This window comes from Psychrobacter okhotskensis (assembly GCF_013248965.1).
Lineage (GTDB): Bacteria > Pseudomonadota > Gammaproteobacteria > Pseudomonadales > Moraxellaceae > Psychrobacter > Psychrobacter okhotskensis.
This window is the reverse complement of the sequence record NZ_JABRVQ010000024.1, coordinates 1-57,671: the sequence shown is the minus strand read 5'-3', so window position 1 is coordinate 57,671 and position 57,671 is coordinate 1. Positions and strand designations below refer to the sequence as shown.

Below are 57,671 nucleotides of genomic sequence, written 5' to 3'. Positions count from 1 at the left end.
GGTTTGCATGCCGCTTTGGAAGTTCTTCGCTGCCAATAATGCTGCGAGCTTATCTTTAGGCAGCGGCTCACCAGTCTCGACATGGCTACTAATCAGCGCAATCCCTTCGGCATCCCACGCCCAGTTTTCCATAAATTGGCTCGGCAGCTCGACCGCATCCCACTCGACACCATTGACGCCAGCGACATCGCCCACTGTTACTTGGGTTAAGAGATGATGTAGCCCATGACCAAACTCATGGAACAAGGTCAGCACCTCATCGTGAGTCAATAAGCTGGGTTTGCCATCGAGGGCAGGCGTGAAGTTACCGACCATAAAGCAAACCGGTAGCTGTTGATGGTCTTGCTCGTCATACGTATAACGCGACTGAAAACCACTCATCCAAGCACCGCCGCGCTTACCACTGCGGGCAAATAAGTCAAAATAAAAGCCACCAAGCAAGTTATCGTCAGCATCGAACAGTTGGTAGAAGCTTACATCGTCGTGCCAGCGCGGTACGGATGTGCTTTCACTGTCTATCTTATCACTATTTTGCTCTTGGACTTTGATACCGTATAAACGCTCAACGATGGCAAATAAGCCGTTAATGACTTTTGGTAATGGGAAGTATGGACGTATCTCTTCTTGCGATAAACTAAATTCGCTTTGTTTTACTTTTTCAGCGATATAGGCACTGTCCCATGGCTGCAAATCATCAATACCATAATCTCGTGCATATTTTTGTAATTGTGCTAAATCCTGCTTAGCGGCTGGGGTTGCTTGCGCGGCTAAATCGCGTAAAAAGGTTTCAACCTCTACAACGCTATCTGCCATTTTGGTCGACAGTGACACTTCAGCATAATTATTAAAGCCTAATAACTTGGCTTTTTGTGCGCGTAATTGTAGGATTTGACTCATGATGTCGGCATTATTAAGCGACTCACCTTTGGCATTGGTATGCTTATCAAACTCAGAAGCGCGGGTCACATAAGCGCGGTAAAGCGTTTCACGCAGATTGCGGTCATCGGCATGGGTCATGACGGCAAGATAAACAGGAATATTTAAGCTTGCCACATAATAAGGCGTCGGCAACGCATCAATTTGTCCTTGGGTAAGCGTACCGCTGGCAAGCTCACGCGCTTTATACTGTTCACCTGCGTCCGCTAATAGCGCCAAACCACTCTCAGTTAACCCTGCTAATTGGCCTTGTTCAAGCGGTAAGGCATACGCCTGAGTAGCATCCAAGATATGGTCTGAGAACGTCGCTGATAAAGTCGACAATTCACTTTGAATAGCAGCAAAGGTTTCTTGTTCAGCTTTGGGTAGCGCAACGCCTGATAGCTCAAAGCTACGCAGCGCAAGCTCAATCGCTCGCGCCCGCGCAGGTTCTAGAGCAGCAAAGAAAGCCTGATCATTGACGATCGTCTGATAGCGACTAAATAGCGGCTGATGCTGACCAACACGCGTGCCATAAGCAGACAGCTTGGGCAACAATTCATGATGGACATGACGAATCTCATCGCTACTCATCACGCTATTAAGATGCGACAAAATTCCCCAACTACGATCCAACGCCAAGTTTATATGGTCAAAGGCAATCACATCGTCTAACGCTTGCTGAGTGCCCATATCTGATGTTTTTGTATCTTCAGATACTGTTAGCTCATCTAAAAAGGCGTTGGCCTGGTCGATGGCTTGATTGACTTTTACCTTCAAATCGTTTGGCTCTGTAGCGGTAAAGTCAACAAGGTGTAAATTTGAATCAAGTGCAGTCATATGGGTATCCAATGGTAATAAGTGTACAGTTATAAAATATCTATTATCTAAAATTGTGTAATAGTTGATTTTTTAAGCGTTTGCTTTATTTATAGAGTGAGTTAAACGGCTTTTGTTCTAGTTATAGCTTTAATACTTTAAACGAGGTTATCTAAAAGATGGGTATGGCATGATAGAAATACAACCCAGAGACTGGTGGAGTCGCTTTCTCGTTTATCTTACTGTGTTTGTTAATAAGTATGTAGGGAGTCGCCTCAGCAAAAGAAAGACACTATTATCGCGTCACTTACAAAGAGTCATCATTTACTTGCAAAATACCCCTACAGTTAGTAAGGTAAACTTGTTATGATGGTATTAAAGGTACAAGAGAATGGTTAAAGATGCTTAAAAAGCTACATCTAAGAAACCATCGTAAACAATATTTTTAATAATTGTATCTCAATAAAAGTGTTTATCAACAATAATGACTAACCAAAACACTGGCTATCTATAAAGATAATAAATCACAAATAAATACATGATTGAAGGGGATGAGACATCTTGCATGTGTTATTTTAATTGATGATGACTTCCCTAAAATCCAAAGATAATAAAATTAGGAGCACTATCTATGAAAGCAACGCTTAAGAGTTTACGTGAGACCAAAGCCAACCCAGCTGTCAGCGTCTTTGTAAAAACCCACCGCGCTCATCCTGCTAATGAGACTGACCCTATCGCCCTTAAAAACCAACTAAAAGTGGTCGAAGAGCGTCTGACAAATGAATACGATAAAGCTACAGCGACGACTATCTTAGATAAGATTCATGCAAAGACTAATGATCTGAATCATAACTACAACCTAGATACCTTAGCTATCTTTGCTAGTACTGATGATGTACAAGTACTGCGTTTACCTCTAGATGCCAAAGAACGGGTCATTATCGGTGAGCGTTTTGCAACCCGTGATCTGGTACGTGATATGGCGAGTGCCGTGCATTATTATACGGTAGTATTAACCCGTGATAAGGCGCGCTTGATTGAAGCGTCTAACGATCGTGTTGTCAAAGAGTTTGACAAAGATGATGATGCGCAAAAGAACATGGAGAGCATTCCATTTCCTATCGAAAACAATAGTTTATATAAGACAGGTGATGGTGGCTCTGATCGTTCAGCGAACAACGAGAGTAGCTATCTAAAAGAGTTCTTTAACCAAGTAGATAAGAGCGTACAAGAGCTATGGGGCGAGCATAAAATGCCTTTAGTCATCGTTGGGGATACCAAAAATATCGGTTATTATAAAGATGTTTGTGATCGTCCAGATAATATTATTGCTACCGTTTCAAATGCCACCAATTTGGAAGAAGGCAGCGCGCAGCATATCGTTGATAGCGTACAAGAAGCGGTTGAAAATTATCGCTCGTCATTACATCAAGCCGCTATGGGTGAAATTGACAAAGCGCGCGGTGCCAATATGCTGCAAACGGATTTACAAGAAGTGTACCGCAGCGCCTTCCAAGGTGTTGGCGAGACTTTATATGTTCGTCGCGGTTACATGCAACCGGCTATAATCGATGAAGCGGCGCAGACTTTAAGCATGGCTGATGATGCGACTGCCCAAGGCGTGACTGATGATGCGGTTGGTGAAATCATCGAACACGTCATTCATAACGGTGGCAAAGTCGTATTCATGCCGCAGGAGCTGATGGGTGAAGATCAGCCAATTGCTCTGGTAACGCGCTATTAATTGATAGCTGCTATTCGTTAATGAGTTAGCCATCGTTACGACTTAGGTATAATATGGGAGCATTGGTTCGATATGAATCAATGCTCTTTTTTATAATAACTTAGGTTTACGTTTATCTGATGACCGGTGTCATTTGATAAGTTTTTAATAAAGCGCTGTTCACCCTTACGCTATCCATACTGAGTTTATAACTGATAAATTTATGACTAATACAAGCTCTTTTGTTCTAACCAGCTATAACATTCATAAAGGCATGTCGCCTATGAATCGGCAAGTAAAAATGCAAGGTATTGCCCATGCGCTTGAGGGTATAGGCTCGGACGTTCTGTGTTTGCAAGAGGTACAAGGGCAGAATCTTAAGCGCAATATGCAATACAACGAATATCCTGATCAATCACAGCATGAATGGTTTGGCGAATATCTACAGCTGCAAAACAGTTATGGTAAAAACTCAGAATATGAAAACGGTCATCATGGTAATGCCGTGCTCAGCCGCTTTCCGTTAGATCCAAAACATAACGTCAATATTACGGTAAATAAATTGGAGCAGCGTGGGGTCTTACATTGTGAGGTGCAGCCAGTAGGCTGGGAGAGACCGGTCGTAGTATTGTGCGCGCACTTAAATTTGTTTGAGCGGGATCGTCTTAAGCAGTATGAGGCCATTGCCAATTATGTGCGCAATGAGATTACCCCTGATCAACCGCTGATCTTAGCGGGTGACTTTAACGATTGGAAAAAACTGTCTTGTGATAAGCTGGCGTCCAGTCTCGGCATGACCGAAGCTTTCAAGCATTGTCATGGTAAGCTGTCACCTACTTTTCCGGCCAAGCTACCCGTGCTCAGCTTAGATCGTATCTATGTGCGTAATTTAAGGGTCAAAGATGCGTGGGTACACACTGGCAAACCGTGGTCAGCGCTATCCGATCACTTGCCCATCAGTGCGGAACTGGTGTTGCCATAACGCAGAGAATTTACTAAAAATAAAACAATAGCAGCATACAAGGATGATAAACCATGTCTAATACTCAAATACCAACCACTCAACATGCGGTACTCATTCGTGAGTTTGGTGAACCTGACGTTATGAACTATGAGGACGGTGTCGCCATTCCAGCTTTGGCGGATGAGCAAGTCTTGGTAAAAGTTGCCTACGCCGGCATCAATCCTGTTGACTATAAAACCCGTCAAGGTAAAGGTTGGGGCGCTGATAATATTCAAAAAGATAAGTTTGATCATGATCAGCCAGCGATTTTAGGTTTTGATGTAGCCGGCACTATCGTCAAAAGCAATAACGAGCAGTTTGCCGTTGGTGATAAAGTTGCCGCTCTGACTTTTGATGGGGGTTGCTATGCAGAGTACGTAGCAGTCGATGGTAAGTTGCTAGCCAAAGTGCCAGAGGGCGTCACATTAGAACAGGCAGGTGCACTCCCTTGTGTCGGTCAAACGGCGCTACAATTTGTTGAGTTCGCTGATATCAAAAAAGGCGAGCATGTTGTCATGAATGCGCCCGCTGGTGGGGTTGGTCAGCTGGTCATTCAGTTATTAATGGACAAGGTCGACGAGGACAATATTAACGTCACCGTCATCTGCTCAGCAGAAAAGTATACCAAGCTTGATACTTTGATAGATAAAAGCAAGCTGACCGGCTGGATTGACTATACCAAAGAAGAGGCATTTCCTGATTTGCAAGCCGATGTATTGCTAGACTTGGTCGGCGGGGATGCAGGGGTACGCGCACTCGATGTACTCAAATCTGGTGCACGCGTCAATGTGTTACCAACGATTTGGGTTGATAATCTCGTCGATGCTGGCAGTCAAAAAAGCCTAAACGTGGCAGGTTATAAAGCCCAGCGTAGTGGGCAGGATATGGCGAGAGTGTTAGAAAACGTGGCAAATGGCAAGCTTAAATTACATATTCAGCAGACCTATTCGCTCTCTGAGGTCGTTGCCGCGCACACTGAGCTACAAAAAGGCGATACCTTTGGCAAGATAGTTTTAAAAGTAGACTAATCTGGCAGCATCTGTCGAAACGTGAGACTAATGCGTCCAGTGTTGACCGTTTTAGTCTTGGTAATAGTGTGCTTCCAGTAGGTTTGTGTATCGCCATGCATGACGATAAGCTGACCAGACTCAAGATAAAGCTCGATTTTATCTTGAGTTTTTTTATGCTTAAAAACAAATTTGCGCGTGGCACCGAGCGATAAGGCAGCGATAATAGGTTGATAGCCCAATTCCTTTTCGTCATCAGCATGATAGCCCATACCGTCACTACCTGAGGGGTAATAATTCAATAGGCAAGAATTAAAATTAGCGGTAATCCCAATATTTGCTAGCTGTTGCTCAACATGTTGTTTCACGTGAAACACGGTTTCTGACCATAGAATGCTTTGACGGGCATGCCCGGAGTAGTGATAGCTGCTGCTATCCCCACCCATCCAAACGATTTGGCGCGTGGTGACGTGGGTCTTACCAAACAACGTGACAATGTCAGCCTGCCAAGGCAATTCACTCAATAATATGTCATAAAGCTCATGGCTATTATCAATGACGATACCCAAGTCATTGAGTCGCCCTTCATAAGGCAACAGGTTATCCATAGGACTAGGGGTAAATAAATCAGTCATAAGCTCAAAGCTTAACGGTTAAAATTCTGTAAGATAACAGTGGCGCATTGTTCAGGTGCTTCTATAGGTAATAAATGTCCGTTCTCAGGCATGATGTTAAGCTGGTCAGTAGGCACAAATTTTCGCCAATTATTGCGGACTTTATCATTGATAAAGATAGTGGGCTTACCGATGATGAGTTGGTAAGGCACCGTGGTTTTTGCCAGCTTCTTTAATGCACCGTCGATATAAGGGATGCCAAAATAATTCGCTATCTCTTGCTCGGGAGTGAAGATAAATGCATAACGGCCATCGTTTTGCTTTACTAAGCTTTGCTCGGCAAAGAGGTATAAGTGCTCATCAGAGATGCGTCGATAAGCGCTTTTTTCTCGTAGGCTGTCATAAAAATCATCAATATTTGCCCAAAATTTTTGCTTAGTTAACGCGCTTTTGAAAGGTTGACGCTTAAGCTTCACGCGGCGAGGTATCAGCTTATAGAGCAGCGCCTGTGATTTGGTAAAAGTGACGGGCTCTATCAAGTACAACGCAGAGAATAGATCAGGACGTTTGGCCGCTGCCATAGCCGTCGCAGTAGCGCCCTGCGAATGACCTATGCCCACAACAGGACTATCTTGCGTTTGCTCTAAAAACTTAATAAGCAGGTCAGCATCTTGCTCACGGGTTAGTACCCGAGCTTTTGGCTTGTCATACCAATAGCCACGCATCGCCAGCGCACTGATATCAAAACCAGCAGCCAGCTCGGTTAATAAGGGCTGATAATTACCGACCGTAAAACCATTACCGCCATAGAAATGCGCTTTGGCTCGTTTAGCATTATCATGGGTCGATTCAGCCAATGAGTGTAAATCGTAGTAACGGGCGCGTTTTTTATTTAGCGTGATACTTTTAGCAAATTGTTCCATAACACTCGTACTTCCCTGTATGACCATTTTTCAATTTTAAGTTTAGTTTTCAAGCTACAGTTTATTGTGAGATTTAAGGTGGTACCAATTTTAGCTCTCTTCTCCTAAGAAACCACCGCTTTGACGCTGCCAAAGCCCCGCATAGACGCCATCCAATGCCAGTAGCTCTTCGTGACTGCCTTGCTCAATGATTTGACCTTTATCCATGACTACCAGTCTGTCAAGCGCGGCAATCGTAGAGAGACGATGAGCAATAGCAATCACCGTTTTGCCCGTCATGATATCGTTCAAGCTTTCGGTAATGGCAAACTCAATCTCAGAGTCTAGCGCACTGGTCGCCTCATCCAAGAGTAGAATCGGCGCATTTTTTAGCATAACACGTGAGATGGCAATACGCTGGCGCTGACCGCCAGAGAGTTTGACGCCCCGTTCACCAACTTGCGTATCCAAACCCGTATTGCCTTTATCGTCATACAAATCTTTGATAAATTCCCATGCTTGTGCTTGCTTAGTGGCACGGATGATTTCTGCATCGCTGGCATCAGGGCGACCATAAGCGATGTTTTCACGAACGGTGCGATGGAGCAATGAGGTATCTTGCGTCACCATACCGATCTGTTGACGCAGAGACTCTTGAGTGACTTCATCAATCGCTTGTCCATCGATGTAGATTTTACCTTTATCAACGTCAAAGAAGCGCAATAATAAATTCACTAAGGTTGATTTACCCGCACCTGAGCGTCCAACCAAACCAATCTTTTCCCCAGGTTTGATATCTAGATAGAAATTATCGAGCAGTTTGATTTGTGAAGAGGCAATCGCCGTTCCCGCAGTACTCACTTCATCAATACGCTCGCCTTCGTTATCACCATTTTCACTTTCATAACTGAAATCAACATGGTCAAAGACAATGTGACCATCAGTCACTTTTAGCTCAGGTGCATTTGAAACATCCACAATCGTTTGCGGTGCTGACAAAGTACGCATACCGTCTTGGGCAGTACCGATGCTTTCAAACAGGCTAGCAGTTTGCCACATAATCCACTGCGTCAACCCATTGAGTCGTAATGCCATCGCCGTTGCTGCGGCAATAGCACCGACACCAATATCGCCTTGCTGCCATAAATAAAGACCAATCCCAGCCGTACTACTTACTAAAATGACACTGATCAGATGGGTGGATATCTCTAAATAACTGACCCAGCGCATCTGCGCATGAACCGTACCTAAAAACTGACCCATGGCGTTTTTGGCATAGCCCAGCTCACGGCGCGAATGGCTGAACAGCTTTACCGTCATGATATTGGCGTAAGCATCAGTGATACGGCCAACCATCAATGCGCGGGCATCAGCCTGTATGATAGAGGTCCGTTTAAGCTTGGGAATAAAGAAACGTAAGGTAAAGCCAACCAGTACGAACCAGATAACAAAAGGTATGAGCAATAAGCTGTCTAAATTAAATAAGATAACCCCAGTCGTAATAAAGTAGACAATGACATACATAAACATGTCAGTGACTGTCATCACCGTATCGCGTACGGCCAGCGCCGTTTGCATTACCTTGGCTGACACACGACCAGAGAATTCATCTTGATAAAACTGCATTGACTGCCCAAGCATGTGCTGATGAAAACGCCAGCGCATCTGCATCGGGAACACACCTTGAATCGACTGAAAATGAATGAACGACGATAAGGCAATCCAAAACGGGCTCAGGAGCATGACCGCTAGCATCAAAAGGAGCGTATCGCCTTTTTCAGTCCATAGTGTTTGCGGTGTATACACCCCTAACCAGTCAACAATGTTGCCAATCCATGCAAACAGCATCGCCTCATAGATACCGATACCTGCGGACAAAATCATAAAGAATAGCAGCCAGATACGTAAGCCTTTGGTACATGCCCACAAAAACTTCATCAGCCCTTCGCGAGGTGAGGGCAATGGCATAGGCGTATCAGGAAAGGCCGGTAGACGGTTTTCAAAAAATCGAAATAAAGCATTCATAGGCAAGGGTAAAGCATCAATAGCAATACGCTAAGACAAACGCTGGCAGACATTATCTTAAACGTGTATTTGGGTGAATGGGAAATGCTGCTATTTTAACAAAACTTCGTAATCACGCCTGCATGCTAATTGTAAATTGATAATCAACGGCTGTACTCGTTTATTACTGATTGGCTCAACTCTCATAAATACATTGCTGTATAAAAAATATTTTGTTACATTCTAGTGCTTATTTTCTATTTGGCTGTCATTCATCTCATTTTTATCTCCATTTTAAAAATGAGGACACGCCTTGGATAAATAATAAACACATAAAACTGCGACTTAAAAGGTAGACGTTCATGCTGTATTTAACCATCGCGGTACTATGCAGTGTCGCCGTTTCAATACTCTTGAAAATATTACGTCAACGAGATATCGATATTCGCCAGACTATCGTCGCTGGTTATCCAGTGGCTTTTTTATTGACATGGTTTTTATTGAAGCCAGACATCAGCGGACTTAGTCTGTTAGGAAGCGCGTGGGGGATTATCATAGCACTTGGCGTGCTACTGCCTGCGGTGTTTATCATTCTTGGGCGCGCGATTGCTGCGGTTGGTATGGTGGCAACCGATGCCGCTCAGCGTTTATCATTGATTATTCCTATCGTTGCTGCCTTTTTATTATTCGGTGAGGTACTGACAGGTACGCGTATATTTGGTTTGGTATTAGGCTTTTTGGCACTAGGTGCTTTGGTGTATCGTCCTCAAGCGGGCGGCATAACTAAACAAGCTCGCCAAACGCCGCTTTGGTTACTTGGCGTCTGGGCAGGCTACGGCATTATCGATATTCTATTCAAGCAAGTGGCCAAGCAAGGGTCTGCCTTTCCACTGACCTTATTTGTCAGTTTTGGGCTGGCAGGGTTATTACTGTTTATTTATTTGCTGATCACACGGGTGCGCTGGCAAGGGAATGCTCTAAGCGCAGGATTACTATTAGGTGCGCTGAATATGGGCAATATTTATGCTTATGTACGAGCGCACCAAGTATTGTCTGAGTCGCCAAGCATTGTCTTTACTGGTATGAACGTGGGCGTCATCGCGGTGGCAACCATCATAGGCGTTGGCGTATTTAAAGAGCGGCTCAATCGTATTAATATAGTAGGCTTGGTATTAGCAATTTGCTGTGTGGTAGTACTGTTTTTAGCTTAGCAAACACCCTAATAATTTAGCCCAAATCCATCAACATCGTTACGATTTATAAAATCGGTAACTTATCAGATATAGGCATGCCGGGCATCCTATGATAAGGTTGCTTAAAAACAGCAAGACTGATATAAGCTGACAAAAAGCGCTTTGCTTTGAGACATTTGACCTCAACGAATAAAAATAGGATGCACGCCCAATGGAATACGAAAAGCAATTACAACGCATAAAAAATGGTTCAGGCTTCATCGCGGCGCTTGACCAAAGTGGAGGCAGTACGCCAAAAGCACTCGAAAATTATGGCGTGAGCAGCGACGATTATGACAATGATGACACCATGTTCGATCTCGTACATGAGATGCGAGCCCGTATCATCACTTGTGAAACCTTTGATAGCGAGCGTGTGCTTGGGGCGATTTTGTTCGAAGATACTATGGAACGTGAGGTCAATGGCAAACCGACGGCCAATTATCTATGGGAAGATAAAAATATCGTACCATTTTTAAAAGTGGATAAGGGTTTGGCTGAGCAAATGAATGGCGTCCAAGTGATGCGTCCGATGCCAAATTTAGATTTGCTACTCGATAAAGCCAAAAACTATCCAGTATTTGGCACCAAAATGCGCTCAGTGATTTATGAGCCCAATGTCGATGGTATCGAGCTGGTCGTACAGCAGCAGTTTGATGTGGCCAAGCAGATTCTTTCAAAAGGCTTCATGCCTATTGTCGAGCCAGAAGTGAATATTGATAGCGCTAAAAAACATGACTGTGAGCTGATACTTAAAACCAGTCTTTTGCACAATCTTGATTTTTTAGACGATGGTCATCAAGTAATGCTGAAACTGACCTTGCCAGAGGAAGAAGGCTTTTATCAAGAGCTGGTTGATCACCCAAAAGTGCTAAAAGTTGTGGCATTGTCGGGCGGTTACAGCCGTAGTGCTGCGTGTGCTAAGCTTAAGCAAAACCCAGGTATGATTGCCAGTTTCTCCCGTGCTTTTACCGAGGGGTTAAGCAAACAACAAAGTGATACAGAGTTTGCGGATACGATTAATACTTCTATTAAAGAGATTTATGAGGCGTCGAAAGTTTAAGCAATAGCTATTCAAGATAAAATTTATAATCCCAGTAGACTTCATGTTTGCTGGGATTTTTTTATTGCTTTAATTCTATATGAAACTGAGTTTTTTATAAAATGTTTAGCTCTATAGTTTCAAGCTTCAATATTTGCTTGTTTAAGCACTAACCTCATTAGAGTTAGTTATAGGTGTAAAAAAGCTTGCCCCTAATCTCATTAGAGGCAAGCTTTATGGTTTTATAACGGTATTAAAGACTAAAAGGTAGTTTGCAAGGCAATGGTAGCGCCTTGATCATCGTAGTTATCACGCCATTCTCCGCGATAGCCTGCTGATATTTTCATATTAGCAGTTGGTGCGTAGCTAAGACCAATACCAGCAATACCAATTTCACGACCAATCTCTTGACCAATGGTATTAAATTCATCGTTAGGCATACCAACGAAGCTGGCAGTAATATCTGATCGACGATCACCGTTTTCAACCGCTGCGGCCAATTGACCGGTAAGCGCAAGAGTCGGGGTTAGGGCTTGCGACAGATTCAGACCTGCCGTCCAACGTAGTGATTCATACTTATTTTCATCGACATTTAAGTTGTAGACACCAGCACCCGTCTCGCGATAGCTGTCACTCTTCGCTTGAGCATATTCTAGTTGAGCGAAAGGACTGATATTGCGTAACTCATTACCAATACGATAATCTACACCCAAACCTGCCTGCATAGTATCGACAGAGTAATCAGAGCTCGCAATAGCATCGGACAATATTTGAAGATGACGTTCGCCCTCGACATCACTGCGACCCGCACCTGCATGAAAACTCATAGCAGTAGCATCGTTAATGGCGTAACGCCCATAACCTAGGACTTGCCAGCTTTTAGCTTCTAACTCGTGATCCAAGCGACTGCCTTCAGTGTCTGCATCGCTTTGAACGTAGGAAACTGCGACGCCTAAGTTTAAATCGCTGCTGAGCGGCGTATCCAAACCGACGATAGCGCCATAGCCTTTAGAATCATAACCTGTGATACCGTTCTCTGCATCATGATTGCTGTTATTACCGATTATTTGCGCCCAAATGTTACGCTCAGGTGTAGTCGGAAGATGCTCATAGATAGCATTGCTAACGGCATAGTTGGCATCGGTAATAATACGATTGGTCGCGCCCATGAACAACGGCTGCAACTGATTGGCTGCATCAGCTAACTGAGATTGATTAAAGTTAATGGTTGATCTGATTAAACTATCAGCCAATTCATTACTGCCATTCGCCACACGATCTTGAATGGCTCTATCTAAAGCGTAAGCAATACCCGAGTCATTTGAATTAGATTGACTCAATACCGATTGAACAAAGGTGGTATCAATAACAGGTGGCTCAGGTTTAACTGGTGGCACAACGACCGGGGGCTTAGGTTCAACTGGCGTTTCAGGCTCAACTGGCGGTTCAGGTTCAACTGGCGTTTCAGGATCAACTGGCGTTTCAGGCTCAACTGGCGTTTCAGGCTCAACTGGTGGCGTAGGCTTAGTCATAGTTAGATGCACGGCATCCGCTTCGCTATAGTCAGCGTAAAAATTTACTAATGGGCTATTGTCGCTTACCGTTTTGAATTCACCAGTACGAGTCGTCGCTTTTACAACGTCTTTCCATTCTTTATCTTTTGCTACATTAGCGATGACTTCGTCAGCATAAATGAAAAGATTTCCTTTGCTGATATCAACTGCTCCATTAATGAGAAATTTTCCATAATTTTCATCGATTGTGCCATCTTCATCCCAATCAAGCAGACCAATAGTAAGCGTTTCATCATTGCCCATGATGTAATTACCATTAAACTTCAGCGTTCCTTGAGTAATGGTTAAATCACCTGTCCATTGCTTGCTGCTTTCACTAATCTCTAAAGTTCCTAATCCATACTTTGCAAATCCACCGTTTTCATCCTCTACGTTGAGCTTACCAGCATTGCCAGTAATTACTGCATTAGGATTGATGACAACATAGGTTCCAACTTCACCGTTATTATTACCCGTTGTTTCGAACGAAATACCTTTTCCACTTACTTCAATTAAATCATCTTTAGTAAAGTTAGCAAACAAATCGGGTTGATCTGTTTTAATTCTAAACTCACCACCATCGATAAAAATATTAGAAAGAGTAGAAGCCGTATTGCGTTCAATACTATTAGTTGATATAACACCGCCATTAACTAAGTTGAGCGTGCCAGATCCTGTATTGCCTACGATTAACTTCGGTGTGACAAATGTACTGTTATCGATAGTCAAAGTACCAACAGCGTTTGCACTATTTTCACCTCTGCCACCAATATAAGTAGTATCAGTTGCTCTAGCCAAACCGGTATAAAAAGGAGTGTTTGATACTTTGAAGGTACCAGAGCCTTGCTGACCAATGACTAAATTAGTAGTCTGGAACTGGTTTCTACCATCGATAGTCATAGTACCTTTGCCAGAAGCACTACTACCCAATATAGTATCTCCATAAACCTGAATAGTATTACCATTTATAGTAGGCGACTCTGTTTCTTCATCTGCACGAGTCATAGTGACGGTACCAGTACCATTTACACCAACTAATAAGTTGTTATCTACATTGACGTAAGCATCATTGCCGGCAATGTTTAAATTACCATTACCAGAGGTGCCGACTATCATTTCAAGAGTCTCTACTCTGGCATCATTAATGTTTAATTCTCCAATAGCACTCTCACCATCTTCATCAAAACCGCCAACTTGAGTGACTCGACCAACGGTTAAAGTACTGTTATCACTAACATTTACAATTCCTTTACCATTAAAACCTCCAAGTAAAAAATCTTTGGTAGTAATCTTGGATTCTTGCCCTGATACATTGACAGTACCTAAGTTTTTGACGCCAACGATAATAGTTTCTTGATTGTTCCATTTACCACCGCTAGACAGATTTACTTCGCCTATAGCGCTATTTTCTTGAGCTAAGTCAGCATTGTTCGAATTTAATATAGCATTATTTGTGACGTTGATAATTCCTGAGCCTTCTCGACCTACTATTAGGCTGGAGCTAACATTAGCTACAGAGTTTACGTCGCTGATAGCCAACGTACCTTCAGAACCCGATAGATCACCTACAGACATTTTATCGCTAGTGACGGTTCCTGCATTACCAATACTTAGTGAAGCATTTTCGGTTGTTCCTATGAAAAAACTATCTTTAACATCGATTTTTGATCCTGCACCTTTAACCACCACCTTGCTTCCTGCAGAACCCATATTATTAGCAACAACTAAAGTGTTAGTGGTAAGGTTACCGCCATTTTGAACAGAGAGACTACCTGTACCATTATCGCCAACAAAGGTATTATTCTGAGCAATCAAATTACTTCCAGTACCGTCAACGATTACATTGCCTACTGAGTCTGTTTCATCAGCAATAATCAAATTATTTGTTATTGCATTGCCTGATTTAGTTATATTTAAACGTCCACTAGTATTTGAACTGTAGCCTAGTATTATTTTATCAGTAGCCTTTAACTGCCCATTGTTAGTGATATTAATTTCACCATCAACGAGTCCTCCTATAGCTATAGCAGGCGCACTCAATAAAGCATTATTAACAGTCACTTTACTAAATCTATCAACACCTACAGCGCTACTAACACCAGCTTCTACAGCGGCGCCATTTTCAATGGAAACGTCGGTATCTATAGCTAACACTTGACCATCTGGGTTTGCACCAAAGTTGATTTGATTATTTGGTGCCGCCAGGACAGTTCCTGGATTAGTTATCAAAACATTACCATTGATAGCAACAATATCTTGATACTCTGTACGTTGACCATCATTAACTACAATATCAGCGGCCATCGCCGTCCCTGACAAAGAAAGCATAGCTAGTGCTAAGGGTGTCATTATAAGCTTGCTAGCTGTTTGCGATTTACCAGACGCGGATTTGCCACGAGATTTCGCAAGCTCAGAGACGCATTGATAAAAACCTAACGCACGATTAAAAACAACACGGTAAACATGATTCATACCAATAGCCTTAACTCTAGTTGATTGTTAAGTAACGAATTATTACTTATTAACCGTATATTACTCGATTTAATCCGCTTGTCTATAACTTATTACACAATTGTTTATATTCATATATAGCCTCTTTCTTTAACACTTTCGAATAAGGATACTTTTGAGTATGACGGCACGCAAAAAGCTCGAAACTGACTATGAGTTTCGAGCTTTTAGATGTAGTTTTTTCAGTACTTAAAATCAAACTTCTTTATATAATTGACGTCCTTCGCTATTATATTTGTCGGTCATCTCCGCCATACCTTACCTTACTTCCTCGGTACTCGCTTCACCAACTTGCCCGACCAGCTTAGTATCCACCTCTTTGATCAGATGTCCAGCCCCAGTTAGGTCGCCGGTTTGTGGGGTTACTTTTTTATTAGCGGCATCTTTATCCAGCCCTGCCGCATAATCCCGCACGTTCTGAGTGATCTTCATTGAGCAAAACTTAGGTCCACACATCGAGCAAAAGTGCGCCGTCTTATGCGCGTCTTTGGGTAAGGTTTCATCATGGAACTCACGGGCGGTATCTGGGTCGAGCGCCAGATTGAACTGGTCGTCCCAGCGGAATTCAAATCGGGCTTTAGATAACGCATTATCACGAGCTTGTGCGCCCGGATGACCTTTGGCAAGGTCGGCGGCATGAGCGGCAATTTTATAGGTGATGATACCGTCTTTAACATCCTTTTTATTGGGCAAGCCTAAATGCTCTTTTGGGGTCACATAGCAAAGCATCGCCGTGCCAAACCAGCCAATCATAGCAGCACCAATCGCACTGGTAATATGGTCGTAACCGGGTGCGATATCGGTGGTTAATGGCCCTAAGGTATAAAAAGGTGCGTCGGCACAGACTTCTAATTGCAAGTCCATATTTTCTTTAATACGGTTCATTGCTACGTGACCAGGACCTTCAATCATGACCTGTACGTCATGCTTCCACGCTACTTGCGTCAACTCGCCAAGGGTACGCAGCTCACCAAACTGCGCCTCGTCATTGGCATCTTGCAAACAACCGGGGCGCAAGCCATCGCCTAGACTAAACGCCACATCGTACTGCTTCATGATTTCACATATATCTTCAAAATGAGTATATAAAAAGCTCTCTTTATTATGAAACATGCACCACTGCGCCATGATAGATCCGCCACGCGAGACGATGCCCGTTAAGCGTCCAGCAGTTAGCGGCACATACCGCAGCAGTACACCGGCGTGAATGGTAAAGTAATCGACACCTTGTTCGGCTTGCTCAATCAAGGTATCACGAAAGATTTCCCACGTTAAATCTTCTGCCACGCCATCGACTTTTTCGAGTGCTTGATAAATAGGGACGGTACCAATCGGCACGGGCGAGTTACGAATCAGCCATTCGCGGGTTTCGTGAATATGATTGCCCGTAGATAAATCCATTATGTTGTCTGCACCCCAGCGCGTCGCCCACGTCATTTTTGACACTTCTTCGTCGATAGATGAGCCGAGCGCTGAGTTGCCGATATTGGCATTAATTTTCACCAAGAAGTTACGGCCGATAATCATTGGCTCGGACTCAGGGTGATTGATGTTGTTGGGGATAATGGCGCGGCCAGCGGCTACTTCGCTGCGCACAAATTCAGGGGTAATAATAGTTGGCGTGTTGGCACCAAAGTTCTCGCCATCATGTTGGCGCATATCGGTCAGTTCGTGCTGCTTTTGCGTTTCACGAATGGCGATGTATTCCATTTCAGGCGTAATAATGCCGCGACGGGCATAGTACATTTGCGTGACGTTCTTTCCTGCTAATGCACGGCGTGGTTTGTCGATATGGGCGAATCTAAGATTGGCGGTACTGATATCGCGGGCGCGCGCCAGTCCGTAAGAGCTCGACAATCCGTTCAATTGTTCGGTATCACCGCGCTCAGCAATCCAGCCTTCGCGTAGCTTTGGTAAGCCTTTCGTCAAATCGATCTCGACATTAGGATCGGTGTAAACGCCAGAAGTGTCATAAACATAAAAAGGTGGGTTTTGTTCCCAATCGGTTTCAGGCACGCCTTGTATCGGAGTAGGGTCAAGGGTGATTTCGCGCATCGGTACTTGAATGTCAGGACGTGAGCCCTCGATATAGACTTTTCTAGAAGCGGGAAGGACACGGTGTAGGTCGCGCGCGTCTTCTTCAAAGCGGGCATCATTGGCGGTACGGTGAGCAGGGGTTTTGAGGGCATCGGCTTTTTTATCCGCTTTACTGTCAGTTGTTTGACTAGCATTGGCAGTAAGAGGGGCGTCAGTAGCTGGGATGTGGGTTTGGGCTGTTTGTAAATCTGAAGTAGTCATATGCTGTCCTAGCGTGTTGGTTTTTGAATAAAAGCAACACCGCCAGTAGCTGCGGGGATTGGCCTATATGATACGGACAAATTCAATCGTAAAACAAACCTGCTAGCGCTATCAAACCTAAACGTAGTCAGTGATCTTTAGCTGATTGATGGACGCGACTGATTATTAAAGCGCTATATCCGCATAACAATGCTAGTAGATAGTGGCGATAATAAAAAGGCATTTCTGCGCGCCCTTTGTACTTATATAACATAAGCTTAAGACTTCCCTGCGTCGGTACTAACCGCATCAGGTTCGGCGGGTGATCTCTCAGCGAATGTATCAAAAGGCTTATGAAATAAGCTCGTAATACACCGCACCCCGAGTCTGTCAGTGTTGTAAATCCCCTTCATACTAGCAAAATTCTGCGCGCGCGGCTAATGATATTTGGCTATACGTATCTCGTTTCAACTCTATATTTTATGGCTTTATAAACGCAGCTGGCTAATATCGCCCAACAACGTGACTCAAATTAATTGACTGTCAGGTCCTCAAATGAGACTTTTTTAACACGACTGAAATATTAAAAAGGTTGTCATCAAACTGTCATAAAGATTTGACAAGATAGCACGCATGTCACAAACAAACCTTTTTCATATCGTTGTCAAACTTTAGGAGCCTTACATGCGTTATTCGTTATTAGCAGTAGCCGTTAGTTGTACATTAATGCTCACGGCATGTAATAAATCAACCGACACGGCAGAGCCCACTGCTGATACTAGCAGTAGCGCTGTTACCACGGCTGAAACCACCTCTCAAACAGCCTCTTCTGCTACCACAGGTTTTAAATCTGCTGAAAATATCGCCATGAATATCACGGGTGCAGGTGCATCATTCCCGCAGCCTATCTATGCCAAATGGTCATACGACTATAACGCTGCCACTGGTGGCCAAGTCAACTATCAATCGATTGGCTCATCTGGTGGTATCAAACAAATTCAATCAAAAACCGTTGACTTTGGTGCTTCTGATGCACCGATGACGCCTGAAGAGCTTGAAGAGTCTGGCCTTATTCAGTTTCCAACCGTTATTGGTGGCGTCGTGCCAATCGTCAACATCGATGGTATAGAGCCGGGCGCATTGAAGCTAGACGGTACAACCTTAGCAGATATCTATTTGGGCAAAATCAGTAAATGGAATGACCCAGCTATCAAAGCCATGAACCCAGATCTGACTTTGCCAGATGCGGCAATCACGACGGTATTCCGCTCAGACGGTTCAGGTACGACTTTTAACTTTACGGACTATCTGGCCAAAGTCTCACCAGATTGGAAAGACACGGTTGGTGTTGATAAAACAGTCAAATGGCCGACCTCTGCGACTGGTGCAGGCGGTAAAGGTAACGAAGGGGTTTCAAGCTACGTCAACCGTATGAAAAACTCTATCGGCTATGTTGAGTATGCTTACGCTAAGCAAAACAAAATGTCACATACGGCATTGAAAAATGCAGCTGGCAACATCGTGCAACCATCAGCTGAGACCTTTGCTGCGGCAGGTGATATTGATTGGTCACAGCAAGAAGGCTTTTATAAAGTCATCACCAACTCTGAGACTGACCAAGCATGGCCTATCGCTGCTGCCACCTTTATCTTAGTCCATAAGCAACCAGAGAATCCTCAGCAAGTTGCTGGCGTGTTGAACTTCTTTGACTGGGCTTATAGCCAAGGTGATGACGATGCCATGGCACTAGACTATGTACCATTCTCTGACACGGCAGTGGCCTTGTTCAAAGCAAAATGGAACGACGTAAAAGGTAGCGATGGACAGCCTGTCTATAAACCTGCTCAGTAATTCGATAGTCATTATTTAATAACGATCGAATTACCCTTTCAAACAACTATTCTCCGGTAGTTGTTTGAAAGGTTTTATCACAGCGAATTTAATCGCAAAGCCAATGATATTTATAGCTTCTGATACTTATATCTGCTGAGTTTGTTGTGATAAAACCTGATAAACACACTCATTTTTTAATCTTATCCTATTGAATGCTGAGACACTTATGACAGACTTAAGGTCCCAACTGGCTAAACAAAAACGTTACGATGCTTTATTCGTTAACTCCACCAAAGCATTTGCCATACTGGTATTGATGTCTCTAGGTGGTATTTTAGTGTCGTTAATTGTCGGGGCTTGGCCAAGTATTCAAGAGTTTGGTCTAGGTTTTTATACCAGCAATAACTGGGATACGGTCGCCAATGAATATGGTGCACTTGCACCCATCTATGGCACCTTAGTGACCTCATTTATCGCCATTCTGATAGCCGTGCCAGTGAGCTTTGGCATTGCCATATTTTTGACCGAAATGTGTCCTGCTTTTCTAAAAAAACCACTTGGTATCGCCATTGAGTTATTGGCTGGTATCCCCTCTATCATTTATGGTATGTGGGGCTTGTTCGTCTTCGCGCCGTTTTTTGGCGATCACATCCAACCATGGTTTATTGAACACGTCGGCCCTTTACCGATTATCGGTAAACTGTTTGAAGGCGCACCGATGGGACTGGGTATGTTCACAGCGTCCTTGGTGCTTGCCATCATGATTATTCCCTTTATCGCTGCCACCATGCGCGATGTTTTTTCCGTCGTGCCAGACTTATTAAAAGAATCAGCCTATGGCATGGGCGCGACGACTTGGGAAGTCATGTTCAAGATTATTTTGCCGTATACCAAAGCTGGTGTGGTTGGTGGTGTTATTTTAGGACTGGGCCGCGCATTGGGCGAGACCATGGCGGTGACTTTCTTGATTGGTAATGCCTTTAATATCAGTCCAAGCCTGTTTACCTCTGGGGTTACGATTACCTCAGCGCTGGCCAATGAATTTGCCGAAGCCTCTAGTGAGCTACATCTGGCATCGTTGCTGCATCTGGGCTTAATATTATTTGTGATTACTTTTATAGTGTTGTCCATAGCGAAGCTTATGCTCATGCGCATGGATCATAAAGCAGGCAATCGCTAAGCCAACGTTGTATCAGCACGATAGAGATTAATGTTGTCTAAAAAGATTATCTAAAAAGGCTATCTAAAAAGATATGGGAAACGAATGTTATGCCTAACCCTGCTATCAATGCTACTAGCGCATTACCGGTAAAGACAAGCTTTGAGGCACGTTATAACAAAAGCCTTTATAACAAGCGTCGTCGTCTGAATAAGCTTGGTCTAGGCTTTGCGTTGTCGGCGATGGCGTTTGGCTTATTTTGGCTATTATGGATTTTACTGACCCTGTTCGTTGAAGGTTTTCAAGGATTGGTACAGTTGCCAGTATTTACGGCTGATACCCCACCACCGATGAGCGCAGGTGGTCTACGCAATGCCATTGTCGGCTCAATCATGTTGGCATTTTCAGGACTGTTTATCGGTGCGCCCATTGGCCTGATGACCGGTATTTATTTATCAGAATTTTCTCAAGGCAGTATGCTGGGCAAAGTCACCCGATTTTTAAATGATATTTTGCTATCAGCACCCTCGATTGTGATTGGTCTCTTTATTTATGCGCTGATGGTCAAAGGCAATAATTTTTCTGGTTGGGCAGGCGCGTTGGCGTTGGCATTAATCGTCATCCCTGTGGTCGTACGCACCACAGAAAACATGCTTAACTTAGTGCCTAATAGTATTCGTGAAGCGGCCTATGCATTGGGTACACCAAAGTGGCAACTGGTGACCAAAGTTACGATTAAAGCGGCCAAAGCGGGATTGACCACAGGCGTATTGTTAGCCTTTGCCAGAATTACCGGTGAGACTGCACCGTTATTATTCACTGCGTTGAATAATCAATACTTCAGTACCGATATGGGTAAACCTATTGCTAACTTGCCCAACACCATTTATCAGTTTGCGATGAGTCCCTATGACAACTGGCATACCTTGGCATGGTCGGCGGCCTTACTGATTACCTTGTCGGTATTGATATTGAATGTTTTGGCACGGTTTATTGGCAATCGGGGTCACAGTAAATAACAGCTACCAAAAAATCAGGCCTCGTCGGTTTTTACTTAAATTTATATCAAGTCAGGTTGGATACTATTATGAATGATGTCATCAATAAAGCGCCTAAAAAAACGGCGGTTAAAAAGTCTCATATCACTGAAGACAATCTATTAACCAACCCTTTATCGACCAGTGCACAAATGGCTCAGCCAAATGTGGCAAGCTTTAATAAGCAAACCCTGCATGATATTCCGCAGAATATGCCGCCAGCAAAGCTAGAAGTTCGAGATTTAAGTTTTTATTATGGGGATTTTAAAGCCCTTAAAAACATCGACATCGATATTCCGGATAAAAAGGTGACGGCGTTTATTGGGCCTTCAGGGTGTGGTAAATCAACGCTGCTGCGTACTTTTAACCGTATGTATGATTTGTATCCGGGCATGCACGCAGAAGGCAGTATCAACCTTGATGGCAAAAATATCTTAGGTAAAGACGTCGATGTTAACCTGCTACGCGCGCAGGTCGGTATGGTCTTTCAAAAGCCAACGCCATTCCCAATGTCGATATACGATAACGTCGCCTTTGGTGTGCGACTTTATGAAAAGTTAAGCAAAGCTGAGCTGGATAATCGCGTGGAATGGGCGCTAAAAAAATCGGCATTGTGGCCAGAAGTAAAAGACAAGCTAAAAGCGTCAGGCTTGTCTTTATCAGGCGGACAGCAGCAACGACTGTGTATCGCCCGTAGTGTTGCTACCAAGCCTGAAGTGCTGTTGCTTGATGAGCCAACCTCTGCATTGGATCCTATCTCAACGGGTGCAATCGAAGACCTGATTGAAGATTTAAAAAACGACTACACCATCGCTATCGTCACGCATAACATGCAGCAAGCGGCAAGGGTATCGGACTATACGGTCTATATGTATTTGGGCGATATGATTGAGATGGGCGAGACGGATCAGATATTTACCAAACCGGCGCAAAAAGCCACAGAAGATTATATTACCGGTCGTTATGGCTAAGCGCATTGATGATTAAGGTGGGCGACGCTTAGAGTCAGCAATATTGTCGCGTTTTTAGGATATTTTAACTATAGATAAGCTGCACTAATAATAAGACGCTGATAACAAGACGCTGATAACAAGCAAACAGGATGAGTGCTTATTGTGAGCAATCATTCGAAGTTTTTAGCATTGACCGAAGTATATCGGCAGCTCGGGTTTGAGCACTCAAATCATGTGCGATTTAATAGGCATACGGTGTCATCAAAACCTAGATTTCAGGGAATACGTTCTATGCAAAATGACAAGCATATCTCCAAAAGTTTTGACCAAGATCTTGATGAAGCGATTCGACTGTTTCTGCATATGGGTGACAGCGCGGCCAATCAGGTCGCCAAGGCCATCCATGCGTTGACCGATAAAAACCAGACGCTGGCACAAGAAGTGATTGATATGGATTTTGACATCAATCGCATGGAAGTCGATTTGGACGAACATATTTTATTGCTGGTTGCCAAGCGTCAGCCCGCTGCTAGTGATTTGCGTTTGGTCATGGCTATTAGCAAGGGTGTGGTCGATTTGGAGCGTATCGGTGATGAAGCAGTAAAAATTGCCCAGATGGCAATCAAAATTATCGCGCAAGGTAAGACTGAATATGGCTATGCGGAAGTGCAGCATCTGAGCAACCAAGTTCGGTTAATGGTACACAATGCGCTAGAAGCTTTTAGTCAGTCGAATGCTGAGCAAGCCTTTGAAGTCATGCGTAACGACAAAGTGGTCAATGATGAGTATCAGTCGGCCATTCGCGCCTTGATGACCTACATTATGGAAGACTCGCGCTACGTCTCAAAAGTCATGAATATCATGTGGGTACTGCGCGCGCTTGAGCGTATCGGTGATCATGCGCAAAACGTGGCAGAGCTGGTTATCAATTATATTAGCGGGCAGGATGTGCGGCATTCAGATTATGCTGAGGTCGAAAAAGCGGTGCAAGAAGCCAATGATCGCATGGCGGCTCGTCAAGCTAGTGCCACGCAAGTTGCTGATACTGATGCTGGGTCAGTAGACAAGCATAAGGATTAAACAGCTATTCAGCTTATCAGGCATTTAGTCTATCAATAAAATCTCAATAAAAAACGCGCCATATTATTTATATAGCACGTTTTTTATAGCAGAAAATCAAAAAATTAGCTTTCTGGCGTCCAACCTTGCGCGCGCTCATAATCTTCATTGTCTAAAAATTTATCACGTTGCTCGGTCAAAAACTGCTTGGCTTTAGGATCCATCATGCTTAGGTGGTTTTCGTTAATCAGCATGGTTTGATGCTCAAGCCACTCTTTCCAAGCTTTGTCAGAGACCGTTTCTTGCAGCTCTTGACCTTTTTTATTAGGAAAAGGCGGATGTGGCATCTTTGGTAATTCTTGCTGATATTTGCGGCAAAATACCGTATTGGCTTGGGGATTAAAACTCTCAGCCATAATAGACTCCTTATTAATTATCAAATGATTGAATCAAATATTGGTATCCCCCTATGATAACGGTCTTGGTAGATTTAACCAAGCCTATCAGGTGTATAGAAGGTAACCATTCATTTTTTTAACGCTAATAAAAAACCCGCCTAGAGAGCGGGTGTTTTTACTAGTAGGCTTATATTTTTATCAAATGTTTTATGCAAACACTTTTAAACGCGCGCGACCATTAACGACGGCTTGCTTAACCTGATTGGGAGCGGTACCACCTAAATGATCGCGAGCTGCCAATGAGCCTTCTAGCGTTAGATACTCAAAGACATCGTCACCGATGGCATCGCTAAACTGCTGTAGCTGTGCCAAAGATAAATCGCTCAAATCGACCCCTTCTTTAATACCTAAAGCGACGGCATGACCAACCACTTCGTGAGCATCACGGAAAGCGACACCGTTACGCACCAAATAATCAGCCAAATCAGTCGCTGTCGCATAGCCTTTCATCGTAGCAGCGCGCATGTTTTCTTTATTTGGCGTGATATTTGGTAGCATATCAGCGAACGCTAATAGCGAACCCGTTAAGGTATCGACGCAATCAAAGAGCGGCTCTTTGTCTTCTTGGTTGTCTTTGTTATAGGCAAGCGGCTGGCTTTTCATTAGACTTAATAGCGTCATTAACTGCCCGAAGACACGGGCGGCTTTACCGCGAACCAACTCAGGTACATCAGGGTTTTTCTTTTGCGGCATGATAGAGGAGCCGGTACAAAAGCGATCTGGAATTTGCACAAAGTTAAATTGCGCGGACATCCAAAGAATAATCTCTTCGCTCATGCGTGACATGTGCATCATTAGAATAGAAGCTGCTGAGGTGAACTCAATGGCAAAGTCTCGGTCCGAAACCGCATCCAGTGAGTTTTGACAAATACCTTCAAAACCTAGCAGTTTGGCCGTAATCGTACGGTCGATGGGGAAGGTCGTACCCGCAAGGGCGGCGCTACCGAGCGGCATTTGATTGATACGGCGACGCGCGTCAACGAGGCGTTCGGTATCGCGGTATAACATCTCAAACCATGCCATTACGTGATGACCAAAGCTGACGGGCTGCGCGGTTTGCAAATGGGTAAAGCCTGGCATGATAGTATCAGTATGCTGCTCAGCCAAATCTAGCAAGCCGCTTTGTAAACGTACCAATAGGGCGATGATATTATCAGTTTCTTCACGTAGCCACAGGCGGATATCGGTGGCAACCTGATCGTTACGGCTACGACCTGTATGTAGCTTTTTGCCTACCGCACCGACGATATCTGTCAGGCGTGATTCAACGTTCATATGCACGTCTTCAAGCGCAATCGACCAGTTAAACTCACCGGCTTCAATCTCACGTAGTACTTGTTGTAGACCGCCAATAATAGTCGCAACGTCCTCGGCGCTCAAGATATCGCACTCTTTAAGCATGGTGGCATGCGCAATCGAGCCTTGAATATCATGACGGGCGAAGCGTTGGTCAAAACCAACCGAAGCGGTGAAGGCGGCAACGAAGCTATCCGTCGCTTCACTAAAGCGTCCGCCCCACATCTGTTGGCCTTGGCTGTTTTGTGGCGCTGCGTTTGTTATAGGGGCATCTGTGCTAAAATCAGTGGCAGATGAATTTTTATTTGAATCGGGATTACTAGGATTTGAAGAATTGGCGTTCATATCGGTCTAAGACAAGTCAAGAGAATAAGAGCTCAAGTATAGCAAATGATGAGGTTGCCTTACTAGCTGCGCGCTTAGAGTTTTTTATTCCCAAGCTCATGGATGTCATGAGACCTTGGCAGTGGCTGCTGTATATCTTTTTTTGGTCACTGTTTGTGACGGTGATTGACCGTCATGACTTGGCAACTTGGTCAGAATTTATGATTAAGTTTATGAGCCGATTTGTGCAAAACACAGTGAGCATCATCCCTTCATTGTACTTAATTGATTATTTACGCCCTGTCTTTACACGCATGAGCATCGTTAAAGCCAGTATTTATGTACTGATGATACTCATGATCGCCTCTGGCATAACCATGACATTAGTCATGCTGATCATGCTCAATGTGGGCTGGATTGAATACAATCTGCAAACTTTTATTATAGAGGTCCTGTTCGATACCATCATTGGTGGTGGCTTTACCTTGGTATTCTTGCTGTATTTTTTACGCCGCTATCGTGAAGTCAACGCGCTCAAGCAATCGTTTGAATATAAATTGACAGCGCAAAACGATGTGATTAAAGCGCGCCTTGCCCCGCATTTTTTCTTTAATACCATTAATACTTTGGTGTCTCTTATCGAGTCTAACCCATCACGAGCCGCCGACTTATTACAGCACGTGTCAGCATTATTTCGTGCCAGTTTTGAAGGCGCACGCGAGATTAGCTTTGAAGAAGAAATCGCCCTTTGTGAGCATTATCTTGCCATTGAGTCTATCCGCTTAGCAGATAAGCTGATCATGAGTTGGCAGCTTCCCGATGAGGATGTGATGTATGATATGGTCATCACCGCGTTGACGCTACAGAGTGTGATTGAAAAAATGCTGCTGAATGTGGTTGAGATGACGACAGAGACTATTTATATGGATATCGAGGTAACGTGGCAACAGCACCGCGTGACCATCACAATCCATGTGCAGCTGCCCCAAAAAACCTTGATGATTAATTACGATTTGCGCCAGCATATGAATTTTTATATTCAAGCTGAGCGCTTACGGGCTTATTTTGGCGAAAGCGCGGACATTCAAAGTACGGTGACCAGTAAACAAATTGTCACTGTTATTGACTATCCTCTGCAAGACGTCAGTTTATAATACTTTTCTGGTTTTATTCCTATCGGTAACTGACCGTGGCATATTTATTGCAGAATTTATTATACTACTATCGTCGTTGGTTTTAGATGATGGCGATAAAAGTTTAGGAATAAATGCTATTATGTTATTGATACTATTAAAAAATCTACTAAGTATGCCGTAAGAGAGGAGTTTCCATGCGGATTGTAGTTTGTGATGATGAGCCATTGGCACGTGAGCGTTTGGTTAGGATTGTGCAGGAGTCAGGTCATCAAGTGGTTGCGCAAGCAACGACAGGCGCAGAGGCCATTGTTGCGGTAAAAACTCAACAGCCAGACATCATTTTACTAGACATTCGCATGCCTGAAATGGACGGTGTACGCTGTGCGCAAGAGCTGTCCAAGCTGGAGCATCCACCAGCGATTATTTTTGTCACCGCTTACGATCATTACGCGATTGCGGCGTTGAAAGCCAATGCGATTGGTTACTTATTAAAACCGGCTAACAAAGATGAATTGTTAGAAGCGCTTAATAAGGCTAAAAATCTAAATGCGGCCCAGCTAAATGAGATTCGTAAGCTCGAAGACCCAACGGCACGTCCCGTGCGAGAACATATCGCGGCGCGTACCCATCGCGGTGTCGAGTTGATTAAGCTCAAAGATATTTATTATTTTACCGCGGATCAAAAGTACGTCAAAGTTCGTCATAAAGACGGTATTGTATTGATTGACGAAACCCTAAAAGAGCTTGAGCAAGAGTTTGAAGACCGCCTCTTTCGGGTACACCGGAACGCTATCATCAACCTCAGCTTTTTGGACTTTTTAGAAACCCTAGATGCTGGACAGTATCAGATACGCTTTAAAGGGATTGATGAGACGCTAGCGGTTAGCCGCCGTCACCTACCAGCGTTACGTGACAAAATTCAAAGTATGTAACAGACCGTTGCGATAGCGAAATAATCAGCCCATATCATCAAACCCTTATTTATGCTTAAATAGGGGTATTTTTTTGCGTCAGCAGTCATGACATATGGTTTTTATCACCTATTTGATAGGGTGGATTTGCGTGAGGGTTTAGCATCCATTTGGCGTCCATTTGGCATTGACAGCGCATTATCGTACCGAACTTATTGAGGCCCTTTATGAGCAATCCGCAGCAACCTGCTTTGACCACCTTAAATATCGCCACGCGTCAGAGCCCATTGGCGTTATGGCAAGCTGAGCATATTCGTGATCGCCTGTTAGAGATGTATCCTAGCTTGACCATTAATTTGCTAAAAATTGTCACTAAAGGTGACAAAATTTTGGATACACCCTTGGCTAAAATCGGTGGTAAAGGCTTGTTTGTCAAAGAGCTTGAGCAGGCATTGTATGCTAAACAAGCGGATATCGCCGTGCATTCACTAAAAGACGTACCCATGCAGTTACCAGAAGGCTTGACGCTCGGTGTTTATTGCAAACGCGCCTCGCCCACGGATGCCTTTGTCTCCAATACTTATAATAGTATTGATGAGTTGCCACAAGGCGCGGTAGTCGGCACGTCAAGCTTGCGTCGTCAGTGTCAAATCAAAGCCTACCGCCCCGATCTGCAAATCAAAACCTTGCGCGGCAACGTTGGTACCCGTTTGGGTAAGCTGGATGCGGGCGAGTATGATGCGATTATCCTAGCGACCAGTGGGCTACAGCGCATTGAGCTGGATGAGCGTATCCGCGGTGAGCTTGATATCGATGCTTGCTTGCCAGCAGTTGGACAAGGCGCTTTAGCGATTGAATGCCGTGAGGGTGATGCTGAAGTACTAAAACTACTCGCGCCGCTTAATGACGACAAAGCCCGTATTCGCCTTATCGCTGAGCGCGCGCTAAACCGTCATTTAGAAGGGGGTTGCCAAGTGCCAATTGCGGCTTATGCTGTTTTACAAATGGCTGATGAAACCGCCGCCAACAACGATGACAATGGTAATAATGGCAACAATGATAACGGCAATGTATTGTGGCTACGTGGTCGTGTGGGTCAGGCTGATGGTAGTGAGCTGCTAAAAGCGGACAAACGATTAACATTAAGCGGCACACAAGATGAGCAAGAAGCGCAAGCCAATCAGCTCGGTATCGATGTCGCCGATCTGCTGCTCGCTGATGGTGCTGGTGCTATCTTATCAGCGATTTATCATCCTGAATAATACCTCAGTGCTAGTGCTTAAACAGTAAATAAGTACGGCGACTGGCTTGGACATATAGTGGTAATCGCTTATACGCCCTTTGATTACGCTAACTTTAATTTCATCAGCATTTTGTCATTGTCATTGTGATTATCATGGTAGGTTTATGTCTTACTCAACATCGCAGTCTACTGATTCCAATCGGTCCACTGAGAATTTATCAGCGCCGCAACAAGTGGTCATCAATACGCGCCCGATAGAGCGTGCAGCGCCACTGACCCAGTGTCTACAAGCGGCAGGACTGTCGGTCATTGAGATGCCGATGTTGACATTACAAGCGCGTGCCACGACCGATAAAGACAGACAAATGGTGCGGCAGTGGCTGGCAGGTGATTATCAAGCATTGGTTATTGTTAGTCCGACCGCTGCGGCCTCTGGGTTAGCCATGTGGCAAGCACTTGAGGTTGAGCGTCAAAAACCAAATAAGACTACTGAGCTGGTAGAGTCCGCATTGATGGCGTTAGAAACGCCAAGTCATTTGATTGCGGTTGGTGATGCGACTGCTGCTGTCCTCAATAATGCCCAGCTACCCGTGGCCAGTTATCAAGTACGACAGCCTAGCATTGCCAATAATGAAGGTATGCTAGCGATGCCTGAGATAGAAAGTCTACAAGCAGGCGATAAGCTATTGATATGGCGCGGGCTTGGCGGACGTCGTCTGCTAGTCGATACCTTACAGGCGCGCGGTGTGCATATCGATAGTATTGCTTGGTACGAGCGCATCATGCCAGAGGATGCGCAGAGCCAGTATGAGCAATGGTTGCAGGATTTTTATGCACAAAATGCTTTGCAAGCTAATGCCACTGTAGATAGAGTAAAGCCAATTGTCGTGATCAGTAGTGGCACGGCTTTTGAGCATTGGGCCAGTATTGTTGAAGCCGCGGTAGTTAAGGTTTTAGACGAGAAGAATTTAGAAGCAATTGCAAATCAAAGCAAGACCGATAACGCGGCGCTTAAATTATCAGACTTCGCTTATGTCGTATTGGGCGAACGTTTGGCAAACATGGTCGCACAACAGCAGCTGAGCTATTGGCGTGTGGAAGATTTGGCACCAGAAACTATTCTGGCAGCCATTAACTCTAAAACTTTATAAACATATAACTGTGCTAATTGATGACATGCCTTAGTGCTTGATACATTTTTTCGCTCGCTTTAAACATGGTTAACCTTACCAATAACGGTACTGTCTTATGTCAACGAATTCTGAATCATTATCTAGGGATCCTTCTGCTATCCAGCAGCGCCGCCAAGCAAACACCTTATTGTTGCGTCTGCAATGGTTGGTGATATTGCTACTTATCGCGGCGTTATTAGGCCTATATATTAGCCATCAACGTTTTCAACACAGCGTCAATGAGCGCTTACAAAGCAATGAGCAGGTGATCAGTCGTCTAAATGAGATGGATGATCGCATATTCGCCATGAGTCAGCAGACCTTACCAGAGCCGAGCGTAGCGGCCAGTAACCAAGCTCAAAACCAGCTAGATTTACTGCGTATCCAAATACAGGCAGCCAATAGATTACTGGCTGACAATAACGATAGTGCAGCGATAGACTTACTACGCGGTCTGCACTGGCAATTATCACAAAGCAGCAATGAGATTGCCCCGGCGTTGACCGTGGTCATTAAGCAAAGCTTGCTCAAAGATATCGAACGTCTGCAAGCACAAAGTGCACAACCAAGCCCATGGCAAATCCAAAATCTAGCGATTCAGAATATTCAAGATTTTTTGCACAGTCATGAGCGGGCAGCGAACAGCAATAGTAATGGCACTAACAATAATAATGGCAATGAGAGCACTCAAAAAAATACTCAGCAAAGTAGAGCAGTAGGCAATAATAATCTTACCCTGAACCGCCGCCAATTAACCATTCATGAAGTTATCATGACATTGAATTTAGCGAGCCAAGCCAGCAATATGCGTGAACAGGATCAGCTTATCAGCTATCTGACGCAAGCTCGTAAGCAATTAAAAACCTTAGTACCACCATCTTCTATGACTGCTAGCAAACAACCTGCGCAATCAGCAGCAAAAAGTACGACGAGCGCTACTAAAAATACAAACGATTTGGCCAAGAATTTAGAAACAATGAAAGCGCCAAGCGACATTGCAGAAGTGATTAATTGGCTCGATCAACTTATTGCCAACGCACCGAAACCAACGCCACTATTGACCACGCAAATTCTAGAAAAACCGCCACGTTAATGTCAATGAGCAAATCTTGTTTAAAATAGTCGTCTATATCAATATTGAAAGATAAGGTTAAAACATGGATAAGAAAAATAAGACAGCCAATCGTGCCGTTGATGTATCAAGCGCTAGCCGCCCTGAGGAATTGGCACATTATCCTGTTATTCATCATCAGCCGATTCACTGGGGCGAGATGGATGCGTTTAACCACTTAAACAATGTCGTCTATTATCGTTATGCTGAGTCAGCGCGTATTGCGTATTTGCAGACGTTAGGGATGTTTGATGGCAGTATGGTGACAGTCCTCGCTCAGTCTAGCTGTCAGTATTTACGACCAGTCGTATATCCTGACACTTTATTATTGGGCGTACGCTGTCAACGCTTGGGCACAACCAGTATTGTTATAGAATATAGTTATTATAGCGCTTCGCAGCAAGCGCTGGTCGCTACTGCTGAGGCAGTCGTGGTGCGCTTAGAGAGTGATGGCAAAACTAAGTTGCCTTGGACAATCGAGGAGCGCAAGCGACTGCTCGCATTAGAAACAGCAGTCGGACACACGCCTAAATTTTAAAAATTAACCCCTAATAAATGAAAAAAGCACGCTAACGGTAAAGTAGCGTGCCTTTTTATGTGTGACTAATATTGAATTATCCAGCCAATCGAATCCTAAACTTGCTTTGGCGCATGCACAAAATCAACCACGTTCAGATCAAAGCCTGAAAGGGCATAAAACTTCATTGGTGAGGACAATAGGCGCATATCACGCACGCCTAAATGGCGCAAAATCTGTGCGCCAACCCCGATACTACGATAAGGCTGTTGGGTAATGGTAGATAGCGACTCATTATCAGCGGCTTTATCCAAGGCGTCGCCCAAATCAATCGGTTGATGACTGCCAATCCAAACCAACACGCCGCGATCTGAGGCACTGATTTCTTCTAACGCCGACTGTACGCTCCAGCCACTACGGCCTGTGGTATCATTTTTAGCAGCAAATAAATCACGCAAAGGGTGGAAGCCGTGTACACGTACCGTACTGACGCCTTCGCTGACATCACCTTTTACCAAGGCTAAATGCGTTTCATCCGCCCCAAATTCGCGGAAGCGATGTAGGGTAAAGGTGCCGTGTTCAGTCTCAAAGGGACGCGACTCAATCTCTTCTACCGTTTGCTCATTGGCAATACGATAGTTGATGAGGTCAGCGATGGTGCCCATTTTGATGCCGTGCTCTTTTGCAAATATCTCGAGATCATCACGGCGTGCCATTGTACCATCAGCATTGATGATCTCTACAATCACTGCTGCGGGCTCAAGACCTGCCAATCGTGCTAAGTCGCACCCTGCTTCGGTATGTCCGGCACGGTGCAATACGCCGCCGTTTTGTGCCATGATCGGGAAGATATGCCCAGGTTGTACGATGTCTTCAGGTTTTGCTGCAGATGAGACCGCTGCTTGAATAGTGCGCGCGCGATCGGCCGCAGAGATACCCGTGGTGACACCTTCAGCTGCTTCAATTGACACGGTAAAGTTGGTGCTAAATTTTGCCTCATTGCGATCTGACATCAGCGGTAGTGCCAACTGTTGGCAACGTGCTTGTGATAAAGTCAAACAAACCAAACCACGAGCATGGGTAATCATAAAGTTAATATCTTCAGGGCGCACATGGGTCGCTGCCATGATGATATCACCTTCGTTTTCGCGGTCTTCATCGTCCATCAAAATAACCATTTTTCCGGCACGAATGTCTTCGATAATCTCAGGAATCGTATCTAAACTCATAGGAAGTCTCAATATTTTATTATGTATAAATCAGTGTGATGTGGGATATAAATGTTTATCCGGCTATTGTAGCAGTAGATAGCACCACGCGCTGCTGTGCTAAGGTAAAACCTGCCTTAGTTGGCGCAATATGCTATAAAAATGACCTACTCACTTGGCTGGTGTATATCGTTATGAGGTCATTTTAACGCTTTTCACTCCAGCATGCTGCATCATCTTGACAATCTGTCCATTAATAGCTTAAAAATAGTGATAAGTAATATCAATGATGCAGACAGATAATCTTTATTGGTCATTACTCGCCGCTTGGCTTTTTAGCCAATCCATAAACTGCTTGCTGTGTTGTTCACGCTGATTGTCCGCAAACTCATAAAAGCTTGTCCCGATTAAATTGTCTGGTAAATATGACTGCGGATAATAGTGGTTGGGATAATCGTGCGGGTAGATGTAATCTTGACCATAGCCTTGATTACGCATCAGCTTGGTCACGCCATTACGTAGATGTAGCGGCACAGGAGATGCATCCTTTTCTGCCAACGCCATTGCAGCATTGATGGCTTTATACGTGCTATTGCTTTTGGCACTGGTCGCCAGATAAACCACCACTTGTCCTAAGATAATACGTGCTTCTGGCATACCAATCGACTGTACACTACGTAATGCTGCATCGGCGAGGAGTAGGGCATTAGGATTGGCATTGCCGATATCTTCACTGGCCAAAATCACTAAGCGCCGCGCAATAAAATCGGCAGGCTCACCGCCAACGAGCATGCGCGCCATCCAATAAAGTGCTGCATCAGGATCGGAGCCGCGTACGGATTTTATCATTGCCGATATAATATCGTAATGCTGCTCACCATCCTTGTCATACCGTACTAAGGCGGTTTGCGCCACTCGGCTAACCAGTTCGTCATCAATAATCATTGGCGACTGCTTAGCGTCAGCCGTTTGAATGGCTAGCTCTAATACATTTAGCGCCTTTCTGGCATCACCATGCGCCAGTTGACTGATGGTATTTTGTGCTTGCAGGTCGATAGTCAAATTTTGCAGAATGTTGTCTTCTTGCATGGCTCGTTGTAAGACCGCACTGATTTGTTCAGGCGTTAGTGGCTCTAGACGATAAACTTGGCAACGAGATAGCAGCGCATTATTGACACTAAAAGAGGGGTTCTCGGTGGTCGCGCCAATCAAAGTAATATCACCAGATTCTACCGCGCCCAGTAGCGCATCTTGTTGGGCTTTGTTAAAACGATGAATCTCGTCGATAAAAACCACTGGCGATTCAAAGTTTAAAGAATCTTTGGTATCTAGCACTTCACGCAGTTGTTTGACGCCAGTATTCAAGGCGGATAGCGCATGAAAAGGCCTGCCAACCGCGTCAGCCAACAGCATCGCAATCGTGGTTTTACCAATGCCAGCTTCGCCATGCAAGATAATGGACGGCAGGTGTCCTTGCTCCACCAAGCGTCTCAATGGCGCACCCTCTGCTAATAAATGTTCTTGACCAATGATGGCATCAAGAGTCGTGGGGCGCATACGCTGAGCAAGTGGGGTATCGGCATGAAAGTTAGGCGGCATAGGACTCTCTATTATAGGATCGGCTGTTACAGGGTCTGATAATGATTATTTCATCAAAACGACTATTGATTGAATTGAAGACACGCCCTAGACATTGGTAGTAAAAATAAGCTAATTTAGACAGACAGTACTTCATTTTTATACAAACAGCTCTTTATTACTATTATGGTTGAGCTGCTAGGCTAACGCAGATTGGCGTTAAGAAAAACTGGCTAAGTGTACAGCTTATGTCCTAGACAATTGGTTTTTAATGTTTGGTTTTTAATGTCTGTATTCCTATTAAGGGCTCAGCACCATTCGCTAGCATAAGGCAATCCATTGATGATGTCTCAGCAGACTTTCAAACAGTTTTTACGGACAAAATTTTCCAAAAAACAATCACGCAAGCTGACTGCTGGTGAAATTGTGCTGGCTCGTTCAGTGTTCGGTAGCAATATTAAACTTGATGATGTTCATCTTAAAACGGCGCGTTGGGTACTAAAAAACTATGCGGTTAGTCCCAATGGCAACATTTACTTTCATCCTGCAGATTGGATAGCAGATTTTAGCCATGCCTCTATTGGTAAGCAAAGTTGGCTGATACACGAGCTAACCCATGTTTGGCAGCTACAACAGGGCCTCAAGGTGGTACGCGGTGCGCTTATCAATCGCCGCTATGATTATGTATTAGAAACAGGCAAGTCTTTTTTTAACTATGGTATCGAGCAACAGGCGCGCATGGTACAGGATTATTTCGTACGTCAGCAGCTTGGGAAAGACTGTCACGATTTAGAAGCCTGTATTCCATTTTTGACCAGACAATCTGTGGACAATACTAAAAAATAGATAGCTCATTCAGCGGTTAAGCTCTATATTGTGATAAATAGCTATTTTTCTGAATACCCAATATTATAAATAGCGATGATGATAAAGCAGGCTAAATACTACAAACACCAGTATGGCTGCGCAAAAACCGAACGCATTAGCACTATACTGAAGCCATACACTGAAACAATGCACTGAAGCCATGAAATGTCGCGACAATCTGAGCTTTTAATAGGTTAGCTTCTAACGTTAGCTTTTAACAAAGGATATGTACTTTGATGTTTAAATTTTTGTCAGCTGAGTCTGATATCGATTCGCACAACGATAGTATCAACCAAGGTCGCCTTTGTCTGCGCTCATCGTCAATGTTGCTGGCGGCGACAATGACAGGGCTGCTATTCTTGACGGGCTGTCAGCAAAAGCCAGCAGAAGAGCCTGTGATAGATTATGACCAAACCACTGAAAAAACAAGCGTAGAAGACAGCGAGCCTATGCCGCAAAGTGATTCAGCTGCTGCCCGCATAGAGCAGTTCCAGCCCTTGTACGTCGCTCAAGCGCAAGGGTTGCAGCAGCGCTTGCAAGCAGAGTATGAGTCATTACAAGCTGCTGATGCGTCAGGTGGCGATGCTTTATTGCTTGAAGGAGCGCCTGACACTACGGCTAATGATGATGGCAATCTTGGCAATCAAGTGACTGCTAGTAATACACCCGATGATAGCGGCTTGCCAGCTACAGAGGCAAGCGACAATAATGTGTCTGAGCAAGCATCAGTACCAGCCGCTACCGAGAGCGATGTTACGGATGCTGACATTAACACCAGTACTGAGGTTGGTGAGCGCGATTTGACCGTGCTTAAGCGTATCAGTCTTGAGCCACGTAAGCCGGTGATGTTGTCGGAAGCACAGATAATAGAAAGCTATCAGCAAGCGATGGAAGCACTATATCAACCGGTAACGACACCACTTAGTGCTGAAGATATCAATACCTTAATTAATATAGCAACCTTGACCCCGCAACTGTTCGAGCATGCAGAAATCGCTGGCAGAGTCAGTGCAAAAAGCCCAGCGCTGGCGCGTTTGATAATTCAACATCAAGTCTGGGAGCAGATAGAAGCTCAGCAAGTGTTAGATATGCAGCAGATGAAAATCAATCAGCAGCAAGAGTTTGAAACACTGATGACTAAGTTCAATGAAACCATTAAAGACTACGATGAGCAAATTGCCAAATATGAGCAGACGTTAAAAGAGTTTCAGTAAAGTGTGATTTGTCATCACGTTATTAAATTTAGACCATAAAAAATCCCGCTACGAGAGCGGGATTTTTTATGTTGCTGATAAGGGCTTACTATTTGCGATCTTCAACTTTAACAAAATCGCGTTTTGTCTCACCAGTATATAACTGACGCGGGCGACCGATTTTGAACGGTGCACTGTGCATCTCTAACCAATGGCTGATCCAACCAGAGGTACGGGCTAGAGAGAAGATAACCGTAAACATTGACGTTGGGATACCAATGGCTTTTAGAATGATGCCAGAGTAAAAATCAACGTTTGGATACAAGTTACGCTCGATGAAGAACGGGTCTTCTAAAGCGATTTTCTCAAGTGCCATAGCAAGCTCAAGCTTAGGATCGTTGATACCAAGCGCGGCTAATACTTCATCACAAGTCTCTTTCATTACTTGTGCGCGTGGGTCAAAGTTTTTGTAGACGCGATGACCAAAGCCCATAAGCTTCACTTCACGGCTCTTCACTTTTTCCATGAATTCAGGCACGTTTTCTACCGAACCGATTTCATCAAGCATCTCAAGAACAGCTTCGTTCGCGCCGCCATGTGATGGGCCCCAAAGAGCCGCGATACCAGCAGCGATACAAGCGTAAGGGTTTGCACCAGTAGAACCCGCTAGACGTACAGTAGACGTTGAGGCGTTTTGCTCATGATCTGCGTGCAAGGTAAAGATTTTGTCCATGGCTTTAGCGATGACTGGGTTTACTTTATAGTCAACGTCAGCAGGGGTGGCAAACATCATATATAAGAAGTTTTCTGCATAGCTAAAGTCATTGCGTGGATACATGAACGGTTCGCCTTGTGAGTATTTATAACTCATCGCAGCAAGCGTTGGCATTTTAGCAATTAGACGAATAGCAGTGATTTCGCGATGATCTTCATTGCTGACATCTAGGTTTTCATGATAGAACGCTGATAAGGCACCAACGACACCAACCATAATGGCCATTGGATGCGCGTCACGGCGGAAGCCTTCAAAGAATTTGCGTAATTGATCATGAACGCCTGCATGCTTGCGAATTTTTTCAAAGAAGTCGGCTTTTTGCTCGGCGTTAGGTAACTCGCCATGAACGAGGGCATAGGCCACTTCTAAATATTCAGCATTGTTTGCTAATTGATCGATAGGGTAGCCGCGATGTAACAACTCACCTTTACCACCATCAATGAAAGTGATTTTTGATTCGACAGGTGCGGTTACTTTAAAACCAGGGTCATAAGACCAAAAGCCTGACTCTTGTATAGCTGCAACATCGATAACTGGGCGCCCTAAAGTGCCTGTAATAATAGGAAGTTCGTATTCTTTACCATCTACGGTTAGTTTGGCGTTAGTGTCAGCCATAAATTCCTCTCCATTGGTTGTAACTTGTTAGAATAAAATATACCGACGCACAGCCTCGCGCCATTAGTAGTCAAACGGTCAAAATGTTTTAACCCATTTAATATGCAGGCTATATTAGCAGCAATTCTCTCTGATTTGAAAAAACTTTTAGCAGCAATGGCACCAACTGGTGTGGTTTCATAGTATTTATCTACTGTAATTTTTGTATCAAAATATGTCTGCTTGGTTATTTTACTTAAAAAATGCCTTTTTATGGCATTAAGCCAAATCCCATTATTCACATAATATTGGTGTCAATTTGCCAAAATATAGCTATTAGCATTTTGGTTATTTATGCTAAAAACAGAGTGCGTATGAGTAGTAGGCGAACAGAATAGGTCAACAAATTCGTTAGGCTGAGATGTCGGAGGGGATTTAGTATTGCACAAATCCGCTTGTTTGTTAAATAAGCCTTCTAATTTCATTACTTTAGGGATAAATTTGTAATTGTCGCCCAGTCATTTTATAATTAGCGTTACTTAACTGGCACTCGCTCTGTGCGAATTGATAAGTGGTCGTGGTATAGTATCGCTTAAAGCTGATTCTATCTGTATTTGGCGATGACCAAATGGTGACTGTTTAGACCAAAACCCTAGGTGATGGTCTCATGGATCTTGTTAACTGTCCTATTCTTAAGTAATTAGTAAATAATTAGCCTGTTTTAGTGAATGCACTTATGGTTCATAGTGATATAGAAACGACAGTCGTATTTTTCTGTATCAAAAGTATCAGTAAAAATAGAATAGTTAATCGATCTAATGAATGTTTATCTTTACTTGTTGGCTAGTGGATGGGCTGTCGTCAAGAGCTTATCAGTTTGATAAGTCCTGCTAAACCGTTTATCAAAACCTTTTATCATACGATCCTTTCTTCATATTTAGCACAAACTAAACGAAGTCAGCTAGCTCTTCCTTACTTTATTCGTCTCGTGTGTTGCTCAATGCCTAATTGACGCCATTAATGTCAAGCGTTGCTAGCAGATACAGGAGTATAACCGCAAAAAGGATGCCCGCTGTGAAAAGCAACCGACCTATTGATCTGCCTTTAAGCCAAGTGATTAGCGTTAATCGCTCACCGATCGCAATTGCCTCAATCTTGCATCGTATCACTGGTATTATCTTATTTTTACTGATTCCTGTCATGCTGTGGTTACTACAGAACTCATTGGCCTCGCCTGAGAGTTTTGAGACCGTGTTTGACAACGTACTCGTGCGCTTTTTGGCATGGATATTCGTGGCCGCGATTGCTTATCACTTTGTGATGGGTATCAAGCACTTATTCGCTGATATGGGCATGAACGAAGAACTAAAATCTGGCCGCACTGCCTCTATGGTCAGTTTTGTGATTGCAGCGATTCTAATTGTCGCGTCATTTGTATGGGTGATGTTCTAATGATAAAAAATAATTCAGGAGTCAAAAGCGCGACTGGTCTCACCGGATCAGGCTCACGTGATTGGATTGTTCAGCGCATTAGTGCTGTCGTCTTAGCCGTTTATAGTGTGGTACTTCTAGGCTTTTTCTTAACGCATGGCGATGTGACCTTTGTTGAATGGTCACAGTTTATGATGAGCTTGCCGATGCGCTTATTTAGCTTGGTGGCTATCCTTGCGCTAGCAGGTCATGCTTGGGTGGGAATGTGGACCGTCTTTACGGATTATATTACCACGGGCAAATTAGGCTCAAGCGCAGCAGGTCTACGTCTGGTGTTGCAGACACTTATGATCATTGCCATTTTAGTATTCTTATTTTGGGGTATTATGATTTTTTGGGGTAATGGCTTCGCTGTCGTTGCTGTCTAAAGACTCAATATCTAAGCCTTATTTATCGGTAGGTTTTATCAATAACGCTATCAATAATTCAGGTTTTACAAACGAAGCTAGATTCTACAAAATAAGCTAGGCTTTAAAAATAAGGATGGACTGCTTGGTCAGTTTTATAGACGGTTAAAGTCTTTAAGAGCAGTCTTTCAGTAGCCATATAATAGTCACGAGTTTCAATTGTTTTTGGCTGAGACAGTCGCTTATATGAGGGTGAATATAAGTCAACTTTGCCAGACACGACGATGACTATGCACATTTTAGTAAGTGGTTTGAGGTGGTTTACCTCGTCAATTTTAAGTGGTTTGCTTGATTAGACAGAATAGACGTTCAATCAGCCAACTACCGTGACGTAATAAGTAACCCTTGTATTTACTTCGCAAGCATTAACAGGCATTAGGAAAACCGTAATGGCAACTAGACAAGATAATACCATTAGTAATATTAAGACCCTAAACTACGATGCCGTCATCGTTGGTGGTGGTGGCTCAGGTATGCGTGCGTCACTACATTTGGCCGAAGCGGGCATGAATGTGGCGGTCATTACCAAAGTATTCCCGACCCGTTCGCACACGGTTGCCGCTCAAGGTGGTATCGGTGCAAGTTTGGGTAACATGAGCAATGACAACTGGCACTTTCACTTTTATGACACCGTTAAAGGGTCAGATTGGTTGGGTGACCAAGACGCTATCGAATATATGTGCCGTGAAGCGCCAAAAGTGGTGTATGAGCTTGAGCACATGGGCATGCCGTTTGACCGTAATGAGGATGGCACGATTTATCAGCGCCCATTCGGTGGTCATACTTCTAACTATGGTGAAAAAGCTGTACAACGTGCTTGTGCTGCGGCTGACCGTACGGGTCACGCACTATTGCATACCCTTTATCAAAAAAACTTAGAGCAAGGTACTCAATTCTTTATTGAGTGGATTGCCCTTGATTTAATCAAAGATGAAGCCGGTAATATCAACGGTGTGGTCGCGCTTGAGCAAGAAACAGGGACGGTTGCGGTATTCCAGTCACCAATTACTGTTTTGGCAACTGGCGGCGCTGGTCGTATCTTTGAAGCCTCTACCAACGCTTATATCAATACTGGTGACGGTATCGGTATGGCAGTTCGTGCTGGCGTGCCACTTCAGGATATGGAATTCTGGCAGTTCCACCCAACGGGTGTGGCTGGTGCGGGCGTTCTATTGACGGAAGGTTGCCGCGGTGAAGGTGCTATCTTGCGTAATAAAGATGGTGAAGCCTTTATGGAGCGTTATGCGCCAACCGTAAAAGACTTGGCACCACGTGATTTGGTTTCGCGCTCTATGGATCAAGAAATCAAAGAAGGCCGTGGTTGTGGTCCGAATGCAGACTATATCGTTATGGATATGACGCATTTGGGTGTTGAAACCATCATGAAGCGTTTGCCATCAGTCTTTGAGATTGGTAAAAACTTTGCGAACGTCGATATCACCAAAGAGCCTATCCCTGTTATTCCAACCATTCACTATATGATGGGCGGTATTCCGACGACGATTCATGGTCAAGTTATCACGCCAGATTTAGACGCGGAGACGGATGAAGACGGCCTATATACCAAAGGCAATGTCGTTAAAGGGTTGTATGCTATTGGCGAATGTGCTTGTGTCAGTGTCCATGGTGCCAACCGTTTAGGAACCAATTCACTGCTCGATTTGTTGGTATTCGGTCGGGCAGCAGGTAAGCATATCGTTGATGAATTCCATCATGCCGATCACAACTACAAGCCGCTTGATCCACGCGTTCTTGATTTTACCGTGAAGCGTTTAGACAAGTTACAACAGTCTACTGAAGGCTATAATGCTCAAGACGTTGCAGACGAGATTCGTGCCGTGATGCAAAAGCATGCTAGCGTATTCCGTACCCAAGCCATGATGGACGAAGGTGTTGAGAAAATCTTAGCGCTGGGTGACAAAATTGACCAAATCCATTTATCTGATAAATCACAAGTGTTCAACACCGCTCGTATTGAAGCATTTGAAGTCGCAAACCTTTACGAAGTGGCTAAAGCAACCATGATCTCAGCGGCTAACCGTCACGAAAGTCGCGGTGCCCACAGTGTGTCAGATTATGACCGCCCAGAAGATGATGACTATGCACCAAACGGTCGTAACGATCATGACTGGATGAAGCATACACTTTGGTACTCTGAAGGCAATCGCATTGTTTATAAGCCTGTTCGTAAAGTACCGCTGACTGTTGACTATATCGAGCCAAAAGTTCGCGTCTATTAAGTCTAGACTGCGCGGCTTTTATATCTGTTATATAAAAGCCGCGCAAACGTTCTATCCCTTATTAATTTATTAAAAAGGTGACCGCCAGCTACATGCTCATGCCAGCGCTGTAATAAAGAGAGACCCTCTAGCGCTGACATGCGGCAACCTTTGTATGCCCGCCATCACCTACGTGTGGAGTTTAGCATTATGAGCCGAGGTACTCGCACCATCGAAATCTATCGCTACGATCCTGACTTGGACGCAGCGCCGCGCATGCAAACTTATACGATTGAGCTACTAGACTCAGATCGTATGTTGCTTGACGTGTTATTACGCCTAAAAAAGGAAGATGAAACCATCACCTTCCGTCGCTCTTGCCGTGAAGGCATTTGTGGCTCTGACGGCATGAATATTAATGGTAAAAACGGTTTAGCCTGTTTGTTAAACATGAACACGCTACCCGAAAAAATTACTATTCGTCCGTTACCAGGTTTGCCTGTTGTGCGTGATTTGGTTGTCGATATGAACCAATTCTACGAGCAGTACGAAAAAGTACACCCGTACTTAATTAATGATCAGCCTGCACCGCCAACGGAGCGTTTACAGTCACCTGAACAACGTGAAAAGCTAAACGGTCTGTATGAATGTATCCTATGTGCGTGCTGCTCAACCAGCTGCCCATCATTCTGGTGGAATCCTGATAAGTTCTTAGGCCCATCAGCACTATTACACGCTTATCGCTTTGTTGCTGATAGCCGTGATGGTGATACGCAAGCACGTTTAGCACGTTTGGACGATCCATTCAGCCTATTCCGCTGCCGTGGTATCATGAACTGTGTTTCAGTTTGTCCAAAAGGCTTAAACCCTACCAAGGCAATCGGTCATCTACGTAACATGCTGATTGATCAAGCAGGTTAAACGGGTTCATTGTTGCATGGTTGTATGCACACATCATCACGAAACACCGTCTCATTATTAGGCGGTGTTTTTTATTGAACAAATTTGCATAGTGATAGAATGTGTCGTGATCGAATGCAAGCGAGGTTTTTCTGATTGCTATCTAACTTGCTATTTAAGAAGACAGCCATCATATATTTTAAAGGACGATACGAGGCGCGAAAAAACGTTGCTTCTTACCGTTGTAAGACCAAAAAATATTATAGATAGTAGAGTTTTTCATCAAAAAAGCAGGAAATAACTGGTCAAAAGTAAGGCAGTATTAACAATACGTTGGTGGTATGTAAGAAGATGAGTTATATGAGCAAACTCTCTATATAATTACCAATAGAAATGTACGAAGTGGGAGGTCTATAATAGATATTCATTATGTAAATACCTACTATTGAGCAAACAAACTATGTCATGCGGGGTACGCATGCTAAGCTATACAGCAATGTATGTTTGTCAAAAAAGACGGTAAATATCTCTCATACAAAAACATTTCAGCGAAAATAGCCAGTTTATAGGCTAGCTGAACGATAGGATGTTTACCAAAGATATTACCATTAATGAATTGGTTATAGCTGATAGCAGTATATATAAATTAATGTTGTGAAACGAGTCTGATAAGAAAACCGGACGTTCACAAATAATTTGATTGAATGACTATTATCTGAGATAAGTATTGTAGTAGCACTCGTTGTCGTTACTTGATATATGTTTTATCAATAGTGATAACGGCTTCTTTCTATAGCACGAATAACATTTAATACGAATAGAGCTTTTATATACTAAATATTAGCCATAGCAAGTCTTACTACTTAATGGTGAATTTTAAGAGTCAAAATACCGAACGTACAATGAACGACACAATAATAAGCACGATTCCATTCATTTATCTATCAAATAGACGATTATTATGAATAGTATAACTAAAGAAGCTGCAGACGTAGAACATACTGAACTGGCTGCTGATAATGCCAATTATATCGAAGCACTTTATGAGCAGTACTTAACTGACCCTACTAGTGTTGGTACCGATTGGCAAGCGTATTTTGCCCAGTATCAGTCGCCAAATGATGCTCAGCATAACGCCATCAAAGATCAGTTTTTATTGCTTTCTCGCAATCAGACGGCCAACAAGATTACCCCCGCAACCACAACGACTAGCAATGCCGCTGACTGTGCTGACCCTAAGCAAATGGGCGTACAGCAGCTGATTTCTGCTTATCGTCGCCGTGGTCATCGCCGTGCAAAATTAGATCCGTTGGATCTACATCCGCGCGCTGAAGTCGAAGATTTGACCCTTGAGTACCACAATCTCTCAGAAGCTGATTTAGACACCATTTATCCTACCAACGATTTGAATATCGGTAAGGACGAAGCACCGTTACGAGAAATTATCGAAATTATGGAGCGTGTTTATTGCCGCTACATCGGTGTCGAATATATGCACGTCACCACCAGTACCGAAAAGCGCTGGATGGAACAATATCTAGAGACCAACTTAGGTCATATCGAGTTTGACAAAGAAAAGCGTTTGTCTATTCTTGAACGTTTGACGGCAGCCGAAGGCCTAGAAAAATATCTAGCGCGTAAGTATACAGGTGTTAAGCGTTTTGGTTTAGAAGGCGGTGAAAGCTTTATTCCTGCCGTTAACGAAATTATACAGCGTGCTGGTGGCTATGGTACCAAAGAGATGGTTATTGGTATGGCGCATCGTGGACGCCTGAACTTACTCGTAAATATCTTAGGTAAAAACCCCGCTGATTTGTTTGACGAATTCGATGGCAAAGTACAGCCAGAAAAAGGCTCAGGCGACGTTAAGTATCATAATGGTTATTCATCTAACGTGATGACGCCAGGTGGCGAAGCGCATTTAGCACTGGCCTTTAACCCATCGCATCTTGAGATTGTGGCACCCGTATTACAAGGCTCAGTCCGTGCTCGTCAAGTGCGTCGCAACGACCAAGCTCGCCATGAAGGTAAAGATGGCAATTCAGTACTGCCAATCGTTATCCACGGTGATGCAGCATTTGCAGGTCAAGGTGTGGTGCAAGAGACCTTCCAGATGTCACAAACTCGCGCTTATACCACTGGTGGTACGGTACATATCGTCATTAATAACCAAGTCGGCTTTACGACCAGTCGTCAAGAAGATTTGCGTTCGACAGAGTACTGTACTGATGTGGCGAAAATGGTACATGCGCCCATTCTACATGTGAATGGTGATGACCCTGAGTCTGTCGTATTTGCCGCTCAATTAGCCTTAGATTACCGTCATGAGTTTGATAAAGACATTATCATTGATCTGTTCTGCTATCGTCGTAATGGCCACAATGAAGCGGACGAGCCGTCAGCGACTCAGCCATTGATGTATGCAGTCATCAAACAGCTACCAACGACCCGCACTCTCTATGCCCAGCAGTTAATTGAAGCGGGTATTATTAGTGAAGAAGAAGCGAAAAGTTACGAAGATTCTTACCGCGAATCGTTAGATCGTGGCGATTATGTGGTGAATTCTTTGGTCAGTGATCCTGATGAAGCGCTTTTTGTCGATTGGAAACCCTATCTAGGTCATGACCTCGTCGATGACTGGGACACCAGTGTCGATATCGAAACTCTTAAAGGCTACGGTCGCCGTATGGCTGAAATGCCTGAAGGCTACAAGTTACAGCGCCAAGTTCAAAAGATGGTCGATCAGCGTCTAGCGATGCAGACTGGCGAAGAGCCGCTGAACTGGGGCGCTGCTGAAACGTTGGCTTATGCCTCACTGGTTGATAATGATGGTGTATTAGTACGCATTACTGGCGAAGATGTCGGCCGTGGTACTTTCTCGCATCGTCATAGTGAAATTTATAACGTCAATGACGGTAGCATGTATGTGCCACTTGCGCATATGAGTGAAAAACAAGCGCGTTTTGCCACTTATAACTCACTATTATCAGAAGAAGCAGTATTGGCCTTTGAGTATGGCTATGCCACGACTGTACCAAACGCATTGATCGTTTGGGAAGCGCAGTTTGGTGACTTCGTCAACGGTGCGCAAGTGGTGATTGACCAGTTCATCTCAAGTGGCGAGACCAAATGGCAGCGTGTTTGTGGTCTAACCATGCTGTTACCGCATGGCTATGAAGGTCAAGGCCCAGAGCATTCATCTGCCCGTCTTGAGCGCTTCTTACAGTTATGTGCCGAAGACAACATGCAAGTGATTACGCCAACGACGCCGGCACAGATTTATCATGCGCTACGTCGTCAAGCCATACGTCCAATTCGCAAACCATTGATCGTCATGTCACCGAAGAGCTTGCTACGTCATAAGCTTGCCACGTCAAATCTAGAAGAGTTGGCCGTTGGTAAGTTTGAGACGGTTATCTCAGAGATGGATGATCACAATGCAGATAAAGTAACTCGTATGGTGCTATGTGGCGGCAAGGTTTATTATGACTTGTTAGAGCAGCGCCGTGCATTGGGTCTAGAGCATGTGGCTATTGTACGTATTGAGCAGCTTTATCCGTTGCCAGAAGAGCGTTTGATTGCTGAGATTGAAAAATATAGCAATCTACAAGAGATCGTTTGGACGCAAGAAGAGCCGTTGAACCAAGGCGCTTGGTATTATTTGGCACCGCATATGTTCCGTATTGTCGTACCGCATCCAACCAAGGCAAAAGTCATGGAGCCGGTAGCACGTCCTCCTAGTGCCGCACCTGCGACGGGCTCACCCAAATTACATGCTCAGCAGCAACAAGCATTGATTGCCGGTGGTCTTGGCATCAGTGTCGATGAGTTGTCAAAGTAATAGCTTATATCAGTAACAGTTTATAAAAGACACATGAATTAGGCGATGACAGTCAGTACCTAGCAATACCATATGAGTAACGCGATTGAAAACGGTATTGACTGCCCATCACGACTTAATAATAAATATGAATATCCAAATCTAAGGAGTATATCGATGGCTGATATTAAAGCCCCCGTTTTTCCAGAATCGGTTGCCGATGGCACAATCGTTGAATGGCATGTCACTGAAGGTCAACAAGTTAATCGTGATGACCTATTGGCTGAAATTGAAACCGATAAAGTTGTCCTCGAAGTCGTAGCGCCTGATGATGGTGTGGTGACTAAAATCGTTAAGCAAGTTGACGACACTGTGTTATCTGATGAGTTAATTGCAGAGTTCGAAGCGGGTGCAAGCGGTAGTGCAGATGCCGGTTCTAGCTCAAATGACGCTCCAGCTGTCAATCCAGATCAGCCAGCTGCGCCAGTACAAGCCAAGCAAAGTACTGACGGCGGTGAGCCAGTACAAGCGACTGACAAAAAAGACGAAGCTGACCATAAAGATCAAAGCCCAGCAGTGCGTAAAGCGGCAAAAGAAAGCGGCGTAGATCCTAAAAACGTCGAAGGTAGTGGTCGCGGCGGTCGTGTGACCAAAACTGACATGTCAAATCCAACGCTTAAAGCAGACATCTCTATCAAGTCTGATAGTGGTCGTCCAGTCGCCGAATCGACGGGTGAGCGTACTGAAAAACGTGTTCCGATGACGCGTCTACGTAAGCGTGTGGCTGAGCGTCTATTATCAGCGACGCAAGAGACTGCAATGCTGACGACGTTTAACGAAGTCAACATGAAGCCATTGATGGACATGCGTACCAAATATAAAGACCAATTCGAAAAACGTCATGGTGTGCGCCTAGGCTTTATGTCATTGTTTGTCAAAGCAGCGACTGAGGCTCTTAAACGCTACCCAGCAGTGAACGCGTCACTAGACGGTGATGATATTGTTTATCATGGTTTCTATGATATCGGTGTTGCGGTATCGTCTGATCGTGGTCTAGTGGTTCCAGTACTACGTGATACCGATCGCATGAGCATGGCAGATGTCGAAGCCAAAATCCGTGAGCTTGGCGGTAAAGCACAAGAAGGTAAGCTTGGTTTGGACGAGATGACTGGTGGTACATTTACCATCTCTAACGGTGGTGTCTTTGGCTCATTGATGTCAACGCCTATCTTGAACCCACCACAAACTGCTATCTTGGGTATGCATGCTATCAATGATCGCCCGATGGCGGTTAATGGTGAGGTTAAAATCCTACCAATGATGTATCTCGCGTTATCTTATGACCATCGTATGATTGATGGTAAAGAAGCGGTACAGTTCTTAGTTACCTTAAAAGATTTGGTCGAAGACCCAACCATGCTGCTATTAGACCTGTAAGCTTCTAAGCTTGTATTGGCAACCGCCGATACAAGCTTTTTAACTTTGGTGTAAGTGATTATTATTTGTCGATAAATAAATAAAGGGTTTCACTCAAATAACGTATTGGTTATGGAGTGAGGTCTTCATCAGTTTATCAAAAATACAATCAATCACTTAAATCCTAAATAAAACTAGAAAGACATTAAAAATAGGAACGTACTATGAAAGATAATTATGATCTAGTCGTTATCGGCGGCGGTCCTGGTGGTTACGAAGCAGCGATTCGTGCAGGGCAGCTTGGTATGAGCGTTGCTTGTATCGAAAAACGTGTTTATAAAGGTGAGCCTGCTCTTGGCGGTACTTGCTTAAACGTTGGTTGTATCCCATCAAAAGCCCTACTTGATAGTTCGCATCGTTATGAAGCGACCAAGCATGATCTTGAAGAACATGGTATTAGCACTGGCGACGTCGCTATCGATATCGAGCAAATGATTGCTCGCAAAGAAGGTATCGTTAAGCAATTGACTGGCGGTGTGGCAGCGTTATTAAAAGGTAATGGCGTTGACTGGCTACAAGGCTGGGGCACATTGGTTGATGGCAAAGGTGCTGATAAGCAAGTTAAGTTTGTCGCTTTAGAAGACGAAGCAGAAAGCACTATTACCGCTAAAAACGTGATTCTAGCGGCTGGTTCAGTACCTATTGATATCCCAGTTGCCAAAACTGACGGTGATCGTATCGTTGACTCTACTGGTGCCCTTGATTTTACCTCAGTTCCTAAGCGTCTAGGTGTTATCGGTGCTGGCGTTATCGGTCTTGAGCTCGGTTCTGTATGGCGTCGTTTGGGTAGCGAAGTTGTTGTTTATGAAGCGCTTCCAAGTTTCTTAGCAGCTGCTGACAAAGACATCGCAAAAGAAGCAGGCAAAATGCTGAAGAAGCAGGGTCTTGATATCCGTGTTGATACCAAAGTCACCAATGCTGAAGTGAAGGGCGATCAAGTTGTTGTCACGAGCGAAAATAAAGGCGAGTCATCTGAAGAGAGCTTTGACAAGCTCATCGTTTGTGTTGGTCGCCGTGCATATTCTGAGAAGTTACTTGGTGATGACAGCGGTGTGACCTTGACTGAACGCGGTTTGATCGATGTCGATGACCAGTGCAAAACCAATCTTGATGGCGTTTATGCTATTGGTGATTTAGTCCGTGGTCCAATGCTTGCGCATAAAGCAATGGAAGAGGGCATGATGGCGGTGGAGCGTATTCACGGTGAAAAAGCTCAGGTTAATTATGACACGATTATCAATGTTATCTATACCCATCCAGAAATCGCATGGGTTGGTTTGACCGAGCAAGAAGCGACTGAAGCGGGTTATGAGGTTAAGACCGGTTCATTCAACCTAGCGGCTAATGGTCGTGCCCTTGCGCAAAGCGAAGCACAAGGCTCTATTAAAGTGGTTGCTGATGCCAAAACAGACCGTCTATTAGGTATGCATGCTATCTCAGCTGGCGCCGGCGATATCGTCCATCAGGGTATGATTGCGATGGAATTCGTCTCTAGTATCGAAGATTTACAGTTGATGACGTTTGCCCATCCAACGATTTCAGAAGCGGTACATGAAGCGGCTCTATCTGCAGATGGCCGTGCTATTCACGCGATTCAGCGTAAAAAACGTAAGTAATTTTGATAGCGTTCAATAGTGTTTACAGCGCTTTTAGAAGTTTAAGTAACAAGCTATAGCCTGAGCGCGGCACCGTTTTATTATTTGCGGTGTCAGCATTTGGGTCACAAGTGCCGCAGCAGAAAATCGCTGCTGTGTACTTGTTTTCACTTTTTATTAATTGTAAAAAATAAAGGATACAATCAATGAATTTACATGAGTATCAAGCAAAAGAGCTATTAAAAAGCTACGGACTGCCCATTCAAGAAGGCATCATCGCGTATAACGGCGAAGAAGCTGCAGCTGCTTTTGATAAAACACCAACGGACATTGCGGTTATCAAAGCGCAAGTACATGCTGGTGGTCGCGGTAAAGCGGGTGGTGTTAAGCTGGTTAAGACTCGTGAAGAAGCTAAGCAAGTGGCTGAAGAGCTTATCGGTACCAATCTAGTCACGTTCCAAACTGACGCTGATGGTCAACCAGTTAATTTCGTATTGGTTGCAGAAGATATGTACCCAGTACAGACTGAACTGTATCTTGGTGCCGTTGTAGATCGTTCTACGCGTCGCGTAACCTTCATGGCATCAACCGAAGGTGGTGTTGATATCGAAGAAGTCGCTAACGAGACGCCAGAAAAAATCTTTAAAGTAAGCGTAGACCCATTAGTAGGTCTTATGCCTTACCAAGCGCGTGATGTTGCATTCAAGCTAGGTCTTGAAGGCAAGCAGATCAACCAGTTTGTAAAAATTATGACTGGTGCTTATCATGCTTTTGTCGAAAACGACTTTGCATTACTTGAAGTCAACCCGTTAGCCGTTCGCGAAAATGGCGAAATCGTCTGTGTTGATGGCAAAATCGGTATCGACTCAAACGCATTATATCGTCTACCTAAAATCGCAGCGCTACAAGACAAAACGCAAGAAAACGAGCGTGAGCTAAAAGCCGCTGAATTCGACCTAAACTACGTTGCTCTAGAAGGCAACATCGGTTGTATGGTCAACGGTGCTGGTCTTGCAATGGCTACCATGGACATAATCAAACTGTATGGCGGCAAGCCTGCTAACTTCTTGGACGTTGGCGGCGGTGCAACCAAAGATCGCGTGGTTGAAGCGTTCAAAATCATTCTAGAAGACAGCAGTGTTGAAGGTGTTCTAATCAACATCTTTGGCGGTATCGTACGTTGTGACATGATTGCAGAAGCGATTATCGCTGCCGTTAAAGAAGTCGACGTAAAAGTACCGGTCGTTGTACGCCTAGAAGGTAACAACGCTGAATTGGGCTTACAGATCTTAGAAGAATCTGGTCTGAAGCTAACGTCAGCCCAAGGCCTAGCCGATGCTGCACAAAAAATTGTCGATGCTGTTCAAGCATAAACCTATCAATTTAGGTGCTTAAACATAGTAGTCAAAGCGTGATAGTAGTTTTTAGTCAACGAGACGTGGTTAGCATTTAACGACACCTAAACGGCAAACTGCTATTGCAAGACAACCGAATAAGGAAAACATAATGAGTGTATTAATTGATAAAGATACCAAAGTATTGGTACAAGGCTTCACTGGTAAAAATGGTACGTTCCATTCTGAACAAGCGATCGAATACGGTACAAAAGTCGTTGGCGGTGTAACACCAGGTAAAGGCGGTCAAACGCATCTAGGCCTACCAGTATTTAACACGATGGCGGAAGCCATGGAAGCCACTCAAGCCGATGCTTCAGTTATCTATGTACCAGCGCCATTCGTCCTAGACTCAATCGTTGAAGCGGTAGATGCAGGCGTGAAGCTGATCGTCGTGATCACGGAAGGCGTACCAACGATCGATATGTTAAAAGCGAAGCGCTATATCGAAGAAGCAGACGGCGTCCGTATGGTTGGTCCTAACTGCCCAGGTGTTATCACGCCAGGTCAATGCAAAATCGGCATCATGCCAGGCCATATCCATCTGCCAGGTAAAGTGGGCATCATCTCACGCTCTGGTACATTGACTTATGAGGCGGTCGCTCAGACCACTAAGCTTGGTTTTGGTCAATCAACTTGTATCGGTATCGGTGGCGATCCTATCCCTGGTATGAACCAGATTGATGCGTTGAAACTGTTCCAAGATGATCCACAAACTGAAGCGATTATCCTGATCGGAGAGATCGGTGGTACTGCTGAAGAAGAAGCAGCTGCTTATATCAAAGATCATGTCACTAAACCAGTGGTTGGTTATATCGCTGGTGTTACTGCTCCTGAAGGCAAGCGTATGGGTCATGCTGGCGCTATTATCTCTGGTGGTCAAGGTACTGCTGAAGAGAAATTCAAAGCTTTTGAAGATGCTGGTATCGCATATACGCGTGACCCATCTAAACTTGGCGAAAAGCTAAAAGAAGTTACTGGTTGGTAATTCAGAATTAATTCTGTAAGGTAACTACTAAAACCACATTGAAAGATTAAGAAGGCACCCCTACAATGGGGTGTTTTTTATGTTTAATTATGTGTAAGACAACATGTGTAGAGTGTTTGTTACTGTTTAGACTCTTAAATGTAAAAATATTGAGAATGGGATAATCCAAGTCTTCAATAAGAATTTTTACTTCTGGCTAATTAAAATAATTGTTTCTAAACCCAAATATTAAAATAGGTATTATATGGCTATCATAAAAGAAATTATTTCGACTAGCGATAATGTAAAAAATGAGATCGTTGACACAAATAAAAATAACGTATTTGCATTTTGGGAGTCTAAAGATGAAATACCTGCATATTTAGAGCTTTGTAAAAAGACTTGGTATAAAAATATACCTAACTGTGAAATCCACATTATAAATTATCAGAACATTCAGTCATACATAGGTAATACCTATAATCTAACTAAGCTAAAAAAAATACCTCTAGCTATGCAGTCAGATATTATTTCGGCTGCTATATTGGAAAAGTTTGGTGGGTTGTTCTTGGATATTGACTGTATTGTAATTGACGATCTCTTTGAGATATTTAACCTAATATCTAAGGAAAAACTCATTGCCTTTGGAGTACCAAAGTCTAACTCAATTCACTTGGCAGTGCTCTACAGTTATAAACCAGAGAATCCTATCTTTAAGCTCTGGAGAATTGAGGCTCAAAGAAAATTAGAAAATATTGATGATAGTTATCGTTGGGATTATTTTGGTAATGCTATTGTTAACCCTTTACTAAAAAGTAACTTATATAATGATAAATATTATATTATTGAACGTTCAATCAGTGGCAACATATTAGAGTCTACAGTATTAATGGGAGCCAACTATGATACGGTTATGGAAGATTATAAGAACTTTTATTTTAATGAGTACCTATCGTTAAGGCCCGAGGTTCTTTCTTTAGTAAAATGTGGAGTTATATCATTACATAATTCTTGGACGCCTCATCAATATAAAAATATTAGAGATATAGACATCTTTGTAGAATGTAAAATTCCTATAGTAGATATTTTAGAGTTTGCTATGAAAAATAATAGGAAATTTAATCACAACGCTCTACCTCTATTAGAAGCATTTCTCATTGATGAACTATCTAGAAAGGAAATAGTTTATAAAAGTAAGTACTTTAAAGGAATGCTAGTTTTAGATTTTAAAGTGAATAGTATAGATTTTGCATTTGATATTATTGAAAACGAAGATGGCATTGGTGTCTTTTTAGTATTGAGAGATACTAATAACTCAGAAGAAATAAAGAATATATTATCGAAATATTTGAATTATAATGATTTTCACGGCAATAGAATTGAAATAATAGATATTATAGATAAAAACAGAGCGCTTGAGAAAATATTGGATATCTATGAATTAATAAGCAAAATAAAATTCTTGAGAAAAACAGGTATGAGTTTTTTTAATAAAAACCTTATAGAAGATAATGTATTTATTAATTTAAATTCCTTTTCCATATATGGAAATATTCTATTTATAGATGGAGTTTGCATACCTATAGGTGAATATATAGTGGATTATAGTGATATAGAATACACGTTATTAATAAAAGGTAAAAGTGTATACAGAAGATCCCTAGCTAAAGATAATAAACCTGAGCTTTCAGATAAATACTCAGATAGTTATAATGTTTCTTACGATAAATGTTGGTTTACTACGTATGGCTATAAGGGTATTAATATATCTGATATTGAAAAAGGTGAATATATATTAGAGATTGAAATAAGAGTAAAAGATTTTACCAAAACTCAAATTATTAAGTCAGGTGTGAATATATCAAGCAACAGTAAAGGATATAATTTTGTATCAGATTCTGTATCTAATAAAATTAGCATTTACTAATACATTTCCAGTCCATAAATTTTCCATAATTTTTTAGTATGAATATTTTATCGTAGTGAGAAAAAGATATGAAAGTCCAAAGTAGTATTTTGAATGCTTTACCTATGAACGAGGAAAGTAAAGAAGTTTTAATTCGTAGAGTGAATAAGCTTCTGAAAGATCCAAAAGGTTTTTTGCAGGGTTCATATAATAAGCGCAGCGCACAGGTAGTAAGTAAGACACCTATCAAACATAGAGGTGATAATAACTTTACAGTAGTATCAGCGGTTTATAATGTTGAAAAATATTTAGATGATTATTTTAAGAGCTTGGTTAATCAAAGTCTAAGCTTCAAGAGGCATATTTACCTTGTTTTAATAGATGATGGCTCTACCGATAGTTCAGCCGACATTATAAAAAAATGGCAAGATAAATTTCCAAATAACATTAAGTATATGTATAAAGAAAATGGAGGCCAAGCTTCTGCCCGCAATATAGGTCTACAATACGTTGATACGGATTGGGTAACCTTTATAGATCCTGATGACTTTGTAAATAGTCAGTATTTTAAGGTTATTGATGACAATCTAATCAACAATAAAGACGTCTATGCTGTTGGCTGTAGTTTAGAGTTATATTTAGAGAGTGGTAGAGTAATAAAAAACACTCACCCGTTAAAGTATAAATTCAACAGTAAAAATAAAAAACATTTGATATCTAATCTGGATAGAAATATTCAAATGAGCGCTTCTTCGACTGTTTTCAAGGTCAATGAAAGTATAAGAAATGGTTACTGTCGTTTCAATGACAAAATCAAACCTAATTTTGAAGACGCTAAATTTATAGCGGATTACTTTTTGTATAACTATGATAAAGAAATAATATTTATAGGAAATGCTAAATACTATTATCGGAAACGCGAAGATGGCAGCTCAACATTAGATAACTCTTGGAAAAATGTAGAGCTTTTCGATGATGTTTTTGAGTTTGGCTTGATCCCTATGCTTAAAAGTTATCAATCAGAATTCAACTTTGTACCCAAAAATATTCAATGGATGGCTATCTATCATATTTCTTGGTATTTTGGGCGATTGATCAATAAAAATCATAACCATAGCATATTGAGTAAAAAGGAAGAGACTAAGTTTTTACAACTCCTAGATACTGTATTTTCAATGATAAGTAGTCAAACCATCATGGAGTTTAATCTTGCTGGTCTCTGGTTTGTACATAAAGTAGGGATGTTGGGTAGCTTTAAGCAAGAAAAGCCTTCTTTTCAGATAATCTATATAAATAATATTGATAGAGAAAAAAAGCAAATATTGCTCTCTTATTTTACTTACTTTGATGTTTCATGCTCGTTTCGATTAAACGATGCGGATGTTACTCCTCAGTATGAGAAAATAGTCAAACATACCTTTATCAACCAACTTTTTGCTCAAGAGAGGAGATGTTGGATTGCTTTCGACAACGAAGAAAGTTTATTTACGGTTGCACTAGATAATGAAGACGCTCGCATAACTCTAAAAAATAAGCAGTACAAGAGTGGTGTTTCCATAAAGCATATCCTTAAAGCTTTTGAGCCTTCGTTACACTATCAGACTGATGGTAGTTGGCTATTGATGGACCGAGTAACTCAAGCAGACGATAACGCAGAACATTTATATCGTTACCTTATGGATAATTATCCTGAGCAGCGCTGTTATTTTGCTTTGAGCAGAAGCTCTACGGATTGGATGAGGCTACAAAATGAAGGCTTTAACTTAGTTGAGTTTGCTACAGAAGAGTTCGAGCGTCAGCTACGTAAAGCGTCTAAGATTATTAGTAGTCATCTGGATAAACCCATAAATAACTACTTTGGTGATCAGTACGACTACAGTAAAAAATTCGTCTTTTTGCAGCATGGTGTCATCAAGGATGATTTATCAAGTTGGTTCAATACTAAAAAGAATCTAAGCTGTATTATTACAACGACTAGGCCCGAGTATCACTCCTTGATTGATGAGAATAGCTACTATAATTTTACTAAGAAAGAGGTTGCACTGACAGGATTACCTCGTCACGATGCTTTACTGAAAAATAATCAATCTGAGAGTAAGCAACTTCTAGTAATGCCGACTTGGCGTGATTCAGTAGTAGGTAATATTGTAGCTGGTGGTAAAGATAGAACTATTAATGATGATTTCATGCAGACCAGTTACGCGCAACATTGGTATGAGCTATTACATAGTGAGCCGTTCAAAAAATTAGTGAAGGAGTATGGCTATGAGGTTGTTTTTGCGCCTCATATTAATATTGCTCCTTATATTGAAATGCTAGCGATACCCAGCTATATTCAAGTCTGGCAAGCGAATAAAGCCACAACTAGTATGCAGCAGCTTTTTCAACAATCAAAGCTCATGATTACTGATTATTCTTCAGTAGCGTTCGAGATGGGGCTGTTAGGAAAGACGACTTTTTACTATCAGTTTGACAAAGATGAGGTATTCTCTGGTGGCCATACCTATCAGCAGGGTTATTTTGATTATGAAGTAGATGGATTTGGTCCAGTCGTGATCGATCAAGAGTCATTAATTGCTACGCTTGAAGATGTACTACAGAACGAAGGTGAGCCATTAGCGCCTTATGAGACAAGAATACAAGAAACTTTTGCTTTTCGAGATACCAATAATTGTCAACGTGTGCATGAAGCTATTTTGGATCTCGATCGTCCTGATATATCAGAAGTTTCTGTTGATACGATTATGGAGTATGCACAGCAAGCCATAACTCATGAGGCTTGCGATCTTGCACTGGAACGTATTGAGAATGCTTTACAGCATTCAGATATTACTCAAGCGCAATTAGAGCAAATTACGCCAATTAAAGAGCAAGTCATTCAGACTGGCTATCAAGATCAGCCTGTAAAACTAGCCAATGTCCTATGGCAAGAAAAGCGTTTAGAAGCTGCACTAGAAGTTTTGAAGCAAGTAGAGTCTTCGCAAATTACTGATGAGCTACTACGTCTAAAAGTAAAGCTCTCTATCTTAAATGACAATTTTGTATTGGCACGTGATTCACAGAAGCTATTACTTGAAAATTACAAAGATACTTGCACTACTGATGATTGGCAGTTTTATACGCAGTTAGTAAATACTTAAAACTTTCATAAACTCTAAAAATATTTTCTTATTTGAGCATCGTGACTTACACAACCAGTATTAGTTGAGAATTTTTAATGAAAGAACAAGTCTATATAGCCACAAATGGCGTAAAAGTGAAGTATAAACACAAACCGAGTAAATATGATTATAATCACATTATTTTTGTTTTCTCAGGGTTTTTAAATGCTAATCCTGGAAACTATGATTTTTTAAATGCTTGGATTCAACATTGAAGTGCAACGCACCCGAAGCTAGATTTTACCTCAAGAGGCGTTCTAAACCCTAGCACCTTTCTAGGTCGATTATTTAAACTGTCTTCAATCGACT

41 protein-coding genes, 1 pseudogene and 1 riboswitch (1 of these 43 running past the window's edge) are annotated in these 57,671 nt (G+C 43.1%); of the genes and pseudogenes, 30 read left to right on the top strand and 12 right to left on the bottom strand.

Annotated features, from left to right (window positions below; all coding sequences use genetic code 11):
• Nucleotides 1-1,755, bottom strand: the 5' portion of a protein-coding gene (locus HQR03_RS11515; protein WP_173240258.1) for a M3 family metallopeptidase. Its footprint begins 447 nt before the window's first position; only the first 1,755 of its 2,202 coding nucleotides appear in the window; the start codon lies at nt 1,753-1,755; its stop codon lies beyond the left edge, outside the window.
• Between the two features lie 610 nt (nt 1,756-2,365).
• On the opposite strand from HQR03_RS11515, the gene HQR03_RS11510 reads away from it, so the two are divergent.
• The 3 genes from HQR03_RS11510 (at nt 2,366) to HQR03_RS11500 (ending at nt 5,488) form a co-directional block, all read left to right on the top strand.
• Complete coding sequence (locus tag HQR03_RS11510) at nt 2,366-3,478, top strand: AOC03_06830 family ribosome hibernation factor (RefSeq protein ID WP_173240257.1); 1,113 nt, start codon at nt 2,366-2,368, stop codon at nt 3,476-3,478.
• Between the two features lie 202 nt (nt 3,479-3,680).
• Nucleotides 3,681-4,439 (top strand): endonuclease/exonuclease/phosphatase family protein, encoded by a 759-nt coding sequence (locus tag HQR03_RS11505; protein WP_101211177.1) that lies wholly within the window; start codon nt 3,681-3,683, stop codon nt 4,437-4,439.
• A gap of 53 nt (nt 4,440-4,492) precedes the next feature.
• Nucleotides 4,493-5,488, top strand: coding sequence for an NADP-dependent oxidoreductase (locus HQR03_RS11500; RefSeq protein WP_173240256.1), 996 nt, complete (start codon nt 4,493-4,495; stop codon nt 5,486-5,488).
• On the opposite strand, the gene HQR03_RS11495 is transcribed toward HQR03_RS11500, so the two are convergent.
• The 3 genes from HQR03_RS11495 to HQR03_RS11485 all read right to left on the bottom strand — a co-directional run bounded on the left by HQR03_RS11495 (nt 5,485) and on the right by HQR03_RS11485 (nt 9,008).
• The gene (locus tag HQR03_RS11495) at nt 5,485-6,102 is read right to left on the bottom strand and encodes an alpha-ketoglutarate-dependent dioxygenase AlkB family protein (protein WP_173240255.1); all 618 of its coding nucleotides are present in this window, start codon (nt 6,100-6,102) and stop codon (nt 5,485-5,487) included. The two genes, HQR03_RS11500 and HQR03_RS11495, sit on opposite strands and share 4 nt — an antisense overlap.
• 11 nt (nt 6,103-6,113) lie before the next feature.
• Entirely contained in the window at nt 6,114-7,004 is an 891-nt protein-coding gene (locus tag HQR03_RS11490; protein WP_173240254.1) for an alpha/beta fold hydrolase, read from the bottom strand.
• 90 nt (nt 7,005-7,094) lie between these two features.
• Nucleotides 7,095-9,008, bottom strand: coding sequence for an ABC transporter ATP-binding protein (locus HQR03_RS11485; RefSeq protein ID WP_173240253.1), 1,914 nt, complete (start codon nt 9,006-9,008; stop codon nt 7,095-7,097).
• Nucleotides 9,009-9,349: 341 nt separating this feature from the next.
• Between HQR03_RS11485 and HQR03_RS11480 the strand changes: the two genes are divergently transcribed.
• Together HQR03_RS11480 and HQR03_RS11475 are read left to right on the top strand one after the other, a co-directional pair.
• On the top strand, nt 9,350-10,198 hold the full coding sequence (locus HQR03_RS11480; protein ID WP_173240252.1) for a DMT family transporter: 849 nt from the start codon (nt 9,350-9,352) through the stop codon (nt 10,196-10,198).
• A gap of 193 nt (nt 10,199-10,391) precedes the next feature.
• Nucleotides 10,392-11,282 (top strand): fructose bisphosphate aldolase, encoded by an 891-nt coding sequence (locus HQR03_RS11475; protein WP_173240251.1) that lies wholly within the window; start codon nt 10,392-10,394, stop codon nt 11,280-11,282.
• A 239-nt stretch (nt 11,283-11,521) separates the two neighbouring features.
• On the opposite strand, the gene HQR03_RS11470 is transcribed toward HQR03_RS11475, so the two are convergent.
• Nucleotides 11,522-15,286 carry an autotransporter domain-containing protein gene (locus HQR03_RS11470; protein WP_173240250.1) on the bottom strand — a complete coding sequence of 1,255 codons (3,765 nt, stop codon included), beginning with the start codon at nt 15,284-15,286 and terminating at the stop codon, nt 11,522-11,524.
• A 297-nt stretch (nt 15,287-15,583) separates the two neighbouring features.
• The gene (gene thiC / locus HQR03_RS11465) at nt 15,584-17,623 is read right to left on the bottom strand and encodes a phosphomethylpyrimidine synthase ThiC (RefSeq protein ID WP_244952026.1); all 2,040 of its coding nucleotides are present in this window, start codon (nt 17,621-17,623) and stop codon (nt 15,584-15,586) included.
• Nucleotides 17,624-17,871: 248 nt separating this feature from the next.
• Nucleotides 17,872-17,996, bottom strand: a riboswitch (TPP riboswitch).
• Nucleotides 17,997-18,286: 290 nt separating this feature from the next.
• Between thiC and pstS the strand changes: the two genes are divergently transcribed.
• The 5 genes from pstS to phoU all read left to right on the top strand — a co-directional run bounded on the left by pstS (nt 18,287) and on the right by phoU (nt 23,664).
• On the top strand, nt 18,287-19,453 hold the full coding sequence (gene pstS / locus HQR03_RS11460; RefSeq protein ID WP_173240249.1) for a phosphate ABC transporter substrate-binding protein PstS: 1,167 nt from the start codon (nt 18,287-18,289) through the stop codon (nt 19,451-19,453).
• Between the two features lie 208 nt (nt 19,454-19,661).
• A complete protein-coding gene (gene pstC, locus HQR03_RS11455) occupies nt 19,662-20,615 on the top strand; it encodes a phosphate ABC transporter permease subunit PstC (RefSeq protein ID WP_010200767.1) in 954 nt (317 codons plus the stop codon).
• Between the two features lie 89 nt (nt 20,616-20,704).
• Complete coding sequence (pstA, locus tag HQR03_RS11450; RefSeq protein WP_173240248.1) at nt 20,705-21,613, top strand: phosphate ABC transporter permease PstA; 909 nt, start codon at nt 20,705-20,707, stop codon at nt 21,611-21,613.
• Nucleotides 21,614-21,669: 56 nt separating this feature from the next.
• Complete coding sequence (pstB, locus tag HQR03_RS11445; protein ID WP_407074171.1) at nt 21,670-22,602, top strand: phosphate ABC transporter ATP-binding protein PstB; 933 nt, start codon at nt 21,670-21,672, stop codon at nt 22,600-22,602.
• A 273-nt stretch (nt 22,603-22,875) separates the two neighbouring features.
• On the top strand, nt 22,876-23,664 hold the full coding sequence (gene phoU, locus HQR03_RS11440; protein ID WP_173240247.1) for a phosphate signaling complex protein PhoU: 789 nt from the start codon (nt 22,876-22,878) through the stop codon (nt 23,662-23,664).
• A gap of 104 nt (nt 23,665-23,768) precedes the next feature.
• Here phoU and HQR03_RS11435 read toward each other — a convergent pair whose 3' ends face one another.
• Both HQR03_RS11435 and argH read right to left on the bottom strand, forming a co-directional pair.
• Nucleotides 23,769-24,059 (bottom strand): oxidative damage protection protein, encoded by a 291-nt coding sequence (locus HQR03_RS11435; protein WP_025652557.1) that lies wholly within the window; start codon nt 24,057-24,059, stop codon nt 23,769-23,771.
• Between the two features lie 189 nt (nt 24,060-24,248).
• Nucleotides 24,249-25,622, bottom strand: a complete 1,374-nt coding sequence (gene argH, locus HQR03_RS11430) for an argininosuccinate lyase (protein WP_173240266.1) — start codon at nt 25,620-25,622, stop codon at nt 24,249-24,251.
• A gap of 101 nt (nt 25,623-25,723) precedes the next feature.
• Here argH and HQR03_RS11425 point away from each other — a divergent pair, with 101 nt between their 5' ends.
• The 6 genes from HQR03_RS11425 to HQR03_RS11400 all read left to right on the top strand — a co-directional run bounded on the left by HQR03_RS11425 (nt 25,724) and on the right by HQR03_RS11400 (nt 31,832).
• Complete coding sequence (locus tag HQR03_RS11425) at nt 25,724-26,875, top strand: histidine kinase (protein ID WP_173240246.1); 1,152 nt, start codon at nt 25,724-25,726, stop codon at nt 26,873-26,875.
• 176 nt (nt 26,876-27,051) lie between these two features.
• Complete coding sequence (locus HQR03_RS11420) at nt 27,052-27,789, top strand: LytR/AlgR family response regulator transcription factor (protein WP_101211189.1); 738 nt, start codon at nt 27,052-27,054, stop codon at nt 27,787-27,789.
• Between the two features lie 206 nt (nt 27,790-27,995).
• Complete coding sequence (gene hemC, locus HQR03_RS11415; protein ID WP_101211190.1) at nt 27,996-29,030, top strand: hydroxymethylbilane synthase; 1,035 nt, start codon at nt 27,996-27,998, stop codon at nt 29,028-29,030.
• A gap of 145 nt (nt 29,031-29,175) precedes the next feature.
• Complete coding sequence (locus HQR03_RS11410) at nt 29,176-30,162, top strand: uroporphyrinogen-III synthase (protein ID WP_173240245.1); 987 nt, start codon at nt 29,176-29,178, stop codon at nt 30,160-30,162.
• Nucleotides 30,163-30,259: 97 nt separating this feature from the next.
• Entirely contained in the window at nt 30,260-31,276 is a 1,017-nt protein-coding gene (locus HQR03_RS11405) for a hypothetical protein (RefSeq protein WP_173240244.1), read from the top strand.
• A gap of 64 nt (nt 31,277-31,340) precedes the next feature.
• On the top strand, nt 31,341-31,832 hold the full coding sequence (locus HQR03_RS11400; RefSeq protein ID WP_173240243.1) for an acyl-CoA thioesterase: 492 nt from the start codon (nt 31,341-31,343) through the stop codon (nt 31,830-31,832).
• A 95-nt stretch (nt 31,833-31,927) separates the two neighbouring features.
• Here the strand turns inward: HQR03_RS11400 and ribBA are convergent, their stop codons facing one another.
• Nucleotides 31,928-33,040, bottom strand: a complete 1,113-nt coding sequence (ribBA, locus tag HQR03_RS11395; protein ID WP_025652548.1) for a bifunctional 3,4-dihydroxy-2-butanone-4-phosphate synthase/GTP cyclohydrolase II — start codon at nt 33,038-33,040, stop codon at nt 31,928-31,930.
• A 285-nt stretch (nt 33,041-33,325) separates the two neighbouring features.
• Nucleotides 33,326-34,618: a replication-associated recombination protein A gene (locus tag HQR03_RS11390; protein WP_101211194.1), complete on the bottom strand. Its 1,293-nt coding sequence runs from the start codon at nt 34,616-34,618 to the stop codon at nt 33,326-33,328.
• 324 nt (nt 34,619-34,942) lie between these two features.
• On the opposite strand from HQR03_RS11390, the gene HQR03_RS11385 reads away from it, so the two are divergent.
• Nucleotides 34,943-35,443 (top strand): type IV secretion protein Rhs, encoded by a 501-nt coding sequence (locus HQR03_RS11385; protein WP_173240265.1) that lies wholly within the window; start codon nt 34,943-34,945, stop codon nt 35,441-35,443.
• A gap of 257 nt (nt 35,444-35,700) precedes the next feature.
• Entirely contained in the window at nt 35,701-36,678 is a 978-nt protein-coding gene (locus HQR03_RS11380; protein WP_173240264.1) for a hypothetical protein, read from the top strand.
• Nucleotides 36,679-36,766: 88 nt separating this feature from the next.
• Here the strand turns inward: HQR03_RS11380 and gltA are convergent, their stop codons facing one another.
• Entirely contained in the window at nt 36,767-38,047 is a 1,281-nt protein-coding gene (gltA, locus tag HQR03_RS11375) for a citrate synthase (RefSeq protein WP_173240242.1), read from the bottom strand.
• A 1,044-nt stretch (nt 38,048-39,091) separates the two neighbouring features.
• Here gltA and sdhC point away from each other — a divergent pair.
• The 12 genes from sdhC (at nt 39,092) to HQR03_RS11315 (ending at nt 57,577) form a co-directional block, all read left to right on the top strand.
• A complete protein-coding gene (gene sdhC / locus HQR03_RS11370; protein WP_084212321.1) occupies nt 39,092-39,478 on the top strand; it encodes a succinate dehydrogenase, cytochrome b556 subunit in 387 nt (128 codons plus the stop codon).
• A gap of 2 nt (nt 39,479-39,480) precedes the next feature.
• Nucleotides 39,481-39,885, top strand: coding sequence for a succinate dehydrogenase, hydrophobic membrane anchor protein (gene sdhD, locus HQR03_RS11365; RefSeq protein ID WP_173240263.1), 405 nt, complete (start codon nt 39,481-39,483; stop codon nt 39,883-39,885).
• A 428-nt stretch (nt 39,886-40,313) separates the two neighbouring features.
• Nucleotides 40,314-42,164, top strand: a complete 1,851-nt coding sequence (gene sdhA / locus HQR03_RS11360; protein WP_173240241.1) for a succinate dehydrogenase flavoprotein subunit — start codon at nt 40,314-40,316, stop codon at nt 42,162-42,164.
• A 189-nt stretch (nt 42,165-42,353) separates the two neighbouring features.
• Nucleotides 42,354-43,064, top strand: coding sequence for a succinate dehydrogenase iron-sulfur subunit (locus HQR03_RS11355; protein ID WP_025652539.1), 711 nt, complete (start codon nt 42,354-42,356; stop codon nt 43,062-43,064).
• 940 nt (nt 43,065-44,004) lie between these two features.
• A complete protein-coding gene (locus HQR03_RS11350) occupies nt 44,005-46,884 on the top strand; it encodes a 2-oxoglutarate dehydrogenase E1 component (protein WP_173240240.1) in 2,880 nt (959 codons plus the stop codon).
• Nucleotides 46,885-47,040: 156 nt separating this feature from the next.
• A complete protein-coding gene (gene odhB, locus HQR03_RS11345) occupies nt 47,041-48,300 on the top strand; it encodes a 2-oxoglutarate dehydrogenase complex dihydrolipoyllysine-residue succinyltransferase (RefSeq protein WP_173240239.1) in 1,260 nt (419 codons plus the stop codon).
• 203 nt (nt 48,301-48,503) lie between these two features.
• Entirely contained in the window at nt 48,504-49,955 is a 1,452-nt protein-coding gene (gene lpdA, locus HQR03_RS11340; RefSeq protein ID WP_173240238.1) for a dihydrolipoyl dehydrogenase, read from the top strand.
• A gap of 185 nt (nt 49,956-50,140) precedes the next feature.
• Entirely contained in the window at nt 50,141-51,307 is a 1,167-nt protein-coding gene (gene sucC, locus HQR03_RS11335) for an ADP-forming succinate--CoA ligase subunit beta (RefSeq protein ID WP_173240237.1), read from the top strand.
• Between the two features lie 133 nt (nt 51,308-51,440).
• Nucleotides 51,441-52,316, top strand: a complete 876-nt coding sequence (gene sucD / locus HQR03_RS11330) for a succinate--CoA ligase subunit alpha (protein WP_173240236.1) — start codon at nt 51,441-51,443, stop codon at nt 52,314-52,316.
• Nucleotides 52,317-52,560: 244 nt separating this feature from the next.
• Nucleotides 52,561-54,222, top strand: a complete 1,662-nt coding sequence (locus HQR03_RS11325) for a capsular polysaccharide synthesis protein (protein WP_173240235.1) — start codon at nt 52,561-52,563, stop codon at nt 54,220-54,222.
• 68 nt (nt 54,223-54,290) lie between these two features.
• Nucleotides 54,291-57,341, top strand: a complete 3,051-nt coding sequence (locus tag HQR03_RS11320) for a CDP-glycerol glycerophosphotransferase family protein (RefSeq protein ID WP_173240234.1) — start codon at nt 54,291-54,293, stop codon at nt 57,339-57,341.
• 77 nt (nt 57,342-57,418) lie between these two features.
• Nucleotides 57,419-57,577 (top strand): hypothetical protein, encoded by a 159-nt coding sequence (locus tag HQR03_RS11315; protein ID WP_173240233.1) that lies wholly within the window; start codon nt 57,419-57,421, stop codon nt 57,575-57,577.
• On the opposite strand, the pseudogene HQR03_RS14450 reads toward HQR03_RS11315, so the two are convergent.
• A pseudogene (locus tag HQR03_RS14450) lies at nt 57,568-57,671 on the bottom strand (IS30 family transposase); the annotation flags it as partial. The gene HQR03_RS11315 and the pseudogene HQR03_RS14450 sit on opposite strands and share 10 nt — an antisense overlap.

What these genes read in the sequence shown, in the direction of transcription:
- HQR03_RS11510 (WP_173240257.1), top strand. Translation starts at nt 2,366, where the DNA reads ATGAAAGCAACGCTTAAGAGTTTACGTGAGACCAAAGCCAACCCAGCT.
- HQR03_RS11505 (WP_101211177.1), top strand. Translation starts at nt 3,681, where the DNA reads ATGACTAATACAAGCTCTTTTGTTCTAACCAGCTATAACATTCATAAA.
- HQR03_RS11500 (WP_173240256.1), top strand. Translation starts at nt 4,493, where the DNA reads ATGTCTAATACTCAAATACCAACCACTCAACATGCGGTACTCATTCGT.
- HQR03_RS11495 (WP_173240255.1), bottom strand. Translation starts at nt 6,102, where the DNA reads ATGACTGATTTATTTACCCCTAGTCCTATGGATAACCTGTTGCCTTAT.
- HQR03_RS11490 (WP_173240254.1), bottom strand. Translation starts at nt 7,004, where the DNA reads ATGGAACAATTTGCTAAAAGTATCACGCTAAATAAAAAACGCGCCCGT.
- HQR03_RS11485 (WP_173240253.1), bottom strand. Translation starts at nt 9,008, where the DNA reads ATGAATGCTTTATTTCGATTTTTTGAAAACCGTCTACCGGCCTTTCCT.
- HQR03_RS11480 (WP_173240252.1), top strand. Translation starts at nt 9,350, where the DNA reads ATGCTGTATTTAACCATCGCGGTACTATGCAGTGTCGCCGTTTCAATA.
- HQR03_RS11475 (WP_173240251.1), top strand. Translation starts at nt 10,392, where the DNA reads ATGGAATACGAAAAGCAATTACAACGCATAAAAAATGGTTCAGGCTTC.
- HQR03_RS11470 (WP_173240250.1), bottom strand. Translation starts at nt 15,286, where the DNA reads ATGAATCATGTTTACCGTGTTGTTTTTAATCGTGCGTTAGGTTTTTAT.
- thiC (WP_244952026.1), bottom strand. Translation starts at nt 17,623, where the DNA reads ATGACTACTTCAGATTTACAAACAGCCCAAACCCACATCCCAGCTACT.
- pstS (WP_173240249.1), top strand. Translation starts at nt 18,287, where the DNA reads ATGCGTTATTCGTTATTAGCAGTAGCCGTTAGTTGTACATTAATGCTC.
- pstC (WP_010200767.1), top strand. Translation starts at nt 19,662, where the DNA reads ATGACAGACTTAAGGTCCCAACTGGCTAAACAAAAACGTTACGATGCT.
- pstA (WP_173240248.1), top strand. Translation starts at nt 20,705, where the DNA reads ATGCCTAACCCTGCTATCAATGCTACTAGCGCATTACCGGTAAAGACA.
- phoU (WP_173240247.1), top strand. Translation starts at nt 22,876, where the DNA reads ATGCAAAATGACAAGCATATCTCCAAAAGTTTTGACCAAGATCTTGAT.
- HQR03_RS11435 (WP_025652557.1), bottom strand. Translation starts at nt 24,059, where the DNA reads ATGGCTGAGAGTTTTAATCCCCAAGCCAATACGGTATTTTGCCGCAAA.
- argH (WP_173240266.1), bottom strand. Translation starts at nt 25,622, where the DNA reads ATGTGGGGCGGACGCTTTAGTGAAGCGACGGATAGCTTCGTTGCCGCC.
- HQR03_RS11420 (WP_101211189.1), top strand. Translation starts at nt 27,052, where the DNA reads ATGCGGATTGTAGTTTGTGATGATGAGCCATTGGCACGTGAGCGTTTG.
- hemC (WP_101211190.1), top strand. Translation starts at nt 27,996, where the DNA reads ATGAGCAATCCGCAGCAACCTGCTTTGACCACCTTAAATATCGCCACG.
- HQR03_RS11410 (WP_173240245.1), top strand. Translation starts at nt 29,176, where the DNA reads ATGTCTTACTCAACATCGCAGTCTACTGATTCCAATCGGTCCACTGAG.
- HQR03_RS11405 (WP_173240244.1), top strand. Translation starts at nt 30,260, where the DNA reads ATGTCAACGAATTCTGAATCATTATCTAGGGATCCTTCTGCTATCCAG.
- HQR03_RS11400 (WP_173240243.1), top strand. Translation starts at nt 31,341, where the DNA reads ATGGATAAGAAAAATAAGACAGCCAATCGTGCCGTTGATGTATCAAGC.
- ribBA (WP_025652548.1), bottom strand. Translation starts at nt 33,040, where the DNA reads ATGAGTTTAGATACGATTCCTGAGATTATCGAAGACATTCGTGCCGGA.
- HQR03_RS11390 (WP_101211194.1), bottom strand. Translation starts at nt 34,618, where the DNA reads ATGCCGCCTAACTTTCATGCCGATACCCCACTTGCTCAGCGTATGCGC.
- HQR03_RS11385 (WP_173240265.1), top strand. Translation starts at nt 34,943, where the DNA reads ATGTCTCAGCAGACTTTCAAACAGTTTTTACGGACAAAATTTTCCAAA.
- HQR03_RS11380 (WP_173240264.1), top strand. Translation starts at nt 35,701, where the DNA reads ATGTTTAAATTTTTGTCAGCTGAGTCTGATATCGATTCGCACAACGAT.
- gltA (WP_173240242.1), bottom strand. Translation starts at nt 38,047, where the DNA reads ATGGCTGACACTAACGCCAAACTAACCGTAGATGGTAAAGAATACGAA.
- sdhC (WP_084212321.1), top strand. Translation starts at nt 39,092, where the DNA reads ATGCCCGCTGTGAAAAGCAACCGACCTATTGATCTGCCTTTAAGCCAA.
- sdhA (WP_173240241.1), top strand. Translation starts at nt 40,314, where the DNA reads ATGGCAACTAGACAAGATAATACCATTAGTAATATTAAGACCCTAAAC.
- HQR03_RS11355 (WP_025652539.1), top strand. Translation starts at nt 42,354, where the DNA reads ATGAGCCGAGGTACTCGCACCATCGAAATCTATCGCTACGATCCTGAC.
- HQR03_RS11350 (WP_173240240.1), top strand. Translation starts at nt 44,005, where the DNA reads ATGAATAGTATAACTAAAGAAGCTGCAGACGTAGAACATACTGAACTG.
- odhB (WP_173240239.1), top strand. Translation starts at nt 47,041, where the DNA reads ATGGCTGATATTAAAGCCCCCGTTTTTCCAGAATCGGTTGCCGATGGC.
- lpdA (WP_173240238.1), top strand. Translation starts at nt 48,504, where the DNA reads ATGAAAGATAATTATGATCTAGTCGTTATCGGCGGCGGTCCTGGTGGT.
- sucC (WP_173240237.1), top strand. Translation starts at nt 50,141, where the DNA reads ATGAATTTACATGAGTATCAAGCAAAAGAGCTATTAAAAAGCTACGGA.
- sucD (WP_173240236.1), top strand. Translation starts at nt 51,441, where the DNA reads ATGAGTGTATTAATTGATAAAGATACCAAAGTATTGGTACAAGGCTTC.
- HQR03_RS11325 (WP_173240235.1), top strand. Translation starts at nt 52,561, where the DNA reads ATGGCTATCATAAAAGAAATTATTTCGACTAGCGATAATGTAAAAAAT.
- HQR03_RS11320 (WP_173240234.1), top strand. Translation starts at nt 54,291, where the DNA reads ATGAAAGTCCAAAGTAGTATTTTGAATGCTTTACCTATGAACGAGGAA.
- HQR03_RS11315 (WP_173240233.1), top strand. Translation starts at nt 57,419, where the DNA reads ATGAAAGAACAAGTCTATATAGCCACAAATGGCGTAAAAGTGAAGTAT.